Below are 47,234 nucleotides of genomic sequence, written 5' to 3' on the forward strand. Positions count from 1 at the left end.
GCTCCTGCCATATGCTGGAGAATACATAAATGAACCGAAAGTTAGCGGCATCGCCAAGCAAAGTAGTGCGTTCACCCCCGAAAAATTCGATCATCGTACTGATAATCCCATCACGGTTCGTAAAATCGAGAATGAGTCCGCAAATGACAATGAGCGATACAAAGTGAGGCAGATAGACGACCGTTTGAACGACGTTTTTGAACAGCTTCAAACGGATTTCATTAAGCAAAATAGCAAGAATAATCGGCGCTGGAAAACCAAACAAGAGCTGATAGAAGCTTAGCAGCAGCGTATTGCGCAGCACCCGCCAAAAGTAGATGCTGTCAAAAAAGTCCTTGAAGTTGTCAAGGCCAACCCATGGGCTTCCCCATACACCCTTGGCAATACTGAAATCCTTAAAGGCAATAATCGAACCGTACATCGGAAGATATTTGAAAATAAAATAATACAAAACAACTGGCAGCACCATAAAATAGATGGCTTTATTTCTCACAAGATCGTTAGCTAGTTTTCTCATCATCGCAGGTGCACTCTCTTTCCACCGAAATTGATTTTTAAAGGAAGGGGAGTGTGTTCCCCCCTTCCTTCAATCGGTTTAACGTTTGTTGAAACGGTCGAAAGCGGCTTGCTGAATTTCTATCGCGCGCTCGATTCCCATTTTCTTAAACTGCTCGATCGCTTTATCGAAGCTGTCCAAACTAGAGGTGCCCATAATCAGTTTCGTGACAATCTCTGAACGATACGTATCCACATCCGTCATAATTTTGCTGAATTCGCTTGCTTCCTCCGGCGTTAAAGAAACAGGAGGAATGAGAACGGAGGCAGAGTTTTTCGCGAATTTAGCATACGCTTTTACTGCTTCCTTCTGGGCGTCGAGCGAATAGTATTGGTCATTATAACGGTCATCGTCCGGACCCGGGAACGGATAGTTCGCAATGAAGTTTTTCGCCATCGCTTGGCCGATCGGCAGTCCGTCCGGATTTTTCATGATCAAATCCGTAAATTTAGGCTGGCCATCCACCAGCGTATACGTTGTGCCGTCAATACCGAAGTTTTTCAGCATAGCGCCTTCTTCGCTGAACAAATAATCAAGCGCCTTAATCGTAGCTTCCGGATTTTTGTTTGCGCTTGTGATGACGGCTCCCGTATTGCTGTAATCCCAGCCGGTTTCCGTAAATTTAGGCTCATCTCCTTTATTCATTACCGGATATTGAACGGCGGAAAGCATCGCCTTCGGATCCGCCTGCTGCAAGGAAGGAAGCCATGCGCCCATGCTGCCACCAATGTAACCGAAGGTAGCGGCTGCCTTGCCTGAAGTGATTTTCGCTTCCTTCGCTTTGTTGTCGTTGGAAGCATAGTCCGGATCAATCAAACCCTCTTTATACCATTTTTGCATACGCGCTAAGTAGTCCTTAAATGCAGGCTGAAGCGGCCCATACTCAATTTTGTCGCCATTCAGATAAAAATCTTTGCCGATGCCGTATGCCCCGATAAAGTCCATCGAGCTTTTTGATCCTAGAAGCATGTCTTTCTCGGACGTATATGGAATGACGCCTTTTTTCTCTTTAATCGTTTTTAGAACAATCTCCCATTCGTCGATCGTTTCGGGCAGCTGCAAGCCCAGCTCATCGAGCCAATCCTTCCGTATCATCTGGCCGGAGAACGTTTTGTATTTGCCGTGATCGCCAACCTTCAGGTTAGGGAATACGTAAATATCGCCGTTATCCGCTTTAATTTGCTTGGCGATAAGCGGATATTCCTCGAGAATTTTTTTCAAATTCGGTGCGTGCTGATCAATAAGATCGTTTAATTTAATAATCGTTCCATCCTGAAACAGCTTGGCTGGACCGCCTTGGAAGTTGGACATGTTCCACACAATCAAATCCGGAAGCACATTGGAAGCTACCATCACGCCGAATTGCTGCTGGGCATCGGCACCCGTGCCCGTCGGATGTTCAAAGTCGAATTTCACATTCGTCTTTTTCTCCCATTCCTGCACCATCGCTACATCGCTTAAGCTTTGAACGACGGCTTGCGCATTAGGGTTTAAAGGATGCCAGAGCTTTAGCTTTACAGGTCCAGCCGATTTATCGCCTTTCCCCGCATTCTCTTTCGCTCCGTTGCCGGATGCCGCGTTATTAGCGGGTTGTTCTGACTTGCCGCTGGAGCAAGCCGTTGCAATTCCTCCGAACATCAATACGATGGCAAGCAGCAGAGCAATTCTAGTAAAAATACTTCTTTTCATGCGTGACTCCCCTTTACGAATTTATTTATGAGACGCCTGCCGGTTGCCGGCTCGCCTTAATCCCAATCTAATGGATATTAGCAGCCCCGTACATTTTCAATTGCTATAACGGTATTCATTTTTGTACAAACAGCGATTTACGATTCTTTACACGATATCCTTTTTTGTAGAAAACCTTTAAACAATGCTGTTGCGACGCCGTATTTCAACCTCATCGGGTTCGGCCCGAGACCCGGGAATTCCTCTACCTGAACAAGAATAGAAATGATTTCCGCAAAAAAAAGATGTCCCGGATTCCTAAGAATATTCGGGACATCTTTGCTTCTTCGGGCTATTTAATTATAAGTGCTCGTATTATCCGATTTCCGGCTGATGCTCCGGCTGATGCAGGGCGACCGTGCCGTCATCAAGACGCAGCCATGATTCCACTTTCCGTTCGTTTTCGGTCAAGCGGATCACGCGGGCACCCCGTGGGAAGCCTTCCTTGCCGTAAGTGTTGTATCCTGTTGCTCGTCCGTAATAAAGGCGAATCCCGTAAAGCTCTCCCCAATAGTCGTTCGTGTGGTCATGGCCGCAAAAAGTTGCAATCACGTCTCCCTGTGCCAACATCGCTGAGAAGAAACCTGCTTGCGTATGCGCGGCGCATACCCCCTCATGTTTATGGCCATAGCACACTTCCCGGTCCCACACTTCTTGGTATTCAGGCAGAGGGATGTGAAAGAATGCGAGTGCCGGCAATGCAGCGCCCTGATGACGAGCTTTCCACGCCTTGGATTGCTCCATGTACCACTGCACTTGATCATGCTGAATCCAATCGTAGCCGGGTACGCCAGGCAGCTTGGAATAATCGCCAGAATCCAGGCAATAGAGCATAGCAGCCTCTTGATCGTTGTCAGACCCATGTACAGGCAACGCGTAGTTGCCTGTGCCATGGATATCCCGCGGTCCCGATTCGGCAAAGGTGTGAGCGTACTTTAGCACCTCGCCCATCAGGTCGTCGCGGGTAATATCGTTCTCCGTATCGTGGTTGCCGAATACGATTCCCCACGGAATGCCTCGCTGCTCGGCAGCGGCAACCGCGTCCCGAAACGCTTGAAGCGGATCTTGGCATAAGACTGCCCCGTCTGAACCTCTGCCCGTGTAAATGACATCTCCTGTAAACATAACAAAATCCGGTTGTTCAGCCTCAAGTACAAGCTCCATCGCAGCCTTGGAACGCAAATCTAAGTCCGCTCCGTCCTGCCAATGAATATCTGTGAACTGGACAATTGTAAAAGTGCCGTCTTTGCGAAAACGAAGCTCTTTGGCTTTTTCCATCTTCATTCTAACTCCCTCTCCATTAGGTATTCACGTACTATTGTTTAATGCCCTGATGACGCAATCATAATGATACCCATAACTACAGCGATCGAAGCCGTAATTCTGCGAGTCCCTTGCGACTCTTTTAATACAAATAGACCAAGGAGCGTGCCAAACACGATTCCCACCTCGCGCATAGGCGCAACTGTGGAAATATTGGCATTTCTAGCTGCAAACAAAAACAGCAAGTACGAGCCCGGAGACAAGATAGCGCCAATCCAAATAATATTAATATGAGTGCGAATAACATGCTTAAGCCGTTTAGAACGAAGAACAGCAGGTGTCAGTCCGAGTACAAACCCAATATTCGTCACCTCAAGCAGCGCAAGCGGAGAGAGATGCTGCAAATTCACTTTATCGATAAGCGTGTAAGTGGTAATGCATAGCCCAACGCTCATCGCCAGCAGTACAGGCTTATAGAAAGACTGCTGATGCCCTTTGCCCGAAGATCTTCCGATCATGACGATGAACCCGATCAGCATAAAGCTGAGTCCGATCCACCCCCACAAAGGCAATGTCTCTTTTAATAGCAATACGCCGATGGCTGGGATAAGCAAGGTTGGTGTCCCCCGCATGATCGGATACACTTGCGATAAATCTCCAGCATTATAGGTGTAAGCGAGCAACAGCGAATAAACGCTTTGCATAATTAGCGATGCCCCGATTAACAGCCACTGTGTCTGAGATAGTGACGCACTCGAAAGTTCATTAATGAGTGTCGGCAGCAAAACAATAGTTGCAGGCATATAAATCACCCATAAGAACAACGCTTTATCCGTACTTTGCTTTGCTAGCATATTCCACACCGCATGCGCCAAACCGGAACACAAGACAAGAATAAGAGAAATAACAATCAATTAAGAAACACCTCCATCGATCCTCATTTAGATTCAACTATCAGTTCCACATATTCCAACACAATATCACACAAACACACACATTTACAATATCTTAATATTTACTTTTCATTAGAAAGCAAAAAAAGACCCTTGGTATATAACCAAGAGTCTTAAGGACAGTCAAAGTCCCCTTTATTATTCATCTCTACTCATAAACAATCTCAATGCCGCTCCGTTTATATTTATCGACTAGATCAAGGCTGATCTTCGAATCTGTAACGAAACGTTCTACATCCGCGCAACCGCACACCTTGAGCAGGGAGACTTGATCAAATTTGCTGCTGTCTGCAAGCGCGATCGTGCTTTTTGCGTTTGCTTGCATAATCTTCTTCACCTGTACTTCACCAATCGCGTTGTCGGTAATGCCTTCGTCCAATGTAACTCCGCTCATGCTCATAAAAAACAAGTCTGCATGAAAGCGGGAAGCGAATTCTTCAGCCAAGTCTCCGATAATGCTCTGTTCTGCTTGACGGATAATACCTCCGATCATGATCAGCGTAAAACCGGGGACATCGATTAATTCATTTACGATTGGCAAGGAATTCGTAATAATCGTCAATCGCTCGAACTTTGTCTTGAGCATCTTCGCAATCTGAGTATTGGTTGTGCTTACATCAAGTGCGATGGACATTCCTTCCGTTACATATCGAATGGCGAGCTGTGACAATTCCGTTTTCTCCGTCAAGTAAATCGATTCACGAATCGGCAGCGGGATTTCCCGGCTGTAATCCGGCTCTTTTAAAATCGCACCGCCATGAACCCTCTGCAATAAGCCTAGGTTCTCCAAATGCTCTAGATCGCGCCTTATCGTTTCAAAAGAAACGCCAAACGATTCCATAAGTTCCGACGCTCGAATCGATTTGTCGCTATTTATTTTTTGGATAATTAATTGATGCCGCTGCTGTGCGAACAATTGCTATCACTCCTCTATGCCGTGCCTTTCGGTAATTCCTGCTTCTTGATTAGTAGTCTACCATAAATCAAGGAAAGAGGCTCAGCCGCTAAGAGCAGTGTTCATCTTGTATCCCTTTCATTCGCGGCATTAAATTTTAGTGCTATAGCGGCTTTCAGCATTCTCATATCACGCTCGCTGTCCAAATAAAGCTGTTCCGCTTCTTGCTGCGTGATCCTCTCGAACCGAAAACGGTCGCCGGGCTTTAGCTGTGCAAAAACAGGAATATCGACCGTTGCAACTTGCGCAATACGTAGATAACCGCCCGTTGTCTGTCTGTCCGCCAGCAGCACGATCGGCTCTCCGCCAGCCGGCACTTGGACCGTTCCGTTTGCGACAGCCTCCGAAAGCAGCTCAAGCGGCTTCGCGAGCGTCATCTTCTCCGTTCCTTCGAGCCGATATCCCATCCGATCGGACTGTGCGGAAATCTGGAAGCTCTGGCTAAATAAGCTAGCCCGGCTTGTCTCTGTAAACAGCTCGTAATGCGTGCCCGTCATCGCGCGAATGATCGGGTCCGCTAGATTGTCCGCTATCGCAAAATGACTCGCATGCCAGAGCGGCACCGCAACGCTGCCATTCCATCCCAGGCGCAAAGCATGCTCCATTCGCTCTGACAGCAAGCTCGGCGCCTTAGCTGCCAGTACATCTCCTGACTTTAATGCCCTTCCGAAGTAACCTCCGATTGCGCCGCGCAGATACGTACTTTTGCTTCCCATTACCTCCGGTACATCAAGTCCGCCCGCAACGGCGAGATAGGAGCGGCAGCCCGATTGGCAAGCTCCGAATTTCACGCTCATTCCCGCGCGAACGAGCACTGGTCTCCATAAGGGCAGCGTCTCACCTCCTGCGGTAACAGACATACGCGCGCCGCAAATCGCGAGCAGCGTATCCTTCTCCATAAAGAGCTCCGTTCCGGTAAGCGTAATTTCCAGCACCGCCTCACTATCCTCGTTGCCGACTAACAGATTAGCCGCACGCGAAGCTCCCGTATCCATAGCCCCGCCTGCGACTACGCCGTATTTTTGATACCGATGCCTTCCGAGATCTTGTACAGTAACGAGCAAGCCGGGACGAACCACTTTTATAGTCATAATTCACCTTCTAAATAAAGCTTGTACTGCCGCTCCGTTATCGGCTTAAATCTAATCAAGTCCCCCGGTCTAAGCAAGCTTGGAATTTCGTCCTGAGGACGAAATAGAGCAAGCGGCGTTCTGCCGATCAGCTGCCAGCCGCCCGGCGTTGCAACCGAATATATGCCCGTCTGCTTGCCAGCTATGCCGACGCTGCCCTGAGGAATGATCGTCCGGGGCGTCTGATGTCTTGGCGCGGCAATTCGCTCAGACATTCCTCCCAAATAAGGAAAACCTGGCGCAAAGCCGAGCATATGGACCAAGTAGCTGCCACCAGCATGTATAGCGATCACTTCCTCCTCCGGAAGTCCGTTAAGCTCAGCAACTAGGCTAAGGTCAGGACCGTACTCTCCGCCATAGCAAACCGGAATTTCAATCGTTCTATCCGCCTGATCGGAAGAGTGCAGCTGCTCTATAGATAGATACGTCTGCACTCTAGCGCATACCGTTTCAAAGATTGTAGCATGCTGAAGCTCGGCTGCAGTGCGGCTTCTCTTCACCAGCAGCGGGTCATAGTGGATCGCCACCGAGACAAAGGATGGGACGCATTCAATGAATCCAGCAAATGGTTTCCACTCCAAATGGCGGCTTAAATTCATGACCGTTCGGTTCGTTTCTTCGTCAATGGAGCTGCCTAAACGAATAATAACGGCAGAGTCACCAAGCGGCAGCATTTCAATAGGAGCCTGAGGTTCCGTTGCAGCCTTCTCCATGCTCATACACCCGCCTTCTGAACAGATATGCTCGCTGCCTCTAATGCCGCCCGCAGTCTTATGACATGCTCTACTGCGCCTGGCGTATCCCCATGCACGCATACCGTATCCGCCTTCAAAATAACGCTATGATGCTGTCTCGATTTGACCTCGCCATCCCTGATCATGCTTATCGCTTGCTCTGCAGCGTGAACAGGATCAACAATAACAGCACCTTCCGTCCCTCGCGGCGTTAGTGAGCCGTCCGACTCGTAGGTTCGGTCTGCGAATACTTCATGAATGGTACGCAAGCCTATAGCTTCGCCTGCGTGAATAAGCTCACTGCCTGCTAATCCGAATAGCATCAGACTCGGATTAACCTTATATATTGCCTCTGCTATCGCATCGGCTAACGGTTTGCTCTTCGCAGCCATATTATACAAAGCGCCATGCGGCTTCACATGTGCGACGCTTCCGCCTTCTGATTTAGCAAAAGCACTCACCGCACCCAGCTGATAAACCGTCAGCTCATATGCCTCCTCCGGCGTTATGGCCATCATCCTTCGACCGAAGCCTGCCAAATCCGGCAGCCCCGGATGCGCTCCAATAGCTACATCATTCTCTAGCGCCAGCTTAACCGTGCGCCGTATTGTCGCTGCATCTCCAGCGTGAAAACCGCAAGCAATATTCGCTGAAGTAATATATTTCATCAGCTCGTGATCGAGGCCAGCTGTGTAAACCCCAAAACCTTCACCCATATCGCAGTTTAAATCCACGCGAAACATATGCTCTCCCCCGTCTGCTCGCCTGCCAAAGCCAGCTCTATTTCCAAAATTATATCAAATTTCAGCTCGAAAATAAGCAGCCCTATCCTCTGCGTCTCTCCACCATAAGGCTAAACTACAAAAAAAAGAAGCAGCGCCGGTCCAGCGCTGCTTCTTCCATATTATTTGTTTATTCCCCGCCCATAAATACGTAACGGCCAATGATGAGCACCGCTAGAATCCACATGAGCCAGTGAACCTTGTATTTGCCTTTGCCTGTTACATTAGCAACCGTTGCAAGCAATACGTACGATACGATACCGAACGAAATACCGTTTGCAATGTTGTAAGTAAGCGGCATAAGTGCAAGTGTCAAGAAGGATGGAATCGCATAAACCATATCTGAAAAATCGATATCTTTTACGGATTGCATCATCAGCACGCCTACGATAATGAGTGCAGCAGCTGTAGCCGCGCCTGGAACAAGCGCAACGATTGGAGACAAGAAGATAGCAAGCAGGAAGCAAACGCCTGTCGTTACTGCCGTTAGGCCTGTACGTCCGCCTTGCGCAATACCTGCAGAGCTTTCTACGAATGCGGTAACTGTACTTGTACCAAGCACCGCGCCGCCGCTGACGCCGATCGCATCAACAAACATCGCTTTACCTACACGTTTTTTGCCCTTTTCAGCGTCCTTCATGTAGCCTGCACGGTTTGCTGTACCAACAAGCGTACCGAACGTATCGAACATTTCGACGAACGTAAATGTCAGGATAACCGTTACCAGTCCGACTTCAAATACGCCTGCAAAGTCAAAATGCCAGAAGTTCATTTTGGAGAAATCAGGCACCCATGTTTGACCAGTGAATGCTGCTTTCACATCAACATGACCCATTAGAATAGCAATAACAGTTGTACCTAGAATACCGAACAAAAGCGCTCCCGGTACACGCAGTACCATCAGCACGCCAATAAGAAGCAATGCAATCACGGTAAGTACAACCGTTTCATTATGAAAGCTTCCCAGTTGAATAACGGTTTCGGAGCCGCTAACTGGTGTGAATTGACCTGCTTTAATGTCTGTGAAGCTTGATACTGCGATTGTCATAATTCCGCTGTTTTTCAAGCCGATAATGGTGATGAACAAGCCAATACCGACTGTGATCGCATGCTTCAAGCTGTCTGGAACAGCTGTGATAAGCATTTGGCGAATTTGGGTAAGCGTCAATATGATAAAGATAATACCTGAAATAAATACCGCGGTTAGTCCCATTGCTGGTGAGATCGGTGCGTCCGTTGACGCCGATGCGATAACGACCGATGCAAAATACGCGTTAAGACCCATACCTGGTGCTAGCGCAACTGGGAAGTTAACGAACAAGCCCATTGCGATGGTGAAGATACCTGCTGCTAATGCCGTTGCAAGAAACACGGCAGTCCAATCCAAGCCAGCTGGCGTTAGTATGATTGGATTGACGGCTAATATGTAAGCCATCGTCATGAAAGTCGTCAGCCCCGCCATAATCTCTGTTCTGACATTTGTTCCGTGTTCCTTTAAGCGAAAGAAACGTTCCATTTTGATTACAAACCTCCCAAAAATGTGGTGGAACAAACAAAGAAGCCTAGTAAAAATGCAATAGATCGCATTTCTCCTAGGCTCTGCAAAAAGGGGAAAAAGATACCCGCTGGACCGCTGCGAGCTTTTTCCGCCAATTTCGTAGCCTGATCATTTACGGTGACCGAGTAGAGACTCTCAAGCCGATTCTTGAGATTATACGAAAAGATATGCTGTTGTTGTTTTCCGTTTTCAATTTTAAAGAGAAATTGCCCATTTTGTCAACAACTTTTACGAACGTTATTGGCAATACATACGTACAACATTCGTTTTTAGCAAACATTTCTAACATTCTACCTTTTTTTGACGAGTGAACGGTACATAAGAAACAGGAAGTATGGAGCTCCAATCAGCATAATGATGAGCCCGGAAGGAATCTCCTTCGGAGCCATTGCCGTTCTTCCGATCGTATCCGCAATTACGAGCAGCAAGGCGCCGAGCAGACCTGACAGGATGATCGAGCGCCTTGTGTGATGTCCGACCATCATCCTTACCGCATGCGGCGCCATTAATCCAAGGAAACCAATCGTTCCTACGCTCGCCACCGCTCCCGCAGCAAGCAGCACGCCTATGATCATAGCCCAAAGCCGTGTGCCTTTGACCGGTAAGCCGAGACCTGTCGAGCTTTCATCTCCGAAGGCGAGCAGATCAAATTTCCTGCTCAAATAATAGGCCGCCGGTACAAGAATAAGCAGAAAAATAAAAATACTGTTAAAATGGCTCCAGCTTCGGCCATACGTCGTTCCCGTTAGCCAAACAAATGCCGTGCTGCTCCATAGGCTTGCCTTCACGATCATCGCCTGAATGCCTGCAGCTCCGATGGCAGACACCGCTATGCCAAGCAGGATCAGAACGGATGGATTAAGCGATTTGCGCCAAGCTAAGAAAAATACAACAGCGGCAGCTAGAGCCCCGCCAGTAATAGCGGCAATAGGCAGCGCGAAGATCGGCAGCGTTGGCCATGCAACGAGCACGACCAAAGCGCCAAATCCCGCACCCGAGGTGACGCCGATAATAGAAGCATCTGCGAGCGGATTGCGAACAGCGCTTTGAATGAGTACGCCGCTGATTGCGAGCGCGATGCCTCCCCCTGCTGCAACGAGGGTGCGCGGAAGCCTTAGATTCAGCAGCACAGAATAAGAATCGTCTCCTGCTCCGAATAGGCTTCTAAGCAATTCCATGATCGGAATTTTTGTACCGCCGAGCGACAAGCTAACGAGAATGACCGCAGCCAGCAATACGGTCATGGCTAAGGCAGTCGGTGCAAAACGCCAGCGGAATGGAGCTCCTCCAATGCTCATCGACGACTGTCCTGAGCCCGAACCGGAAATATTTTTCATCTTGGTAAGCACCAGCCAAATAAGCCAAGGCGCCCCGATAATCGCCATGACGGCGCCTACCGGCATTTCGCCGAGACTGCTTCGTACCATGCGGGCAAGCACATCCGCTGCCGTTATGAGCAGCGCTCCCCAAAGCGCGCTCGCAGGAATGAGCAAACGATGATTTCGTAAGCCGGAGAGCCTAACCAAATGCGGAGCTACAAGGCCAACGAAACCAATCGGCCCTACGACGCTGACCACGATGGCTGCCATAAGCACAGAGAGCGCCAGCCCTCCCGCCCGGGTTAAGCCTACGCGCTGCCCTAATGAACGAGCCGTCGATTCGTCCAGCTCGAGCGCATCGAACTTGCGTCCGGCAAGTATTGCAATGACGAGCAATGCCGCCACAAGCGGCCAAGCATACTTCACGCCGCTCCAATCAAGCTGAATTAACGTGCCTCCACCCCAAAGAAACAACGATTGCGTTTCCGTCGCTTTAAAAATATGAATGGCCGACGTAAACGCACCGAGCACCATCGAGACGATCATCCCCGATAGCGCTAGCCGAACCGGCGTTGCCGCCCGCCCGCCGCCAAGAAAATAAGCAGCGAGTGCCGCAAGGAAACCTCCCACTGCCGCAAGCAGGAAAGGTGCCTCATGCTGCAGTGCAGGAAAAGCGACCATGCCGAGCACAACCATAAAATAGGCTCCAGCATTAATGCCCAGTGTATCGGAGGCCGCAAGCGGGTTTTTCGTTATCGTTTGCAACAACGCTCCTGCCGCTGCTAACGCAGCTCCCGCTATAATGCCGATAACGGTCCGCGGCATCCTAATATCCCAAAGCAAATTATGCTCCATGACATCCTGCCGATGAAGCAAACCGTCAAATACGACTGCCGCTGGAATTTTTGCTTCCCCGAAGCAAAGACTCAGTATGAACAGAAAGAAAAGGGCGGCAAGGCCGCCCCCAAATATACCTATCATTCGCCAAATCATACCCAATGAGGCTTCTTTATTTTGCTTCTTCATGAGCTCGCTCATTTCGTTAATGTATTTACGACTTGGTCTACGATGACTTTGGAGGAGATCGGACCGCCGAACACCCATGTCGTGCTGTCGAGAGCAAACGTACGTTTTTCTTTCACGAAATTAAGACCGTTCCATACCGAATTGTCTTTCAATGTGCCAGAAAAAATGTCGTCATCCTTTTGAACGATATAGATCAGGTTCGTATCTTGAATAGCCGGCAGTGCCTCAACCGTTGAAGTAGTAAAGCCATACATTTCGAACTGCTCCGGTTTCCAATCGTTTTTGAGGCCAATACGATCCAGCGTTTGAACCGCTAGCGAATTATCCATGAATAGGCGCATCGTTGCAGCGTTCTGATAGCTGAATGCTTGCGTCAGCACATAGTTCAAGCCTTCTTTGCCTGCTGCTGCAAGCTTCGTTTTTGCATCCGTATAATGCTGATCCAGATCGGCAAGTACTTTGTCGCCTTCTGGTGTTTTGCCGACTGCTGCCGCAATAGATTTGAATATATCGATCATTTGCGTGTATTGATCGCCTTGGCCTTCAACCGGATAAAGGCTGAATAGCAGCGTTGGCGCAATGCCTTTCAGCTGATCGTAGATCGCTTCGTGACTGTCCGTAATGCCAATAATGAGATCAGGCTTCAAGGCTGCGATCGTCTCTAGGTTCGGCTCGTGGCGGAAACCAACGTCCGTCACGCCTGCATCAAGCGGCGCCTCTCCTGTTACCCATTGCTTATAACCCTCGTTGTCCGCGCTGCCTACCGGCTGCATTCCAAGGGCAACCATGTCCTCTGTAAACGTCCACTCCAGCACAACAACCTTTTGTGCTGGCTTCTCAAGGGTAACCTCACCTTTAGCATCCTTCACGACAATCGGACCATCCGTTTTCGCGCCAGCGTCGTTTGTAGCAGGAGCGTTAGTGCTTGCCTTGTTTTCTGCCTTGTTGTTCGAAGCATTATTCGCACCGCAGCCTGCAGCCACCACCATTACGACGATGACCATAATCAAACTCATTAATCGTTTGTTCATTTTTTTCTTACCCCCTATTTGTTTAAACCCTGCTTCATTCGCTGGGTTGATAACTGATTCCAATGCATTGATAATGATTATCATGTTCAAATACCTTTGTTATCATATAATCGATAGCACTAGATGTCAATGTAAATATTTTGTATTTTCAGCTAATTACCGATGCGAAATCTATAGTTCAAAGCAAGCCAAAAAAGGGCGGGAGCTATGCTCCTGCCCTTCCTGTCGACTGCTTAGCAGCCTAGTTTATTCTTTGAAAAAATTCGGCAAATACTTTTTGTTCGCCTCAAGCATTTCTTCAAGCAACGCCTTAGCCACCGCTACGCTTGGAACAAGCGGGTGATGAACGAGCGCTTGCAGCGCGATCCCCTTATCTCCGCTGATTGCAGCTTCAATAGTAAGCGATTCATACGTTTTCACAGCATGCATAAGACCTTTAATTTGCTCTGGAACACGCTGCAAAGGCAGTGGAATCGGGCCTTGAGCCGTAACGACACAGTTAACCTCGATGCTTGCATCTTCAGGCAGAAAATCAATAATGTTGCCGTTTCTAACGTTCAACGTCTGAATATCACGTTTGTCGGTATATAGAGCATGCATCAAGTTAACAGCTGCCTCAGAGTAGTAAGCACCGCCGCGCTGCTCAAGCTGCTTTGGCTTCTCCGTCAAATTAACATCCTTGTACAGCTCAAACAATTCTGTTTCGACCCGGCTTACAACTTCTGCGCGCGTGCCGTTTTTCTCTAGCGAGTCTTTCATATCCGCGAACATCGAATCCGTCATATAGAAATAACGGAGGTAATACGTTGGTATCGCGCCTAATGTGCGAAGGAAATCTGCATCCCAGTCAAACGCGGTTACGTTTGTAGCTGAATAGTCACGACCGGCTCCGATCATTTCGTCCAATTTGTCCTCACCGTTTACATAAGCGGCTGTAACCCAGTGCAAATGATTGATCCCTACGAATTCAGGCAATACTTCACTCTCGCTAACGCCATACTCTTTAGCCAGAAACTTTTGAAAGTTAATTGGTGAATTGCATAGACCCACTGTTTTTACTTTGCTGTATTTTTGAACCGCTTCGGTTACAATACCCGCTGGATTCGTGAAATTAAGCATCCAAGCATTCGGAGCAAGCTCTTCAATATCCTTACAAATATCCAGAATGACAGGTACAGTACGAAGCGCTTTAAACATGCCGCCTGGTCCAGTCGTCTCTTGTCCAATTACACCATGTGAAATAGGAATATGCTCATCACGGCGTCTTGCTTCCAGCAAACCTACCCGCATTTGTGTCGTTACGAAATCTGCACCAGCGATCGCTTCACGACGGTCAAGCGTTAGTTTCACTTCGATTGGCAGGCCAGCTTTCTCTACCATCCGCTTCGCAAGCTCGCCAACGATTGCCAGCTTATGACGACCTTCTTCGATATCCACAAGCCAAAGCTCACGAATCGGCATTTCATCATACTTTTTAATAAAGCCTTCTACGATTTCTGGCGTATACGAGGAACCGCCGCCAATGACGGCGACCTTTAGTGGTTTTTTGGACATGTGAATGAGCCTCCCTTAAATGTTTAAACTATTTTTAAAATGTAATTTTTCTAAGCGCTGCGTCTACCGCTTCGTCAATCACAATGCCGCTGCTATCCATCGCACTCATTACTGCTCCAATAACGGGATCGACCGTCAATCTGACCGTACGCGCTTGCGGCGAAACCGCTACTACAGCTTCACTGATTGCATCGACCATATGTGTAGAGCCGCCTCGCGACATTACGCTGCCAGCAAGGACAACATCGAATTTTTCTTGTTCCATGCCTAGCCGCTTAATCAACGCATTAGCCGAGTTCGCATGCTCACGGCCAGCCTCCTGCAAAAGACGAATCGCTACTGCATCACCTAGTGCTGCAGCCTCAAACATGACCTTCGCAAGCTCATGTGACGGACGTTTGCCGTTGTCCAGCGCATCATCGTACATCTCTTGAATCGTGTGATACCCAAGCCGCTGGGGAACCATTTCACTAAGAATCGTCGCTTGCTCTCTGCCTTCCCAAGCACGAATCGCACTGCGGAAAGCGTGAATGGCCAAATCCGTGCCCGAACCATGCCCATCCCCGAATAAATAACCAAAGCCGCCATATTGCAGCTCTTCGCCCTGAGGGTTGCGAGCAGCAGCGTTAAAGCCAGTTCCGCTAATGATGACCGCTCCGTATGAGCGGTTTGTCCCCGCACGCATACCAATCATGGTGTCGCATGCTATCGCGTGATTTTTATAGTCAAGTGAAGCAATCATCGGTCTTAAAATTGCATAGTCAGGCTCACGATCTGCTCCAGCAAGTCCGAAATAAGCAAATGTCACCTGATCCTTCGTCACTCCAGCATCCTGAAGAGCTTGCTGACAAGCATGATCTATGCTGTTTTTTGCTGCATCAAAAGCGGTTTGGTGATTCCCATTTCCGCCGAGGCCTCTGCCGAGTACACGTCCTGTCTCATCTACGAGCAGAGCATGTGTCTTGCTGCCTCCTGCATCTATACCAAGGAAAATAATATCGCTCACACTCCTTATTTGTACTTTCTTCTATTTTAAAATAAAAAACATCGTTCTTCTAATGAAAAAGAACGATGTTGTAATACTATCTTACTGTCTTTTAGGATCGCAGCTCGGATGGGAGCTTCCCCACATGCTGCTTGAACAGCCGATTGAAATTAGATAAATTGCGAAATCCGCATTCAGCTGCTACTTCTATAATCTTTTTGTCTGTGGATTCAAGAAGATAAGCCGCCTGTGACAGCCGCATCTGTATCAAATAATCCATGGGCGAGGTCCCAACGACCTGCACAAACAACGTGCTGAACCGAGAGGGACTTAAGTGCGCGGCCTCTGCGAGTTCGCCAAGCGTCCATGGATAGGATATATCAGCCTCGATGTCATTCAGCACGCCTCGAATCGTTTCCATACCACGCACATGCTGCGCTCCCGTTTCGTTATTTTTTGCAAAATAGCGATTGACGAATGCAAGCAATTGAATGAGCTTCGCCCGCACCACCACTTCAAAATGCGGCTCCTTCAGCTCAAACTCAGCAGACATATCCTTAATAATGCCGCCAAGCTCTCCTAGCTTCGGATGCTCTCGGTCAAGCACATTATCAAATCTTAACCCAATATCCCGAAATGGAATAAGCAGCTCCGCATCGTAGCGCTGCTCTAAAGCAAGGTAAGACGAATCAAACATAATAATGCTCATGACCAGCTCCTCTGACTCAAACGCACGGTGCAAATCATTGGAATGAATAAGTACGATGTCTCCTTGCTGGAAGTCATAACGGCTCCCGTTGATCAGATAGTAGCCGCTCCCCTTCTGTATGTAGTTAATTTCGAGCGCTTTATGCCAATGCAGTCTTTGAAAGGTCGGGGAAACCCCTACAGATTGCGAAATTGTTATTGGAAAAGCCAGCGGCAGCTCAATCCGATCTTCGCTGATTGAAGGATATAGGTTCATTTGATTGATTCTCCTTAAAGTTTTGCGAATGCAAAACTACTTCGTAAGCATGGGCTTAGGTTTTCGCAGAAAACCTACTTCGTAAGCATCGGCTTAGGTTTTCGTAGAAAACCTACTTCGTAAGCATCGGCTTAGTTTTGCGAATGCAAAACTACTCCATAAAAACGAGGTTGAATTTACTATTGTTCTCATCAAAGATTATAGCAGAAATCAGCGTCTTGACGACATCTGTAAGCATTTGGTATTATATAACCATTGGTTAGTAACCAGTGGTTACTAATGTGAAAAGGAGTGAATGAGCATCGCTACTAAAAAAGAATTACGCGCAGAGGAAACAAAACGCGCCATCATCGCCGCAGCTGAGAAGCTGTTCGGTGAACGCGGATACGATTCCGTTTCAATAAGAGAAATTGCTAAAGAAGCCAGCTGTTCTCATACTACGATCTATATTTATTTTCAGGATAAAGAAGCATTGCTTCATGCCTTGTCCATGCAGCCCTTACTGCTGTTGAAGGGTGAATTAGACACACTTGCAAAAGACGCCTTCCTATCCGCTGACGAGAAGCTTAAGCGAATGAATGATTTGTTTATTCGGTTCTGCTTAAACAACAGAAGCATGTACGCTATATTTTTTGAAGTTAAATCCTCCCGTGTCGATGAACTGGAGCCTGAGCTAGAAATCAATCGTGTGCGCAATCAGATGTTCAACGTTATCGTCCAGCTTTTGAAAACAAATCTTAATTTGCCTGAAGGCGAGCAGCTCCTAAGCTGCTCACGCATTTATTTCTATATGCTGCGCGGGATTGTCGGCACCTATACGCATTCGGAAGAGAGTGTGGACGCCATTTTCAGCCGACTCTCCACTACCTTTGATCATGCCTTTGAAGCACTCCTTATTGGATTCGACAAGCAGATAAACGAAAGAAGAGCTGATACATGACTTTTTTATTGTTTCTCTTTCTATTTATCGTCGTATGCGGCTGGCCGGATGCACGAATTGAACGAAAGGTGGCGAAGTAAATGCTGGCTGGACATTTTGGACTTGCGGCCATTGTAAAAGCGATGGAGCCCAAGGTACCCTTGTGGGTTCTGATGGCAAGCACGCAGCTTCTCGATATCGTATTTATCCCGCTCCTGCTCACAGGGGCAGAATCTATTGATAAAATAGGCGACGGAGGTTATGGTGAAGCTGTTATCCATGCTGACTATACGCATTCTCTGGCTGGAGCTTTGCTAATAGCGATTGTTGCTGCTTTAATTTCATGGCGTATATGGAATAAGCGAAGTGCAGCCATCATTGGCTCACTGGTCTTCAGCCATTGGTTGATTGACCTGCTCGTACATCGCAGCGACATGCCGCTCTTGCCCGGAAATTTCGGCGATTTCCCTCTACTCGGCTTCGGACTGTGGAAACTGCCGGCAATTAGCGCCTTATTAGAGCTGTCCCTAGTACTAGCGGGTGCCTGCCTATATATTTGGTCCATTAAGAAACGATTGGCAAAACAAAACCAAGCTGGCGCCTCTGCCCCTGTACATTCGAAACGAACCTATGGTGCAGGCTGGATCATGGCGGCATTCCTAATCCTGACATTTGCGGCCGATTATTTTTCACTCTAAAGCACAATCATACAAAGCCCAAAAACTCCGCAAACCAGCCAGCAGGCTGATACGAGAGTTTTGGGCTTTTTCTTTATTTTAAAATTCCGCTCATTTTCTCGATTGTTCCACTTGACAAAGTATTCCATTCGAGTTACATTACATATATCAAATAGATATATCAAATTGATACATTAAGGAGAACGACAATGATTGAGCTTGTTACTTTAGGAATGCTGATGCAAGGAAAAATGAGCGGTTATGATATTAAAAAAATAACAGAGCAATCAATCGGAATCTTTTACAAAATGAGCTATGGAAGCCTTTACCCTGGACTTAAGCGTCTTGTGGATAGTGCATACGTGACGGAAGAAGAAACGAATGACAGCAAAAATAAAAAGATGTACAGCATCACAAGCGAAGGGCAGAAGCATTTTATGCAGTGGCTGAGAGAACCCCTTCAATCGAACAAACGGGAGTATCTCATTAAAATCTTCTTTTACGATTACCTTGATGAGCCTACGAAAAAACAAAACTTAATGGCGTATCAACAAAACATTGCGCGCAACATTGCTCAAATGGAGGCTGTTCAGTCCATCGTGTCCAAGGAGCTGGAGCAGCTCGAAGATAAAAACGCCTATTATTACCGCGTATCTGTCATGCATTACGGCTTGCATTTTTTTAAGATGGAAAATGAATTTTTAAAAAAAATAATCGAAAAAGAGGAATTCTAAATGAATACAACGGACAGCTTTACAGTAAAAAGACCTATTGTTGCACTCATTCTAATCGAGCTTATGCTGATGATTTTTGTAGCCGGCGGCAGCGCCTACGTATCGATTGCTGAACTTACGCATCCACTCGCTCCATTCCTAGGCTTTATTCCGATAGCACTATTTCTAGTGATCTACATGACGGTAAAAAAACGGTGGAGCACCTTTTATTTCAGCGGTGTTTCCAAGCTTACAAAGCAGCAATGGCTTGAATATCTTCCTCTGCTGCTCGTCTTAATCGTCTTATTGATCGCCAACAAAGGCTTTCAACCCGCTTCCTTCTCATTTTTCACTTATATGCTGCTGTCACAGCTGTTCTTAGTAGGATTTGTAGAGGAAACATTGTTCCGGGGAATGATGCTGCGGATTCTTATGCCAAAAGGTAAAACGGCTGCAATCATCGTCTCCAGCGCGTTGTTTGGTGTTACACATGCTTTGCAGGCGCTTGGCGGCCAATCGCTAGAGGACACTCTTTTACAAATTGGATATGCGTTTATATTGGGCTTTGTATTAACGATGTTGGTCGTTCGGAACCGCACCATTCTGCTCACAATCCTTTTCCACGGCTTGCACAATTTCCTTAACTTCACAGGCAATGATCCAGGCACACATCTATACGACTATCTCGTCATCGCTATTCTTGCCATTCAATTAATCTGGCTGCTTTCTTCCTCCAAAAAAAATTCGATTAAGACAAACACCATTTACACCTAATATGAAGGGCTACGTGAAGAAGAAAAGCACCAACCAACCGAATGATGGTGCTTGAACTTCATTTTATTGAATTAGCAATGTCCACTAAAACATAAGCTGTTACCTTATCCTCTACACGTTTATCAACCGATAATATATATTGCAAACCATTTTTTTCAAAACGCAATACATCAAACGCTGGAGGTCTATCACCTAATGTTGGGGTCGTGCCATAAACAGCTTTCTCTCCATTCTCTAACTCATATATGCGGATAACATTGCTTTTACGTGGGAAGCCTTTTCGGTGTCCAGAAGGATTCACCCATATCATATAATGATTATTTGAACCTTGAAGCTCATTAAGGTACTCGATTTCAAAATAGTCGTTTACAACACCACCATGTTGATTACATCTTGCCAACTGGTGAGTAAACGGAATTGGCGGCAGCTTAAAAGGCAATGTAATCTTCTTTCTGAAATGACGATTACATTCACTTAATGCATCTTCAACTGTTTTATAGCCACCATATTCAAAGTACATCTTTTCAAAAGGCACACGCTCGTCACTTGATGGCTTTTCGTTATAGGCATATGTAGTTGAGCCAATCATAAAAGTGAAAACAATTATAAGCAAACTAACCCTCTTTATCATCGTTTGCCTCCTTGTAATCTTTTTTCATGTAGCCTTCCCCAAGATCACAATGTCTAACTACTCTTTTCTAGAACAACATCTATGCGTGGGCTTCCTAGACGCACTCATGAGTGAGCATGAAAAAGCACCAGCTAAGTACATTTCAATTTAGTTCTTTGATCAAACGAAAAAAAACTCCCTTCTATTTGCTGAATTACACAAATAAAAGAGAGTAATTTTTTGTAATCAATTAATTCCAATCTATTCCCACTCGATTGTAGCAGGCGGTTTCGAAGTTACGTCGTAGACGATACGGTTAACGTTGTCTACTTCGTTGACGATACGAACGGAGATTTTCTCAAGTACATCCCAAGGGATACGTGCCCAGTCTGCTGTCATTCCGTCGATTGAAGTTACAGCGCGGATACCAACGGTGTACGAATACGTACGAGCATCGCCCATAACGCCTACGCTCTTCATGTTCGGAAGCGCAGTGAAGTACTGCCAAATTTCACGGTCAAGACCAGCTTTTGCAATTTCATCACGAAGAATCGCATCCGATTCACGAACGATATGCAGCTTGTCCTCTGTTACTTCGCCTAGGACACGAATCGCAAGACCCGGACCTGGGAATGGCTGACGCCATACGATAGCTTCTGGAAGACCACACTCTTCGCCGACTTTACGAACCTCATCCTTGAATAGCGCTTTAAGAGGCTCGATAAGTTTAAATTTAATGTCTTCGGGCAAACCGCCAACATTGTGGTGAGACTTGATCGTTTGAGCTGTAGCTGTACCGCTCTCCACGATGTCTGTGTAAAGTGTGCCTTGTGCCAAAAATTCAAAGTCATCCAGCTTGTCCGACTCTTCTTGGAACACATAAATAAATTCGTTACCGATAATTTTACGTTTTTGCTCTGGATCTTCTACGCCCTTCAGCTTGCCAAGGAAACGCTCTTGCGCGTCGATTTTGAGCACTTTCATATCAAATTTGCCTACGAATGTTTCCATAACGCCTTCGGCTTCACCTTTGCGGAGCATGCCGTGGTCGATAAACATACAAGTAAGCTGATCGCCAATCGCTTTGTGAAGAAGAATAGCTACAACAGAAGAATCTACGCCGCCGGAAAGCGCGCATAGTACTTTTTTGTCGCCAACTTCATTGCGAATATCACGAATAGCATCTTCAATGAACGATTCCATCGTCCATGTGCCATCACAATCACAAACATTGTAAAGGAAGTTGCGAATCATTTCATTACCGAATTCAGAGTGACGAACCTCTGGGTGGAATTGAACGGCAAAGAATCCGCGGTCTGGATTGCTCATTGCTGCAACAGGAGCATGATCCGTGCTTGCATCAACTTTAAAGCCATCAGGCAGCTCGACTACGTGGTCGCCGTGGCTCATCCAAACCGTTTGAACTTTATCTAAGCCAAAGCCGATTTGCGAACCTTCCACAAATTCCACTTCTGCTTTTCCGTATTCACGTTTGCCAGCGCGCTCAACCTTACCATTAAGCTGATGTGACATCAGCTGCATACCGTAGCAAATACCGAAAATTGGAATGTTCAAATCATAAATCGCAGGGTCAACCATTGGTGAATTTTCTTCATAAACGCTTGCCGGTCCTCCCGAGAATACGATACCCTTCGGCTGTAGTTCACGGATCCGTTCTACCGACGTGTTATACGGCAATAGCTCGCTATATACGCCCAAATCACGAATACGGCGTGCAATAAGTTGGTTATATTGTCCTCCAAAATCGAGTACAACGATGATTTCATTTTGCTTAGTCATTACCGAGCCTCCCTCAAATTATGTAGTAATTATATATAAGGCTGTTTAAGCGAGTCAAGGCAAAGCGGAGTGACAATTCATTGAAGTAAAAATGTAACCGCTTATCTGCTTGATTATAGGCATATAAATAGAATGTTATTTAATGTGCCAAGTCATACGGAATAGTTGAAAAAATTTGAGCAGCTGCAGGCTGCTGCTTCATTTCATCCACCCTTTTTTCATGCGGCTGCCTAAGTTAAAGTCAGATTATATAGTAAAAATGCTTGGTAATTGTGCAACTAAGCTCATTACGACAGTTTCAACAGCTGCTTGAGACATTAACGGGAAAAGCTCCTTTTAAAATGTCTCTTAATGAGCTTTTCAGCAAATTAACAGAAAAAACTCCCGTTAATTCTCGAGAAATAGCCATCATCAGCCAAATCATCAACAATTAACGGGAGAAATTCCTTCTATTGCAGAAAAAGCTCAAAGGTACACCATATTAACGGTAGTTTTTCCAGCTAAACTGCGTTTCATGTTTCGTTATATAAATCGACTTAAAGCTTAGCCCTTTAGGAGCCAAAATGTATCATCGTCTCCTGCAACTATTTAGGAGCCTTGACTGGCATGTCGCTTCTCTTCTGCTTTTGCAGATTATCCGCGGAGCGCTTCTTCACTTTCTGAATCGGCTGCTTGTCCAGCACTCGCAGAACCGTCCTCAGTGAAGAAGGAGTTGGAGCACCCGGCCAAGGACCAGGCGCAGCAAAATGTGCTTCCTCAAGCCAGCTTGTAAGCTGGCGCAGCGCGTCCTGCTGCTCCGCACCGAGCGTCGGCTCAGCAGCGTTCGCATATTCACGCGCCGTCTGTCCCGGCGCCTGCACGCCGAAACGGCGCTGCAGCAGCGGCGCTAACGCGCTGCTCACAGCAATGAAGCTCGCGCGAATCCGCCCATCGGCGTCGCGCGGCGTTTTTCCACTGCGCGGCGCCATATCCGCCGCCGCGCCGCCAGTGCCAGAGCGCAAGCGCGCCTTCGCCGCTGGCGCTGCATCCATGTCCGTCACAGGTTCATGTGACGGATAGGGCGCGGCTGCGCCGGCGAGCTTCGCGATGCCGGCGTGAGCCGCGCCATAACGGCGCAGCGCCAGCGAGAGGCGAAGCCGCTGGTGCTGCGCCGCAGCAATGGCCGCGGCCGCGAGCGCTAGCGCGGCCGCGCCTGCGGTAACTACAGCGACGGGCGATGCCGCCGCTGCGCTCTTGGCGGCGCTTTGCGCCGCATGCACGAGGGCGTCTGCTCCTCGTGCAATGGCTGCTGCCGCCGCCTCGAATGAAGCAGCGAGCCGCGATAAACTGGACTCGCTAAGGCCACTTGCTCCGGTTGCTGCTGTTCCTACTGCACCCATCGCAGGAGCAGCAAGCTGTCCGTCCACAGAACCGACGGACGCGATAGTCGATACATCGCTGAATCCCGGCGTCGGATCAAAGGGTACCCAGCCTGCGCCTGGGAAATATACTTCAACCCAAGCATGCGCATCTGAGCTTCTAACCTCATAATCCACCAGCTTCAAACTATTTTCAGTGGTTTGCCCAGCACCGCTGCTTCCCGCGCTTAGCCCCTCACTATTCAAACCTTCTGTACTCGCATTAAGCGTCCCTTGCGACCCGCTATCTTTACTTACACCGCTCGTACTCAGCGAGCCTATCTCCGTGCTCTCCCCCACTGGAGTGCCTGAAGTAAAGCCTTTCACCCACCTAGCGGGTATCCCTTGCGAACGAAGCAATACGACCATGGCTGTGGAGAAATGCACACAATAGCCCTGCCGCTGCTCGAAGAGGAAATGATCGACGAAGTCGCTTCCTTCCGGCGGAACGGCACTATCCTCCAGCGAGTAGGTATAGCTCGCTTTCAAAAAGTCCTCTATCGCCTTCACCTGATCGTAGCGGCTTGTAACCCCGCCGCCCGCAACCTCAGCAGCTAATGCAGTTACGCGGCTTGGCAGACTACTTGGCAGCTGCAAATAAGGCTCAAGCTCCGCAGCACTTTCTACTGTTGCCGCCTGTGCTCCGTCACCTGTCGATACATTATCGTCAGCGGTACTGCTCAAAGCGCGTAATTGTGCTTCATCCGTTATGGAGAGCACACTCTCTATTGTATATTTCTCAATCTTCGCCGTATCCGATTGCGCGTATAAAGAGTCTTTATCCGCATTGTATACGTAACTTCCAAGCTTCCTGCGCGGATCAGCTGCAACAAGCTCTGTCACATTGCCAAAGTGGCCTGATGCAAAGAGCGGCATCCCTGCAGCCGGCTTAGACCAAACTACGGTTTGCCGAATGAGCGGACCAAGCTGCTTATTTCCAGCTTCTGCTGCCGCCTCAGTGGAGGCTGCTGCATCGGAGCCTCGAATAGGAAGCAACACAGAGCTGCCCGTGGTATCAATCCAGCCCCGGCCGTCATACACCTGCTTTGACTCCCCGCGCCAGTATGCTTTCTCAGTGGAGCTGCCTGTAAATAATACGCTGTTATCCTTTTGCACAGGCGCTCCTAGCACGCCGTCATCAAAACCATAACCCGTAAATGCACTGCCTAATCGTTCAAATCCAGTTTGCCCCATTACATGGATAGAGCCTTGCTGATTACCCATAGACTGAATGGTTTGCTCTAAACGATCATTAAGAGAAGCAGTCCAGCTAGCAGGCGGCATCGTTTCACCTTTCCCACCTGCAAACAAAAGACCGCAGCCAAGTATCGTAAGTACAACAAACACGGAGCTTGATAACCAGCGCATATCAAGACCTCTAAGCTTGCCGGCACCTGTATTAATCATGCGCTTAACACGCGGTACAGAGACAATGGCACCTAGCAGGAGTCCTTCTGCCACGGTTCGCATTAAGCCTCCCATTACATCCATACCCAGCCAGACATGCAGCGTAATCAAGTAAACTAGCGTGAAAAATGCGATGCCAAGAGCGGTCTGCCGCATCCATAATAGAGCCTGCAATGCAGATGCCAGCATCGCCCAGCCTATAAACAGCAGCAAAGTCCGAAGTTCTCCGGACATTGACCACAGCCCATTTTCTATAATCAGAACAAAATGGTCTCTCAACATGCCTGGAAACGCAAGCAGCCATTGCAAACTGCTTTGATCAGCGCTTTTATAAATCCACATGAGACTTAATATGCACAACAAAGCATTCATAACGAACGAAAGTGCAATCGGCAAACGAAACAGCCCTGCCAGCAGCACCACTCCGATAACAAAAATTAGCGGGGCAGGATTATAAATAGCCGACCACTCACCTGCATTCACCCAAGGTAGCAGCCATTCCGATAGCAGTCCGAACAGCAGCAATGTTGTGATCAATCGGTATTCAAACGATTCCTCAGCCGATTCTCCTCTCAGTAAATTATGCTCAGCTTTCAGAGGCTTATCGCTCCTCCCTACTACATCGCTTTTAAGCAAGCTCATGATTGTCGCCTCCTTCCTCGGCGTAAGGGAGCGCGTTCATACTCGAAGGGACATGCAGCCACGTCACTTTGACGCCGCCGCTTTCCAACCATTTTTGTTGTTCGCGCATAGCGAAGGTCGGTACATTGCTGCGCGTAATAATAAATAGTTCCAGCCTGCAGCCTTGCTCGCCTGCGAATCCGGCAAGCTCTCCCCAGCTCCGGCCGCCTCGCCAATCCGCAGTAAATACAAGTATCGTACTGCCGCGTGCTTGCAGGTTTGATTCTTCGGCGAGTCTCCCAGCAAGAGAGCCCTTTCCATCTGCGCGAAGCAATGCCATGGCATGCAGCATCTCTGATAAATCAGACGGTGTTCCTCCATCAACAGATGATTGCATGACAGGAGAACCTTGTCCAAGCAGCAGTGTCACAGCGTGGCCGAGTGAAGCAGACTGTGCTAATGCAAGCGAAGCCCAGCCTACACAAGCATCAAACAACCGATCGTCCTGCCCATAAGCCGAAGCAAGCGTATCGACAGCAATAACTGTTTTGGCTGGCCGCTCTAAAGGATGGATTTTGGTCTGTAAGCCGCGCCCTTTTGCTGCACTTCGCCAATCCAGATGACGCAGCGAATCTCCTTCGCGATATGGACGGCTGTCTGGTCCTAGTCCCGCTGCACTCACCGCCGCTTTGATTTCCTCCCGACCCGCATCTCCAAGGTGATCCGTACTTGGATCAGCGGTCGAAGATTGCACAGCATATAATGCTGTGCCTCTTGCACGTTCCGCTTTTTGTACCTGATCGGCATGGGGCAGTCCTGGCAGTACTACAAATTCTCCTGCGGTATATATAAGTTTATGGATCGCTGACAAGCCGAGCCAGTCCCCCACTGTAATCGATATAGGCTCGAAGGGATAACGCCCGCGCCGTAAGTGATGAAGAGTATACCGGTAAGTCATCTCTTGGCGGAACATTGGCATAAGCACCGTACGCACGCTTATTTTCGTATTTTCTGATGAACTTTCATTACTCGTCTCATCGGAAATAGCTATCCATACAATAGGTATGAGCAAAGAACGCTTAAAAGTCAGGCTAATTTCAAGCTGCCCGCCTTCTCTCGTCATTTCTTGCGACATCATCCTCATTGCAGTTAATCCCTTGGCAGCCATAATAGGCGCAAGCCCGCTAATGATTATAATCATGCTGAATACGGATAACATAAACCACTCTACTGCACCGCCTCGCATCATGACAGCTGCCAAGCTGCTTGCCCAGCCCGCCGTAATGATACACCAAGCGATCCATCTCGTACGATATGGATAAGCTAGTTGATCCCATTCCTTATTCACTAGAACAGCTTCTTTTACTTGTACCGAAGCTGCTCTTTGCCCACTCCTATCAAGCGGAGCTGCGCTGTCACCCTCTTGAGTATAAGTCGTCGTATCAACAGCCTCATTCTCCGGCATTCCGCCTTGCAATAATTCATCTTGAAAAGGTGCATTCATCGGCGCTTCCCGCTTCCTACTGCAGCAGGCATCGGACATTCACGTATCGTCCGTCTCATAACTGCAGCTGCATCAGCACCAGCCGCAGTCGCGTTAAAACGCAAAGACAAACGATGCGGAAGCACAGCATCAGCTGTCGCCAGCAAATCATCTGGAATCGCAAATCCGCGTCCTTCCATATACGCATTCGCCTGTGATGCCCGCAGCCAGTCGCGCAGTGCGCGTGGGCTTAAGCCCAGCACAACCTCAGGCGCACGCCTTGTCGCATCGGCTACTTGCACCATATATTCAAGCAGTGCCGGATGCATGTGAGTCTGCCTTGCCTCAGCTTGCATTTGCAGCCATTCCTCCGTAGCAATGACAGGACGAAGCCGTTCGGGTTCCATTCGATTGCCATTCGCGTATTGCTCGAGCATCCGCTTCTCTTCCGATGAGCCGGGATAACCAATTGTCAGCCTCATCATAAACCGATCCAATTGTGCTTCTGGCAGCGTGTTTGTCCCCTCGAAGCTAAGTGGGTTTTGTGTAGCTATGAGCATAAAAGGAACCGGCAGCTTGCGGGTTTTCCCTTCTACCGTCACTCGTCTTTCCTCCATGGCCTCCAAAAGCGCAGACTGCGTGCGCGGCGACGTTCTGTTAATCTCATCAGCAAGCACCACATTGCCCATAATCGGTCCAGGCCGATAGACCAGCTCACTCGTCCGTGCATCAAGCACGACTCCGCCAACAATATCAGCCGGAAGCATGTCGGACGTAAACTGTATTCTTTTAAAATCTCCACCGACCGCTCTAGCAAACGCCTGAGCGAGCAATGTCTTGCCAACACCCGGCACATCCTCTAGCAAAACATGTCCGCCAGCCAGAAGTGCAGTTAGCGTATTTCGAATGACCTGCTGCTTGCCTAGCAATACACTCTCTACCTTTACTAGCAATCGATGCAGCAGCACCTGTGGTGCTTCCGGCCAATGACTATAACGTTCCTCTTTAGCATCCTCAGAAAATTGGGGAGAAATCATCGTATAAATCGCCTCCTGAAAAATAAATCTATCTATTTTTCAGTGTCCCCAGCTTTCTCTCACTTTAGACCTGCTAGAAACCTTTCTATTACTCCGTTATCCAAATTTCCCGATCGGTATCGTTGTACACATATCTTGTTATCGCAATTCCAAGTTTTTGCAGCGTCTCACGCACTGGAACTACGATCTGCTTCTTGGGCTCATCCATCACAGGTATCTCCTTGCCGGATTTCGGCGGCACCTGGTTTGTACTTACATACGATTCTATGGAATCAGTATTCAACTCAAGTTCCGTGCTGTCTTCAATCCATTCCACAAGCTTTTGCAGCGACACTTCGATGGCGCCGTTTTTTATTCCGTATTCGCTTGACGCAAGCACTAGACTTTTCTCGCCACGATGCAAAATTAAATTTGGAACCTGCTTCTTTGTTTGGGCAGACAGGCTGCTTTGACCTAGCTTCTCCGAAAACAGAGTGAGCTTATCTACTTCCTGCTGCGTGACCTGCTTTCTGCTCCACTTGAGTTTGCTTGCCACCCTAAACTGAATAGGTTCAACCTGATCCGTCAGCTTAGCAAATGTGTACCCTTTATCTTTGTAATATTTAATGATGGCCGGCAATGCCTTAACAGACTCTGCATGCCCTGCACTGTCATGAAGCAAAACATTCAGCTTGTTTGCAATCTTTGAGCCTTTAATCGTCGTCATAATCTCGGAAGCTGGTACTCCTTGCCGCTTCGAATCCCCACTGTCTACATTCCAGTCATGCACCTGATAACCTGCCGCTTTCATTGCATCGAAGTATCCCTGATCAAAATTGCTATATGTGCCGCCCGGCGCGCGAACTAATGTAGTTCTAACTCCAGTTGTACGATAGATAGCTTCATCTGTTTTCATCACCTGATCAGCAAATTCAGCAAAACTTCCGTATAAATGATCGTATTTATGGTCAAACGTATGATTGCCAATCCCATGTCCTTCCTTCACGATCCGTTTAACTAATTCCGGCTGCTTCAGCACATGTTCACCAAGCACAAAAAAAGTCGCCGTTATCCCTTCCCGCTTCAAAATTTCCAGCACCTGCGCTGTATTCTTACTAGGTCCGTCATCGAATGTTAAATACAAAATCTTTTGATCTGATCCTAGTGAATTGGCTTTAACTCTATCATTTTGCGATGAAGCAGCAGCAGCTGACGACTTGCCTTGCTCCAGCTTTTTCCCAGTATCGTAAGATGCCTGCACCGTTAGAAGTGGCATCGCCTCATAATTCGTAACCGCAGCAGCGGCACTTGCCTGTACGATCTTCTGATCACTTGCAGCATCGTCTTTATTCGCCCCAAAACCATCAGGCTTAAACAAACCAAAACAAACAACTAGTATACAAATCGCTACCCGCCACATCCGCTGCATTCACGCTGCCACCCTTCTTTACCTATGAATAATTAAATGAGTCATTCTGATAGATTATATGAACAGTTGAACTGGTAAATGACTATGCTAGTCAATTTCAAATGTCAGCTTCGAATAAAACATGAAGACAACAGTGCGCAACTTATTGTGGTGCATTCGCGTCTTCATTCCATATATATTCCATTTAATTGAAATTTAGGAGAGTGATTGTAATGAAATGGAGCATTGCAGCAGTTATTTTGGTATTTGCACTCCTGCTGCCAACCTCTGTCAGTGCGGCATCTCAGGCAAACTATGAGTTTAATTGGGATTCCGGCACTCGCTCTTATGGAGGAGCACTCGTAAAAAATGGCGTTACATTCGTATCAATGGATAGTGTCGGAGGCGGAGCGGGGCTCGAAGTGAAATGGGATAAAGCGGGCAAGCGGGCTCAATATGACGGTTGGAATAAATCGATTACGGTGCGTCTAGGCAGCAAAACAGGTGTACTCGATGGAAAGATGGTTAAGCTCGAAAGCGCACCATTTTTGTATGAGAAAAATGTTTATTTGCCTGTCCGTTTCGTTGTCGGAGCATTAGGTGGAGATAACGTGACGTGGGATGACAAAAAAAAGACGATAAAGGCTGATCATCTGAAAACGTTCAAGCAGTATCTCTACTCATATGGTGGATTAACTTACACCGTAGAGCCTAAGAAAGGCATTGTCTACGTCACTGAGGCAAAGGGTGTAAGGCGTGAGCTGGCAAAGCTAGGTGAATCCATACATGAATATTTGACATTCAAATTTCAAAAAACACCGGGCGGACTGCTGGTGCTTAATCTGGAAGATAACTATGGAGAGCCGCATATTCACAACCAGCTATTCACGCTTGTCATGAAAGACGGCAAAGTCATACAGCAATCCAGCGTTTATTATTTCCGTCGATTGGAGCAAAATGTGACTCAAGCAGACGGCCAATTGCTGCTGAATGATGGCAAAACTTTGCGTCTGATTAAAGACGGCACCGGAGAAGTCATTGAAACGATTGATTTGGTTAGCCTAGGCGGAGAAGATGACAATTATTTTATTGAGTATTTTGACAAGGATGTCTTTCTCTTGCGTGCAAATAAAAACGGCATTTTAAAACTTGTGAATAGAAAAGATATGACGACTACAGTGCTTTACAAAGAATTATTGGGTGCTAAGCAGCAAGAATATGTAGAAACAAATGATCTTCCTTATCTCGGCGATTACCTAAAGTTCATCAAGCGTGAAGGCGATATTTTGTATTTCAAGAATGGTTTCCCGTATGACAAGGATAATCAAACCTATAGTTTAAGCCTTTCGTAATAAGAAGGAGCTTGTCGGCAGTGATTTAGGTATAAAAGCATTGACTAACAATAGCAGTGATGCACAAAACATAAAAAAGCTGAGCAGCGATTACTCGCATGCTCAGCTTTTTTGTCATTTTAATTAAAGTCCGGCCTGCTTAAAATGCAGCAACAATCGCGCCTTTGTAGGTCTCATCAATAAATTTCTTCACTTCAGGTGAACGAAGCGCTGCAGCGAGTTTCTGGATCGCTTCGGAATCCTTATTGTCTGGACGCGCAACAAGAATATTTACATAAGGGGAGTCATTTCCTTCAATGAAAAGTGCATCCTCTGTAGGAACTAGATCGGCCTCCAGCGCGTAATTCGTGTTGATCATAGCAAGGTCAACCTCACCTAAGACGCGCGGTAATGTCGCTGCTTCTACTTCTCTAATATCAAGCTTCTTCGGGTTAGCGACAATATCTGATACAGTTCCGCTAACACCTACGCCATCCTTCAGAGTAATCAGTCCATTTGAAGCCATAAGGGCAAGCGCACGTCCGCCATTCGATGGATCATTCGGAATGACAACTTTCGCGCCATCCTTCAGCTCATCGATTTTTTTAATCTTTTTCGAATAGGCGCCAAACGGCTCAATATGAATAGCAGCTACATTTACAAGATCATAACCTTTGTCTTTGTTGAACTGATCCAAATAAGGTGTATGCTGAAAAAAGTTAGCATCAATATTTTTTTCATAAAGCTGTGTATTCGGTTGGATGTAGTCATTGAACTCGATAATTTCGAGGTCCACGCCCTGCTCCTTGAGCATTGGCTTTACAAATTCAAGCAGCTTCGCATGTGGAACAGGAGAAGCGCCAACCTTCAGCTTAACCGCTCCAGGCGTTTCTGTTCCTTGATTAGCATTTGATCCTGCTGAGTTGTCATCGGTATTTTTGTTTTGTCCGCAAGCTGCTAATGTAAACATCAGCATTAAAGTTACGATCATATAACTTGTCTTTTTCATGTTCATTCCTCCATTGTTGTCAATTCATTCTGAGCTGCATCATGCTTCTACTTATTTATTTTCTGCTGTAACGACGCACTAAGGAATCCCCGATCGTTTGCAGCACCTGTACGAGCACAATAAGAAGCGCAACGGTTACTAGCATCACATCGGTTTGGAAACGTTGATATCCGTAGCGAAGTGCCAAGTCACCAAGTCCACCGCCGCCGATAACACCTGACATCGCTGTATAAGAGACGAGTGTTACTGCCGTTATTGTAACCGCAGCTAGCAAACTTGGACTAGATTCACGGAGCAGCACGCGGCGTACAATATCCCACTTTGATGCACCCATTGCCTGAGCCGCTTCAATAACGCCGCGATCTACCTCACGCAGCGACGTTTCCACCAGCCTTGCAAAGAAAGGCGTTGCTGCTACCACAAGCGGCGGGATAGATCCCTCTACGCCTAGCGTCGTTCCCGTAATGATTTTTGTAAGCGGCATGATCAATATCATCAATATAACGAACGGAACCGAGCGCAATACGTTGACGATAAATGAAAGGATGCCATACACAATAGGCTGCTGCAGAAGCTGCCGTTTTGAAGTTAGAAACAGGACGACGCCCATGATTAATCCGAAAATAATTGTAAACACGAGTGAGGCTGTCAACATATAGAGCGTATCCTTCGTAGCATCCCAAATTTCAGGAATACGTACGTTTTCGAAGCTCATCATATCGCATCCACCTCCAGCCCATCTCTACGTAAAACATCAATCACTTGATCAATCTCCGCGGCGCTGCCGATCAATTCCACAATAAGCTGACCATAAGGCGTGTGCTTCATACGCGAAACGGTTCCTTGCAAAATCGCAAATTGAACAGACGTTGGCTTCACCGCATTATACAAAATAGGCTCGTAAGTTAGCTCACCAATATAAGTCATGCGAAGCAGACGCCCTGAGCGGCCTCGCAGCAATTGTCCATTCACGGCGCTGTCCGAAGCTTGATCAACAAAGTCGCGGGTAACCGGATGCTCCGGCTTTAGAAATACATGCAGCACATCGCCCATTTCAACGATTTCGCCATCATCAATAACAGCGACACGATCACATATCGAACGTATAACGTTCATTTCATGCGTAATAAGTAAAATTGTAATTCCTAGCTTCTCATTAATGTCGAGCAGCAATGATAATATCGAGTTCGTTGTCTGCGGATCTAATGCCGATGTCGCTTCATCGCAGAGCAATACATCCGGATTGTTTGCGAGCGCTCTCGCGATACCAACACGCTGCTTCTGGCCTCCCGAAAGCTGAGAAGGATATTTATCTGCATGACCTTCAAGCGAAACGAGCTTCAGCAGCTCATCCACACGCTTATTCACCTCTGCCTTTGAAAGCTTGGCGAGAACAAGCGGGAATGCAATATTATCTCGTACCGTAGACATCGATAGCAGGTTGAAATGTTGAAAAATCATTCCGATTCGCCTGCGATGCGCTTGCAGCTGTCTCTCTGGCAAGCCGGTAAGCTCCACATTCCCAACATTTACCGTTCCCGATGTTGGCTTTTCCAGCAAATTGACGCAGCGCAGCAGCGTGCTCTTCCCCGCGCCTGAATGACCGATAATTCCAAATATTTCACCTTTACTTACCGTCAAGCTAACGCCACGAACCGCTTCTACTGAAACCGACCCTACTCGATACGATTTTCTGATGTTGTTTAGCCTGATCAAATCTATAACCCCCTATCTAACAAGCAAGTCCATATTTTATAAATGTGACAGCATACTGTCAATGTCAAAATTATCTATTTAACTGTGCTTCATAGTTTAACAACTATATATTCATCTGAGAAAGCTTCCTCTATTGTTTCCCTGCTCCATCTTTTTACTCTTGCACTTGATGCATAACCGCGGGAACTGTCTTAAAAATAGTAAAGAGCAAGCTCGCTGAAGCAAGAGCTTACTTAGAACAAAATCGTTATTTTTCTATTCTGTTATATGAATGCCTGCGCCAAAATACACTTAAGGGTTCAACACTTCATCTCACCGACAGAAAATTCAATCCATTATGAAAAGATCAAATAAGAGCTGCTGGGTTCGTAAGCTTGTTGTCCAATAAGGGAGTGCATTACTGGCTGCAATTAACTCAGAGACTCACTCTCCCTAAGATACGTCAGCAAAAATAAAAATAGGGTTGTCGCAAAAGCAGATTAAATCTGTTTTTGCGACAACCCTAACCAGAGCCATTATTTCAAAGTTACAAGCTGGTCTCTTTCCACATCAAACTCTCCGATTAGCTTTTGTGGATTTTCTTTAAATTTCATAACAGCCATCGTTTTTTCTGTCTTTTGCAGCGATGACCAGGATGAGTCCTCCAGTACAACAAATGCATCGACATAAGCTCGGCCGCTTCCAATAATCAAATTCCCTTCATATTTGACTGAAATGGGATTTCCATTTCCATTAATCTTGTCTGACTCTTTTTTGGCAAACAATAAGCCTTCTCCATTTGGAACAGTCGACAAAGATTTTACCTTTTTAGTTTTACCGTCAGCTTCCACTTCGGTAAGCAGTTCTTTTTTCAATAAGCCTTGAATCGCGGATTGCGACAAATACATTATTTTTTGTCCATCAGCAATTTCGATTTTTATTTCGTACACTTCTTTTGTTTCTAATTGCTCGGCATGTTTGATTAATACATCATCGATCTGCTGTTTCTCTCCGTACACAATGACACCCTTAGCCTGCGGAAATATTTTTTCGATGATGCTGTCCTTGCCAACATATCCCGCGATTAGGATGACAGCGACAAGCGACAGCATGGCAATTAACAACTTTTTCATTTTCATTCCCCCATATATTTTGTGTTTATTCGATATTCTGCGATCAGCTGAGTTCAAGCTATTGGAACAATTTGTAGACGCCTCCTTTACAAGTCCGTTTTCTATTTCCTATCGTATAAAAAATAGCGATTGCCAACCATCGATTAGGGTGACAATTCAGGTGACAAATTTGTAAGAGTCCAAAACAAAAAAACAGGACGGAGCAGCTACTTCCTGCTCCGTCCTGTTTTCAATTATTTAGCAGCAGCCGGTTGCAATTGTTTTACGGCATCCAGTACCTGCTCTGCATGCCCCTTCACCCTTACTTTACGCCATTCCTGCACAAGCCTGCCCGCTTCATCGATGAGAAAAGTCGATCGGACAAGACCCATATACTCTCTGCCATAAAGCTTCTTTAATTGCCATACTCCATACAGCTCGCACACTTCATGCTCCACATCAGCTAACAACAGAAAAGGAAGCTCCTTCTTTTCAATAAAACGCTGATGAGACTTTACCGTATCTAGGCTAATCCCCAAAATAACAGTATTTCGTTTCAGCATCTCTGTGTTTGCATCTCGAAAATCACATGATTCCTGTATGCAAGCTGTCGTCATATCCTTTGGATAAAAGTAAAGGACAACATTTTTCCCGCGATAATCGCTAAGTGAAACATCTTCTCCATTTGACGCCGGCAATACAAACTCCGGTGCCATATCTCCCACTTGAAGCTGTGTCATGATTAGTCCCCCATCATTTTTGCTGCACACCTATTCAATTAAAACCAAGCCGCTTAAGAGCCGGCTCCTCGGTATCGCTTTACGCCATGGTTCCATAACAAAAGCCCTAGAGAGAACACGATAATTCCCATGACCGGAGTTAGGAGCGCAAGCTGTGAGAGATCATCCGCCTTCTTATCAAGAAAATAAGAAGCTGGGATGACGCCTACAAAAGCAAACGGCAGCAGCCATGTTAATACGAAGCGGATCATTTTGTTATAGATATTAACCGGGTAACGTCCGTAATTTTGAATGTTGTACATCAACGGCACAATTCCTGTCGGTGCATCGGAATAAAAGGAAATGGCACTAAGTGCCGTGTAGAGCCCCGCATAAATCAGCACTGCACCTAATATTAAGAGCATCAGCACAAATAGATCGAGAATCTCGAAAGGCAATCCGAGCTGTGTCCAGCATAGCACCATAATAATAGCCCCAACGAAGGAACCGATTAAAGAAGGCGGATCTACATTTTCGAGAAGCACCTGATATAGGCTGTGTGCTGGGCGGGTTAGAACACGATCCATCTCGCCCTTCACAATATAACGCTCGCTGAAATTCCATATGCTGAAGAAGGTGCTGAACACGCCATATGGGATCATGAAGAAACCATAAACGAATACGACCTCTGCCTCAGACCATCCGCCAAGCGACGGCGTATGCTGGAACACGATCAGAATAAAGATGAGGTTCATCCCTTGGAACAATAAATCGGAAAGTACCTCGATCCAAAAGTCAGCACGATAAGTAAGACGCGTCTTCGCGTAGTTTTTAATGTATTCCAAAAATAATGATGCGTATCTCATATTTATTATCCCCCTTGCACGAACAACCGCTTGCGAGCGGCGCGCCACGTTAACCAGATTGGCACCAGCAGCCCAACAAACCAAAGCACTTGAATGCCAAACACCTGCAATATTTGATCGCTAGGCGTCCGCCCCGTGAAGACGGAGCTTGGCAAATACGTAATAGCTTGGAATGGCAGCCACTGCATAATAGCTGACAGCCAGCCTGGGAAAAACGCTATCGGCACAACTACGCCAGAAAACAAATCGACCATAACACGTTTCATTCGCATCATGCCTTCGTTATTTTCAACGAAAAATGCGAATAGGCCTGTCAAAATATTAATTTGCGAGTTGATAAGAAAGCTAAAGAACAGCATGACTAAATAAATGAGCCAGGTCATCGGATCTGTCGGTAATTTAACGGGAAATAAGAAACAAACGATAATCATCCCCGGCACCATGAAGAGCAGCATTCGGAACAAGCCTTCTCCGAAACCTTGCATCATTTTTACGACTAAATAGGAATAAGGTCTAATAAGCTGTACTGCTACGCTACCATCCCTTATTTCATTCGCGATCTCGCGGTCCAGGTTATTGAAGTAAAAAGCACGAGCCATCCACGATACCGCAACGTAGGTTGTCATTTGGGTCACCGTGAAACCGGCCAACGTCTCCTTGTCCCCATAAATCGCCTGCCATAGAAAGTAATAAGCACCGATATTAATCGCATAAATAATGATACCGCTATAATAATTAACGCGGTACGCAAGCATCATGATAAACCGTATTCGAATAAAGTCGATATAAGCGCTCATCATGATTGAACCGTCTCCTTGGTTGTTGCCGCAGAGCCAGAGGAATAAATGCTTCGAACGATGTCATCGGTGTTTGTTTCGATAATTTTAATGTCGCGAATTTCAACGCCGCCTACAACGCATGCCAATGCATCCGAGACATTAACGGCATGCGGCAGCCACATTTTTGCGCTCACTTCATTCTCCATCGTCCATGTTACATCGAGTGTGCTCGTCAACTGCTGCAGCTTGGCAAGCGCAGTATGTCCTGCAAATTGGAACTGAATTTCGCGTCCTTTGCTCCAACGGCTCTTCAGATCCTCCAGTCCGCCATCATAGATAATGCGGCCATCATCGAGCATGATGACGCGAGAACAAAGCGCCTCAATATCCTGGAGATCATGAGTCGTCAGCAAAATTGTCGTACCCTGCTCCTTATTCATTTGCATCAGGAAATCACGAATTTCTGTCTTCACGACGATATCCAGACCAATTGTAGGCTCATCGAGAAAAAGAATGGATGGATTGTGAAGGAGCGAAGCAACAAGCTCGCAGCGCATCCGCTGCCCAAGGCTCAGCTTGCGTACAGGACGATTTAATAAATCGCCAAGCTGTAACCGCTCGACAAGCTCGTCAAGACGTTTGCGGAAATCCGCCTCCGAAACCCGGTAAACTTTGCGGAGTAATTGGAACGATTCAATAACGCCTATATCCCACCACAGCTGAGACCGCTGTCCGAATACAACACCAATGCCATTAACGAATTTCTCTCTATCCTTAAAAGGCACGTAGCCATTTACTTTGAGCTCGCCTGCGGTCGGTACCAAAATACCGGTCAACATTTTGATGGTTGTCGATTTTCCGGCTCCATTCTCGCCAATATAACCGCAAATTTCACCCTGCGGGATTTGAAATGAAATATCCTTTACCGCCGTTACCTCGTTGTACTCGCGTTTAAACAAGTCCTTGAGGGCGCCGGATAGGCCTTCTCGGTTTTTTTGAACGCTGAATTGCTTGCGTAAATCCTTTACATCGATTGCTAACATCTGGTTGTTATAGCCCCTTCCACTTCGACATTTCCTAGGAAATAGCGATCTTTATTTACTTAAAACGATAAAACTTGCTTCTGCATGTCGTTCAGCTTTATAATTTTATGATATGTAATCATACATTAGTTCACGCCTAGCGTAAACGACTGTCTTTGCCTTGTGCAGCGAAGCTTTTGTTTGCTGATGAAATATAAGCTGTTAATAAGGCTCATACTTATGCGTTCTTATATTTCTAACGTATACTGCTCTGCTAACTTCTTTTTTTGGGAGCGGATCATTCGCTATGCCATCTTTGCTCATGCTTACATTGAAATCTACCCTCATTGTTTCAAAACGATTCCGCAATATCTGAAAGGAGCACGTCTAACGAAATGCCTAAAGAGACGAATAAAGAGACGACTGAAGAATCGAAAAATGAGACTGCTAAAATGGCGAAGAAAAAAAGATGGAAAAGGATTTATATCAGCCTCTCTGTCATTCTTGGTGTGGTAGCAGCGTTTGTTATTTATTGGAGCGTAGGTGTTTACAGTGCGCTTGATAAGTTCAGTGATCCAGAGCCAACAAAGGCTCCTATCGAGGATGCTGAAGCAACGCCAGTACCTATTCCTGAATGGGAAGGCAAAGAGCGCGTTAATATATTGCTGCTCGGCGGTGACGCTCGCGGGCTAGACGAGGGGCAAGCGGCTCGTTCAGACTCCATATTGGTTGCATCCTTTGATCCTGTGACCAAGAAAGCACATCTATTCTCCGTTCTTCGCGACACTTACGTCAGCATAGAAGGGCATGGGAAAGGCCGTATTAATACAGCACTTACTTTAGGAGAATATCCGCTCGCTATGAAAACGGTTGGAGACCTGCTTGGCCTCGACATACAATATTATGTTTATACCGACTTTGAAGGTTTTAAAAGCCTGATTGACGCAATGGGCGGCATTTACTTCGATGTCGAAAAAGATATGCATTACACCGATAACGCCGACGGCAATCGCTACGATATTGATCTCAAAAAAGGCTACCAGCTGCTTGACGGCGATAAAGCCCTGCAATACGTTCGTTTCCGCCACGATGCGATGAGCGATTTCACAAGAACGGAGCGTCAGAGAAATTTCCTTCAGGCGGTGTCCAAAGAGCTTCAATCGACATGGAACATTATCCAAATGAAAAAAATTCTTGAAAGCGTTCAGCCTTATGTGAAAACAAACATTAGTGTGCCGGATATGCTGAAGCTCGGTCAGCTTGGCGTCAAAAGCCATGTGGCCAGCACAACGCAAATACCGCCGATGGATCTCATCGCGGAGGATCGGGTTGGCGGCGCGTCTGTTATTGGAATTAGAGATGAAGATGAGCTGCGCTCCTTCGTACAGACGACGCTGCAGGAAGACAACACCGTTCCAGAACCTACTGCTTCGCCAAGCAGTACACCAAGCGGCAGCGACAGCAGCAATAAACAGCAGTAAACATACGTACACGCAACGGCGCTTCAAGTTGCGTGTATTTTGTTTCTAGGTGCGCCGCGGCTGTACATCATACAACACTCTTTCTCAGCTTGTTTAAATTGACTTACAACTATGAATCCCATTGGAGGCTGCTTTCCATGACAACAAAGCGACAAAATTCCGAAAAACTATATGAAGAAGCGCTGCAGCATATTGTTGGCGGAGTCAACAGTCCTTCCCGCAGTTACAAAGCGGTAGGCGGCGGCGCACCCGTATTTATGAAACGTGGCGAGGGCGCTTATTTCTGGGATGTCGATGATAACCGCTATATCGACTATTTAGCTGCTTATGGCCCTATTATTACTGGACATGCTCACCCGCATATTACAGAAGCTATCGTTCGTGCAGCTCAGAACGGCACGCTATACGGCACACCAACGGAGCTGGAAATTAAGCTTGCTCGTATGCTGAAAGAAGCCATCCCATCTCTCGACAAGGTGCGGTTCGTCAATTCCGGTACAGAGGCCGTCATGACGACCATTCGTGTCGCTCGCGCCTATACAAAGAAATCCAAAATCATTAAATTCGCTGGCTGCTATCATGGCCATTCAGACCTTGTGCTCGTCGCAGCAGGCTCTGGTCCGTCTACTCTGGGCATTCCAGACAGTGCAGGCGTCCCTGCAAGCATCGCTAGTGAAGTCATCACCGTGCCATTTAATGATCTGCCTGCGCTGAAAGCTGCACTCGATCGCTGGGGGCACGAGACTGCCGCTGTTATGGTTGAGCCGATTGTCGGCAACTTCGGTATGGTTATGCCGCATGAAGGCTTCCTAGAGGGGCTTTGCAAGCTCACTCGCGAAGCTGGAGCGCTAGTTATATACGACGAGGTCATCAGCGCCTTCCGCTTCCATTACGGAGCAGCACAGACCTATGTTGCGTTCCCTGATCACCAAGCCATCGAACCTGATTTAACCGCATTAGGCAAAATCATCGGCGGCGGCCTTCCAATCGGTGCATACGGCGGACGCCGTGAAATTATGGAGCAGGTTGCTCCTCTCGGCCCTGCTTATCAAGCTGGTACGATGGCGGGCAATCCTGCCTCGATCTCAGCAGGCATAGCGTGCTTGGAGCTGCTCCAAGAGCCTGGCATTTACGATAGAATGAACGCACTGGCTACGAAGCTTGCAACAGGACTGCACGCCGCTGCCAAGCAGCATGGCATCCCGCTCACAATTAACCAAATTCGCGGCTCCTTCTCCGCTCATTTCTGCGATCATCCGATTACGAATTATGATGAAGCGCAGGATACAGACGGCGAGCTGTTCGGCAGATTTTTCAAGCTCATGCTGGATCAAGGCATCAATCTTGCACCATCCAAATATGAGGCTTGGTTCTTTACGACAGCCCATACCGAGGCAGACATTGATGAAACGATTAAAGCCATTAATTATGCTTTCACTAACTTGTAATAGTTGTTTAGATCATAAAAAAAAGCTCAGGAGCTGAAATAGGCTCCTGAGCTTTTTTTATTTTTCCTGCTTTACTATAAGCAATCGATCATCCGATGTTGACGGGTTGCCGCGGCCATCGGTATTATTCGTGATGACATAAATACGTCCGTCCTTTATCTTTACGTCACGAAGTCTTCCTTCACCTTCGAATACTCTTTCCATGTTTTTGGATGCTGGGTCATAGCGATAAAGCGCCTCGCCTACTAAAGTAGCAATCCATATTCGATTGTTCTCATCGATTGTCGCGCCTGAGGGCGCAATCGCATCTTCGCCGGTATGATAAATCGGCGTTATCATCCCTTCCTGCGCAGCGCTGCCATAAATCGCAGGCCAGCCGTAATTGCCGCCCGCTGCAATTTTATTAATCTCATCATGTCCGCCAGGATCTCCCGAAGGGCCATGCTCTGTATTAAACAACACACCTTCACTATTCCAAACAAGCCCTTGAGGATTGCGGTGTCCATAAGAATACACATAGGAGCCGGGAAACGGATTGTCCGCTGGCACCTTGCCATCTAACGTCATTCGCAAGATCTTTCCTGCAAGGCTGTTACGATCCTGTGCCAGCTCCGGCTGCTGGGCATCTCCTGTTGTTACATAAAGCAGCTTGTCGGGCCCAATCGCCAGCCGTCCGCCATCGTGATTCGCAGCACCAGGAATGCCCTCGAGCAGTGCTCGAACCTCATCCCATTGCCCGCCATTTTGTTTAATAAGCACGACTCTGTTCATTACACGACCATTTTCTTCGTAAGTATGATACGCGTAGGCCTCTCGAGACTGAGCGAAATCCGGAGCAAGCAGGAAACCTAAAAATCCGCCTTCTCCGCGGTCATGTACACTTTTGAGCAAATGAACCGCTTGACGTGTCGTCGCATCGCCATCCACCTTCACAATATTTCCTTCGCGCTCGCTTATATAAATAATATCCCCGTCAAAAGAAATGACCCAAGGCACTCGAAGCTCCTTCGCAAGTACGGTGTAAGCCTCGTCTTGCTCTTCTTGCTCTTCTTGCTCTTCTTGCTCTGACGGCTCAGTACTTTCATCAATTGCCATCGTTTTCTCAGGCTTATCCGTCGCTTCATTTACTTTTGTATTTGTTGACGACGTTTCATTCGGCTCGCATGCAACAAGCATGCCTAAACATATTGTTGTCATCATCATCGCAGCAATTCGCTTTTTCACTGTCACCATCGCTCACTCCTCCTGGCTTATCTCCAGTACTTCCATGCTATTTCATTCGACAAAACACATTGTAAATCCTTGCAAATTTACGTATTTGTATTACACCATTGCATTATGGATTCACGTTGTCTATAATGGACATTGTGGATCTATAATGATTAATTACAAGTATTAAAGGAGGGTGAGTGTACCCTATGCAATATTCAAAAAGTATCGGTTATGCACTTCATGCTTTAATTCACTTAGCCCATGCTGAGCGCGGCCAGAACATAGGTATTAAAGATTTATCTTCTTCTCTCGGAGTTTCAGAGAGCTACTTATCCAAGATTATGTCCAAGCTGCGGCAGGACGGCATCGTACGTGCTGTGACGGGTGCAAGCGGCGGCTACGAGCTTGCTAGAGCTGCAGATCAAATTACATTTTTTGATGTCATTCAAGTTATTGAGGGACGGCAGCCTTTATATGAGTGCTTTAATATTGACGATCAGCATCATCATTTATTTTTTGAAGCTGAAGATTTAGAGCTTGAGTCCACTGACCATTCAGAAAATAAGGGATGTCTTGTAAAAAAAGTGATGATTGGTGCTGAACGTCATATGCAGCAGTACCTTCAGCAGCATACGATCCAGTGGGTGGTAGACTCTGCTGCCTTCAATCCATTAACACAAACCGTGAAATAAACAAGTCTCACTACTCTTTCTGCGTAAAAATAAAATTAGCCATTCGAGAGGATGTTTAACATGGAACAAATGATCGATGCAGCAATTATTGGCGGGGGACCTGCAGGCTTGAGTGCTGCACTTGTACTAGGCAGAGCAAGAAAAAGCGTAGTTGTTATTGATGAAGGGCGTCCGCGCAACCGAGTTACTCGCGAAACTCACGGTTTTCTTACCAGAGACGGCATTAGTCCAGGCGAGTTTCGACGAGTCGCGAAGGAGCAGATTAGCGCATATCCTACGGTTCATTTTGTAGAGGATGCTGCAGTGTCGATCACTGGAACCGATGGCCATTTTCAAATTACGACCACACAAGGACAAATCTATCAAAGCAAAAAGCTGCTATTTGCAGCAGGAATGAAAGACATCCCTCTCGATATTAATGGACTGTCTGAAGTATATGGCAAAAGCGCCTTCGTCTGCCCTTATTGTGATGGCTGGGAATTAAGAGACCAACCGCTAGTCTTGATTGTCAAAGGCGATAGAGCGCTGCACTCTGCCAAAATGCTGTCTGGTTGGACAAGCCAAATTACCATTTGTACCGATGGTCCTGATGAATGGACAGATGAGCAGCGTGAAGAGCTTAAGCTGCATAACGTTCCTACCTTCAGCTCACCTATCCTGCGTATTGAATCTAGCGATGGCATGGTGAAGCAAATTGTGCTGGAGGACGGTACTATTGTTCCGTGTACAGGAATTTTCTTTGCACCAAAGCTTGCTGCAGGCTCAGACTTGCCGCAAACATTAGGCTGCAAGGTCACTGAAGCAGGGACTGTTGTTGTTGATATGTTTGGGAAAACAAACATTCCAGGTATCTATGGCGCTGGCGATGCAGCGACGGAGCTGTATCAAGCCATTACGGCTGCTTCGATGGGATCCTTGGCTGCTGTGGGCATTAACAGCGAGCTGCTTGCAGAGGCTTGGAATAGGCGAGTTTAATACTTTCAAATTCATAAAAAAAAAGCAGCTTTGGCAATTTATAAGCCTGGCTGCTTTTTTGGTGTTTGTGTACACGCTGTTTATTGCGTTTATTCGCTTGCTTTCGCCTCGTCAAGCGCCGAGATAAGCTCCTGCTGAATGTGTCCATTAGACGCTACGATATTTCGCGTTCCCAATTCGTAAGGCTTGCCAACTGTACTCGTCACAATACCGCCCGATTCCTGAACGAGCAGCGAGCCGGCAGCAAGATCCCAGCTATTCAGTCCAATCTCCCAGAACCCGCTCAAGCGTCCTGCCGCCACATAGGCCATATGCATCGCAGCAGAGCCGGCTATACGGAGATTGCGAACCTGCGGGGCAACTGCTTGAATGCCTTTCAAATTTAAAGGCAGCGCATAATGATGGTCAGCCGGAAGACCTGTTGCAACCAAGCTGCCGCGCAGCGTATCCTCCTTGGATACCTGCATCCGTTTTCCGTGCACGTAAGCTCCCTTGCCTTTTTCGGCTACAAACAATTCATCCTTCATCGGGTCATAGACCACGCCGACGATCACCTCGCCGTTATGCGCCAAGGCAATGGACACACAGAAAAAAGGAAATCCGTGAACAAAGTTCGTTGTGCCATCAATAGGATCAACGATCCATAAATATTCAGCGTCACGGATGTTCTCCAGCGCACGCGTTGACGCTTCCGGCCCAGGCTCTACGCCTTCCTCTCCCAAAAACGAATGATGGGGAAAATGAGTCATCACTAGATTTTTTATTAAACGCTCGGAACCTTTATCAATTTCCGTAACAAGATCATGCGAGGAATACTTTATATCAAGGCTTGCAAAGTTGCCAAGCTTCGTCTTAATCCATTCTCCTGCTTTCGACGCACAATTAATTGCGACAGCCGTAAAGCTTTTACCGCCAACGACGGAAGTACTGTTCTGATCATTCACGATCCATCACTCTTCCCTCTATGTAAATTCACGAACATTTCTATCCATGTTAAGGTCTACTACGTTTGATGCTTTTACCAAGTTTCGCATGAATACTCCAACCATATCAAAATGAACGCAAGCCTTCAATGATTAATTGTCCCGCAAGCAGAAGCAGCGTCACTCTAAGCAGCCAAAGTAAGCCCTTGCCGCTCATTTTCACAGCAATTGCCGCACCCAGCTTTCCGCCGATCCAAGCTCCAGGCACTAATGCAAGCACGAGCAGCCAATCTGTTTCACCAAGATAAACGTGCATGCCGCTCCCTAGAATGGATGATAAAAAAATAATGAACATTGATGTTGCGGTCGCCATATGAGGCGGAAAACGAAATAACAGCACCATAAGGGGGACAAACAGCGACCCGCCTCCGATTCCAAATAAGCCAGACATGAGACCTACGCCAAAACCGATACCGAGTGCAGGAATAATACCATAGCTGTACGTATGCACCTCGCCTGATGCATCGGTCATCGTTCGAACGATTGGCCACTGCTTCGTAAACGGTTTCATGTAGTCACGAGCAATTAATAATGATGCCATCAGCAGCATGAAAATACCAAATACAAGCTGGAATACGCCTGCAGGCAGCTTTCCTGTAAGCGCGGAGCCAATCATTGCTGCAGGCCCGCTGGTCACAAAAAATATCCAGCCGCTGCGGAAATCAACGATTTTACGTTTAGCATAGCTCAGTGTAGATGCAAGTGCCGTAACGACTAATACCGTTAATGATATGCCAACTGCTGTTGCATGTCCAATAGCTTCTCCCGTTAATGTGGGACCAATGAGCATTAAGACAGGAACGATAATGATACCGCCGCCAAGACCTACAATACTGCCAAACATCGCTGCTACAACGCCAAGAAGTACAAGAAGTATCCATTCCATGCGAATTCACCTTTTCAGTTACATAATGATGCATCTATTTGAAAACGCCCGCTATATAATAACACCGCCAAGGCAAGCCCTGACGGTGTTATTTTGCTGCTAATCAGCAGTAATTTCTACGCGGCCGCCATCCAACACCTTGATGCCTTCTGCGCTTGCTTCCAGTTCCTTTAAGTCTTCTATCAGCTTCATCAAAGCCTCATCCTTGCTTTTGGCTTCAAGCATGCAATCCAAATATTCAGTATTTCTAGCCGCATGACGCAAAAACTGTACAAGCGGCTCTGCTTCTACATAATCTGCATGACCACGCGGGTCAGATAAGCTTTTTGGACTGGAAGCGTGAATTTTGGGAGGGAGCTGGCTTGTACCAGCAAGGCCCAGCCGCTCTCGCTCTTTATCCCATGTTCGAACAATACGCGGCCATAAATGCTCATATAATTCGTCATCTGAGATGTCGCCTGCATTAACGGCATGATGGTGAATGTCGAGCACCATCGGAACCTCAACCTGCTCAGCCGCCTCTAGCGTTTCCATGACATTGAACGTTTTATCATCATTTTCAAGCGTAATTCGATGTTTAAAGCGAGGCGACAAGGAGCTGAACTGGCGAACAAAACGTTCACCAGCTACAACCTTGTCGCCATATGCTCCACCGATATGTATATTGCATTTTGTCGCTTCATCAAGCCCCATTGCCTCTAGCATAAGAATATGATTGAGCAAATCCAGCTCTGATTTCGCGAGCACCTCCGGTCTAGGCGTGCTGAACACGCAGAAATGATCCGGATGAAAGGACACTCTTATTCCGTGCTTCTGCACGAACTCGCCAACTTCCTGAAATGCTGGTGCTAGCGCTTCAAATGGATTCCACTCCAATAAGTCCTCATGAGTAGCAAGGGGTATAAGCTTTGACGAAAAGCGATACATTTGAATTTCGCTGGCTTTGCAATGCTTCAAAATCCGCAGCGTACTGCGCAGATTTTCCTCTGCTATTCTTTCCAGCTTCCGAATCCCTGCCTCGCGGTCGTTTAGCTTCGAGAAGTTCGCAAACGTCATCGTTCTCGAAGGCGATGCATTCTCAACCTGCAAGCTCATTGCGACAAAACCTAATCTGACAATCATCGATTAGGCCCTCTCTCCAAAAAACATTTCAAAAGCAAGCGCCGTTTGAACTTTTGATTCTTCCTCAGTCAATTTTCTCACGAGCTCCATCTCCACTTGTGTCACTTCTTCGCCTTGAAAATTAATTTCGGCGATAGAAGCTAAAATGCGGACAATCGCAATCGCTTCATTGGCTGGTGTATAAGCAATCACCTTTTGGCCAGTTGGAAATACGCGAAAGCCGCTCTTGACCATTTTGCCCCGACCATACTCCAACAATTCATAGAGCTCTTGTTCGGACTTAAATTTGCACACAGAATTAAACTCAGTTGCAAAACCCATATAGTTTCCCTCCTTTCAGTGAAATTTCTACCGTGCCTTCAAAGGACTTACTACCAAACCTTTAAAGGCTTATTTCAAATCTTTAAACCTTAATGTCAAACCTTTAAAACATTAATATCAAACCTTTAAAACATTAATATCAAACCTTTAAAACATTAATATCAAACCTTTAAAACATTAATATCAAACCCTTAAACCCTTTTCAAGCTTTTCGAACC

Annotated in this window: 42 protein-coding genes and 1 riboswitch (1 of these 43 only partly in view); of the genes, 9 read left to right on the forward strand and 33 right to left on the reverse strand. The window is 46.9% G+C overall.

What is annotated here, in order from left to right; all coding sequences use genetic code 11:
* The 14 genes from BK120_RS29650 to BK120_RS29715 all read right to left on the reverse strand — a co-directional run.
* On the reverse strand, positions 1–517 hold the 5' portion of the coding sequence (locus BK120_RS29650; protein ID WP_076271149.1) for an ABC transporter permease. It extends 389 nt beyond the left edge of the window; the window shows 517 of its 906 coding nt (coding positions 1–517); its start codon is at positions 515–517; its stop codon lies beyond the left edge, outside the window.
* A 78-nt stretch (positions 518–595) separates the two neighbouring features.
* Entirely contained in the window at positions 596–2,245 is a 1,650-nt protein-coding gene (locus BK120_RS29655) for a type 2 periplasmic-binding domain-containing protein (RefSeq protein WP_076271113.1), read from the reverse strand.
* A 354-nt stretch (positions 2,246–2,599) separates the two neighbouring features.
* Positions 2,600–3,568: a metallophosphoesterase gene (locus BK120_RS29660; RefSeq protein WP_256711066.1), complete on the reverse strand. Its 969-nt coding sequence runs from the start codon at positions 3,566–3,568 to the stop codon at positions 2,600–2,602.
* 38 nt (positions 3,569–3,606) lie between these two features.
* Positions 3,607–4,461, reverse strand: a complete 855-nt coding sequence (locus tag BK120_RS29665) for a DMT family transporter (protein WP_076271114.1) — start codon at positions 4,459–4,461, stop codon at positions 3,607–3,609.
* 187 nt (positions 4,462–4,648) lie between these two features.
* Complete coding sequence (locus tag BK120_RS29670) at positions 4,649–5,416, reverse strand: DeoR/GlpR family DNA-binding transcription regulator (RefSeq protein ID WP_076271115.1); 768 nt, start codon at positions 5,414–5,416, stop codon at positions 4,649–4,651.
* A 101-nt stretch (positions 5,417–5,517) separates the two neighbouring features.
* The gene (locus tag BK120_RS29675) at positions 5,518–6,546 is read right to left on the reverse strand and encodes a 5-oxoprolinase subunit C family protein (protein WP_076271116.1); all 1,029 of its coding nucleotides are present in this window, start codon (positions 6,544–6,546) and stop codon (positions 5,518–5,520) included.
* The gene (pxpB, locus tag BK120_RS29680) at positions 6,543–7,298 is read right to left on the reverse strand and encodes a 5-oxoprolinase subunit PxpB (protein WP_076271151.1); all 756 of its coding nucleotides are present in this window, start codon (positions 7,296–7,298) and stop codon (positions 6,543–6,545) included. Before pxpB ends, BK120_RS29675 begins: the two co-directional genes overlap by 4 nt.
* Positions 7,299–7,300: 2 nt before the next feature.
* Positions 7,301–8,062: a 5-oxoprolinase subunit PxpA gene (locus BK120_RS29685; RefSeq protein WP_076271117.1), complete on the reverse strand. Its 762-nt coding sequence runs from the start codon at positions 8,060–8,062 to the stop codon at positions 7,301–7,303.
* 169 nt (positions 8,063–8,231) lie between these two features.
* Complete coding sequence (locus BK120_RS29690; protein WP_076271118.1) at positions 8,232–9,617, reverse strand: NCS2 family permease; 1,386 nt, start codon at positions 9,615–9,617, stop codon at positions 8,232–8,234.
* Between the two features lie 122 nt (positions 9,618–9,739).
* Positions 9,740–9,840, reverse strand: a riboswitch (purine riboswitch).
* Positions 9,841–9,949: 109 nt separating this feature from the next.
* On the reverse strand, positions 9,950–12,004 hold the full coding sequence (locus BK120_RS29695; RefSeq protein WP_083682634.1) for an iron ABC transporter permease: 2,055 nt from the start codon (positions 12,002–12,004) through the stop codon (positions 9,950–9,952).
* 8 nt (positions 12,005–12,012) lie between these two features.
* The gene (locus BK120_RS29700) at positions 12,013–13,035 is read right to left on the reverse strand and encodes an ABC transporter substrate-binding protein (protein ID WP_076271119.1); all 1,023 of its coding nucleotides are present in this window, start codon (positions 13,033–13,035) and stop codon (positions 12,013–12,015) included.
* 246 nt (positions 13,036–13,281) lie between these two features.
* Entirely contained in the window at positions 13,282–14,589 is a 1,308-nt protein-coding gene (locus BK120_RS29705) for a 6-phospho-beta-glucosidase (RefSeq protein WP_076271120.1), read from the reverse strand.
* 34 nt (positions 14,590–14,623) lie between these two features.
* A complete protein-coding gene (locus tag BK120_RS29710) occupies positions 14,624–15,595 on the reverse strand; it encodes an N-acetylglucosamine kinase (protein ID WP_256711067.1) in 972 nt (323 codons plus the stop codon).
* A gap of 91 nt (positions 15,596–15,686) precedes the next feature.
* Positions 15,687–16,538: an AraC family transcriptional regulator gene (locus tag BK120_RS29715; protein WP_076271121.1), complete on the reverse strand. Its 852-nt coding sequence runs from the start codon at positions 16,536–16,538 to the stop codon at positions 15,687–15,689.
* Between the two features lie 295 nt (positions 16,539–16,833).
* Between BK120_RS29715 and BK120_RS29720 the strand changes: the two genes are divergently transcribed.
* The 4 genes from BK120_RS29720 to BK120_RS29735 all read left to right on the forward strand — a co-directional run bounded on the left by BK120_RS29720 (position 16,834) and on the right by BK120_RS29735 (position 19,621).
* Entirely contained in the window at positions 16,834–17,478 is a 645-nt protein-coding gene (locus BK120_RS29720) for a TetR/AcrR family transcriptional regulator (RefSeq protein WP_256711068.1), read from the forward strand.
* An 80-nt stretch (positions 17,479–17,558) separates the two neighbouring features.
* Entirely contained in the window at positions 17,559–18,155 is a 597-nt protein-coding gene (locus BK120_RS29725) for a permease (RefSeq protein WP_076271122.1), read from the forward strand.
* Between the two features lie 188 nt (positions 18,156–18,343).
* On the forward strand, positions 18,344–18,868 hold the full coding sequence (locus BK120_RS29730) for a PadR family transcriptional regulator (protein ID WP_076271123.1): 525 nt from the start codon (positions 18,344–18,346) through the stop codon (positions 18,866–18,868).
* Complete coding sequence (locus BK120_RS29735; RefSeq protein WP_076271124.1) at positions 18,869–19,621, forward strand: CPBP family intramembrane glutamic endopeptidase; 753 nt, start codon at positions 18,869–18,871, stop codon at positions 19,619–19,621. It begins immediately after the preceding gene.
* A gap of 58 nt (positions 19,622–19,679) precedes the next feature.
* Here the strand turns inward: BK120_RS29735 and BK120_RS29740 are convergent, their stop codons facing one another.
* The 6 genes from BK120_RS29740 to BK120_RS29765 all read right to left on the reverse strand — a co-directional run bounded on the left by BK120_RS29740 (position 19,680) and on the right by BK120_RS29765 (position 29,384).
* Positions 19,680–20,252, reverse strand: coding sequence for a hypothetical protein (locus BK120_RS29740; protein ID WP_076271125.1), 573 nt, complete (start codon positions 20,250–20,252; stop codon positions 19,680–19,682).
* A 240-nt stretch (positions 20,253–20,492) separates the two neighbouring features.
* Positions 20,493–22,031 carry a glutamine-hydrolyzing GMP synthase gene (guaA, locus tag BK120_RS29745; RefSeq protein WP_076271126.1) on the reverse strand — a complete coding sequence of 513 codons (1,539 nt, stop codon included), beginning with the start codon at positions 22,029–22,031 and terminating at the stop codon, positions 20,493–20,495.
* A gap of 584 nt (positions 22,032–22,615) precedes the next feature.
* Positions 22,616–25,477, reverse strand: a complete 2,862-nt coding sequence (locus BK120_RS29750; RefSeq protein ID WP_076271127.1) for a DUF4129 domain-containing transglutaminase family protein — start codon at positions 25,475–25,477, stop codon at positions 22,616–22,618.
* On the reverse strand, positions 25,464–26,960 hold the full coding sequence (locus BK120_RS29755) for a DUF58 domain-containing protein (protein ID WP_076271128.1): 1,497 nt from the start codon (positions 26,958–26,960) through the stop codon (positions 25,464–25,466). The genes BK120_RS29750 and BK120_RS29755 overlap by 14 nt, the downstream gene beginning before the upstream one ends.
* Positions 26,957–27,976 (reverse strand): AAA family ATPase, encoded by a 1,020-nt coding sequence (locus tag BK120_RS29760; protein ID WP_076271129.1) that lies wholly within the window; start codon positions 27,974–27,976, stop codon positions 26,957–26,959. Before BK120_RS29760 ends, BK120_RS29755 begins: the two co-directional genes overlap by 4 nt.
* A gap of 88 nt (positions 27,977–28,064) precedes the next feature.
* The gene (locus tag BK120_RS29765; protein ID WP_076271130.1) at positions 28,065–29,384 is read right to left on the reverse strand and encodes a polysaccharide deacetylase family protein; all 1,320 of its coding nucleotides are present in this window, start codon (positions 29,382–29,384) and stop codon (positions 28,065–28,067) included.
* A 212-nt stretch (positions 29,385–29,596) separates the two neighbouring features.
* Here BK120_RS29765 and BK120_RS29770 point away from each other — a divergent pair, with 212 nt between their 5' ends.
* The gene (locus BK120_RS29770) at positions 29,597–30,715 is read left to right on the forward strand and encodes a copper amine oxidase N-terminal domain-containing protein (protein WP_076271131.1); all 1,119 of its coding nucleotides are present in this window, start codon (positions 29,597–29,599) and stop codon (positions 30,713–30,715) included.
* A gap of 139 nt (positions 30,716–30,854) precedes the next feature.
* Here BK120_RS29770 and BK120_RS29775 read toward each other — a convergent pair whose 3' ends face one another.
* From BK120_RS29775 to BK120_RS29810, 8 genes are all read right to left on the reverse strand, one after another.
* Positions 30,855–31,703 carry a MetQ/NlpA family ABC transporter substrate-binding protein gene (locus BK120_RS29775; RefSeq protein ID WP_076271132.1) on the reverse strand — a complete coding sequence of 283 codons (849 nt, stop codon included), beginning with the start codon at positions 31,701–31,703 and terminating at the stop codon, positions 30,855–30,857.
* A 55-nt stretch (positions 31,704–31,758) separates the two neighbouring features.
* A complete protein-coding gene (locus tag BK120_RS29780; RefSeq protein WP_076271133.1) occupies positions 31,759–32,421 on the reverse strand; it encodes a methionine ABC transporter permease in 663 nt (220 codons plus the stop codon).
* The gene (locus BK120_RS29785; RefSeq protein WP_076271134.1) at positions 32,418–33,419 is read right to left on the reverse strand and encodes a methionine ABC transporter ATP-binding protein; all 1,002 of its coding nucleotides are present in this window, start codon (positions 33,417–33,419) and stop codon (positions 32,418–32,420) included. Before BK120_RS29785 ends, BK120_RS29780 begins: the two co-directional genes overlap by 4 nt.
* Before the next feature lie 515 nt (positions 33,420–33,934).
* Positions 33,935–34,531 carry a lipoprotein BA_5634 family protein gene (locus BK120_RS29790; RefSeq protein WP_076271135.1) on the reverse strand — a complete coding sequence of 199 codons (597 nt, stop codon included), beginning with the start codon at positions 34,529–34,531 and terminating at the stop codon, positions 33,935–33,937.
* A 233-nt stretch (positions 34,532–34,764) separates the two neighbouring features.
* On the reverse strand, positions 34,765–35,250 hold the full coding sequence (gene bcp / locus BK120_RS29795) for a thioredoxin-dependent thiol peroxidase (RefSeq protein ID WP_076271136.1): 486 nt from the start codon (positions 35,248–35,250) through the stop codon (positions 34,765–34,767).
* A 53-nt stretch (positions 35,251–35,303) separates the two neighbouring features.
* On the reverse strand, positions 35,304–36,095 hold the full coding sequence (locus BK120_RS29800; RefSeq protein ID WP_076271137.1) for an ABC transporter permease: 792 nt from the start codon (positions 36,093–36,095) through the stop codon (positions 35,304–35,306).
* Positions 36,096–36,100: 5 nt separating this feature from the next.
* Positions 36,101–36,895: an ABC transporter permease gene (locus tag BK120_RS29805; RefSeq protein WP_076271138.1), complete on the reverse strand. Its 795-nt coding sequence runs from the start codon at positions 36,893–36,895 to the stop codon at positions 36,101–36,103.
* The gene (locus BK120_RS29810; protein WP_076271139.1) at positions 36,892–37,917 is read right to left on the reverse strand and encodes an ABC transporter ATP-binding protein; all 1,026 of its coding nucleotides are present in this window, start codon (positions 37,915–37,917) and stop codon (positions 36,892–36,894) included. Before BK120_RS29810 ends, BK120_RS29805 begins: the two co-directional genes overlap by 4 nt.
* A gap of 374 nt (positions 37,918–38,291) precedes the next feature.
* On the opposite strand from BK120_RS29810, the gene BK120_RS29815 reads away from it, so the two are divergent.
* The gene (locus BK120_RS29815; RefSeq protein WP_372239033.1) at positions 38,292–39,377 is read left to right on the forward strand and encodes an LCP family protein; all 1,086 of its coding nucleotides are present in this window, start codon (positions 38,292–38,294) and stop codon (positions 39,375–39,377) included.
* Between the two features lie 137 nt (positions 39,378–39,514).
* Complete coding sequence (locus BK120_RS29820) at positions 39,515–40,825, forward strand: glutamate-1-semialdehyde 2,1-aminomutase (protein WP_076271140.1); 1,311 nt, start codon at positions 39,515–39,517, stop codon at positions 40,823–40,825.
* Between the two features lie 57 nt (positions 40,826–40,882).
* Here BK120_RS29820 and BK120_RS29825 read toward each other — a convergent pair whose 3' ends face one another.
* The gene (locus BK120_RS29825) at positions 40,883–42,058 is read right to left on the reverse strand and encodes a PQQ-dependent sugar dehydrogenase (protein ID WP_256711069.1); all 1,176 of its coding nucleotides are present in this window, start codon (positions 42,056–42,058) and stop codon (positions 40,883–40,885) included.
* A gap of 185 nt (positions 42,059–42,243) precedes the next feature.
* Between BK120_RS29825 and BK120_RS29830 the strand changes: the two genes are divergently transcribed.
* Together BK120_RS29830 and BK120_RS29835 are read left to right on the forward strand one after the other, a co-directional pair.
* Positions 42,244–42,729, forward strand: a complete 486-nt coding sequence (locus BK120_RS29830) for an RrF2 family transcriptional regulator (protein WP_076271141.1) — start codon at positions 42,244–42,246, stop codon at positions 42,727–42,729.
* A gap of 60 nt (positions 42,730–42,789) precedes the next feature.
* Positions 42,790–43,704 (forward strand): NAD(P)/FAD-dependent oxidoreductase, encoded by a 915-nt coding sequence (locus BK120_RS29835; RefSeq protein ID WP_076271142.1) that lies wholly within the window; start codon positions 42,790–42,792, stop codon positions 43,702–43,704.
* Positions 43,705–43,793: 89 nt separating this feature from the next.
* Here BK120_RS29835 and BK120_RS29840 read toward each other — a convergent pair whose 3' ends face one another.
* From BK120_RS29840 to BK120_RS29855, 4 genes are all read right to left on the reverse strand, one after another.
* Entirely contained in the window at positions 43,794–44,648 is an 855-nt protein-coding gene (locus BK120_RS29840) for an inositol monophosphatase family protein (protein WP_076271143.1), read from the reverse strand.
* 106 nt (positions 44,649–44,754) lie between these two features.
* Positions 44,755–45,573, reverse strand: a complete 819-nt coding sequence (locus BK120_RS29845) for a sulfite exporter TauE/SafE family protein (protein ID WP_076271144.1) — start codon at positions 45,571–45,573, stop codon at positions 44,755–44,757.
* 99 nt (positions 45,574–45,672) lie between these two features.
* On the reverse strand, positions 45,673–46,695 hold the full coding sequence (gene uvsE / locus BK120_RS29850; RefSeq protein ID WP_076271145.1) for a UV DNA damage repair endonuclease UvsE: 1,023 nt from the start codon (positions 46,693–46,695) through the stop codon (positions 45,673–45,675).
* Between the two features lie 3 nt (positions 46,696–46,698).
* Positions 46,699–47,016: a hypothetical protein gene (locus tag BK120_RS29855; protein WP_054026471.1), complete on the reverse strand. Its 318-nt coding sequence runs from the start codon at positions 47,014–47,016 to the stop codon at positions 46,699–46,701.
* Positions 47,017–47,234: the final 218 nt, after the last annotated feature.

It is taken from the genome of Paenibacillus sp. FSL A5-0031, assembly GCF_001956295.1.
Lineage (GTDB): Bacteria > Bacillota > Bacilli > Paenibacillales > Paenibacillaceae > Pristimantibacillus.

Bases quoted from the DNA above. Each gene is read 5' to 3' on its own strand.
- BK120_RS29655 (WP_076271113.1), bottom strand. From the start codon at position 2,245: ATGAAAAGAAGTATTTTTACTAGAATTGCTCTGCTGCTTGCCATCGTA.
- BK120_RS29660 (WP_256711066.1), bottom strand. From the start codon at position 3,568: ATGAAGATGGAAAAAGCCAAAGAGCTTCGTTTTCGCAAAGACGGCACT.
- BK120_RS29675 (WP_076271116.1), bottom strand. From the start codon at position 6,546: ATGACTATAAAAGTGGTTCGTCCCGGCTTGCTCGTTACTGTACAAGAT.
- pxpB (WP_076271151.1), bottom strand. From the start codon at position 7,298: ATGGAGAAGGCTGCAACGGAACCTCAGGCTCCTATTGAAATGCTGCCG.
- BK120_RS29685 (WP_076271117.1), bottom strand. From the start codon at position 8,062: ATGTTTCGCGTGGATTTAAACTGCGATATGGGTGAAGGTTTTGGGGTT.
- BK120_RS29690 (WP_076271118.1), bottom strand. From the start codon at position 9,617: ATGGAACGTTTCTTTCGCTTAAAGGAACACGGAACAAATGTCAGAACA.
- BK120_RS29695 (WP_083682634.1), bottom strand. From the start codon at position 12,004: ATGAAGAAGCAAAATAAAGAAGCCTCATTGGGTATGATTTGGCGAATG.
- BK120_RS29700 (WP_076271119.1), bottom strand. From the start codon at position 13,035: ATGAACAAACGATTAATGAGTTTGATTATGGTCATCGTCGTAATGGTG.
- BK120_RS29705 (WP_076271120.1), bottom strand. From the start codon at position 14,589: ATGTCCAAAAAACCACTAAAGGTCGCCGTCATTGGCGGCGGTTCCTCG.
- BK120_RS29715 (WP_076271121.1), bottom strand. From the start codon at position 16,538: ATGAACCTATATCCTTCAATCAGCGAAGATCGGATTGAGCTGCCGCTG.
- BK120_RS29720 (WP_256711068.1), top strand. From the start codon at position 16,834: ATGAGCATCGCTACTAAAAAAGAATTACGCGCAGAGGAAACAAAACGC.
- BK120_RS29725 (WP_076271122.1), top strand. From the start codon at position 17,559: ATGCTGGCTGGACATTTTGGACTTGCGGCCATTGTAAAAGCGATGGAG.
- BK120_RS29730 (WP_076271123.1), top strand. From the start codon at position 18,344: ATGATTGAGCTTGTTACTTTAGGAATGCTGATGCAAGGAAAAATGAGC.
- BK120_RS29735 (WP_076271124.1), top strand. From the start codon at position 18,869: ATGAATACAACGGACAGCTTTACAGTAAAAAGACCTATTGTTGCACTC.
- BK120_RS29740 (WP_076271125.1), bottom strand. From the start codon at position 20,252: ATGATAAAGAGGGTTAGTTTGCTTATAATTGTTTTCACTTTTATGATT.
- guaA (WP_076271126.1), bottom strand. From the start codon at position 22,031: ATGACTAAGCAAAATGAAATCATCGTTGTACTCGATTTTGGAGGACAA.
- BK120_RS29750 (WP_076271127.1), bottom strand. From the start codon at position 25,477: ATGAGCTTGCTTAAAAGCGATGTAGTAGGGAGGAGCGATAAGCCTCTG.
- BK120_RS29755 (WP_076271128.1), bottom strand. From the start codon at position 26,960: ATGAATGCACCTTTTCAAGATGAATTATTGCAAGGCGGAATGCCGGAG.
- BK120_RS29760 (WP_076271129.1), bottom strand. From the start codon at position 27,976: ATGATTTCTCCCCAATTTTCTGAGGATGCTAAAGAGGAACGTTATAGT.
- BK120_RS29765 (WP_076271130.1), bottom strand. From the start codon at position 29,384: ATGCAGCGGATGTGGCGGGTAGCGATTTGTATACTAGTTGTTTGTTTT.
- BK120_RS29770 (WP_076271131.1), top strand. From the start codon at position 29,597: ATGAAATGGAGCATTGCAGCAGTTATTTTGGTATTTGCACTCCTGCTG.
- BK120_RS29775 (WP_076271132.1), bottom strand. From the start codon at position 31,703: ATGAAAAAGACAAGTTATATGATCGTAACTTTAATGCTGATGTTTACA.
- BK120_RS29780 (WP_076271133.1), bottom strand. From the start codon at position 32,421: ATGATGAGCTTCGAAAACGTACGTATTCCTGAAATTTGGGATGCTACG.
- BK120_RS29790 (WP_076271135.1), bottom strand. From the start codon at position 34,531: ATGAAAAAGTTGTTAATTGCCATGCTGTCGCTTGTCGCTGTCATCCTA.
- bcp (WP_076271136.1), bottom strand. From the start codon at position 35,250: ATGACACAGCTTCAAGTGGGAGATATGGCACCGGAGTTTGTATTGCCG.
- BK120_RS29800 (WP_076271137.1), bottom strand. From the start codon at position 36,095: ATGAGATACGCATCATTATTTTTGGAATACATTAAAAACTACGCGAAG.
- BK120_RS29805 (WP_076271138.1), bottom strand. From the start codon at position 36,895: ATGATGAGCGCTTATATCGACTTTATTCGAATACGGTTTATCATGATG.
- BK120_RS29810 (WP_076271139.1), bottom strand. From the start codon at position 37,917: ATGTTAGCAATCGATGTAAAGGATTTACGCAAGCAATTCAGCGTTCAA.
- BK120_RS29815 (WP_372239033.1), top strand. From the start codon at position 38,292: ATGCCTAAAGAGACGAATAAAGAGACGACTGAAGAATCGAAAAATGAG.
- BK120_RS29820 (WP_076271140.1), top strand. From the start codon at position 39,515: ATGACAACAAAGCGACAAAATTCCGAAAAACTATATGAAGAAGCGCTG.
- BK120_RS29825 (WP_256711069.1), bottom strand. From the start codon at position 42,058: ATGGTGACAGTGAAAAAGCGAATTGCTGCGATGATGATGACAACAATA.
- BK120_RS29830 (WP_076271141.1), top strand. From the start codon at position 42,244: ATGCAATATTCAAAAAGTATCGGTTATGCACTTCATGCTTTAATTCAC.
- BK120_RS29835 (WP_076271142.1), top strand. From the start codon at position 42,790: ATGGAACAAATGATCGATGCAGCAATTATTGGCGGGGGACCTGCAGGC.
- BK120_RS29845 (WP_076271144.1), bottom strand. From the start codon at position 45,573: ATGGAATGGATACTTCTTGTACTTCTTGGCGTTGTAGCAGCGATGTTT.
- uvsE (WP_076271145.1), bottom strand. From the start codon at position 46,695: ATGATTGTCAGATTAGGTTTTGTCGCAATGAGCTTGCAGGTTGAGAAT.
- BK120_RS29855 (WP_054026471.1), bottom strand. From the start codon at position 47,016: ATGGGTTTTGCAACTGAGTTTAATTCTGTGTGCAAATTTAAGTCCGAA.